Annotated in this window: 56 protein-coding genes (2 of these 56 cut by a window edge); 41 read left to right on the top strand and 15 right to left on the bottom strand. The window is 52.5% G+C overall.

What is annotated here, in order from left to right; translation table 11 throughout:
- The 3 genes in view from JYB63_RS16605 to JYB63_RS16615 are tightly spaced (at most 26 nt apart) and all read left to right on the top strand, a layout consistent with a single transcriptional unit that may run on beyond the window.
- Positions 1–1,196: the 3' portion of a M24 family metallopeptidase gene (locus JYB63_RS16605; protein ID WP_205659028.1), read on the top strand. 103 nt of this gene lie to the left of the window's left edge; the window shows 1,196 of its 1,299 coding nt (coding positions 104–1,299); its start codon lies beyond the left edge, outside the window; the stop codon is at positions 1,194–1,196.
- 19 nt (positions 1,197–1,215) lie between these two features.
- The gene (locus JYB63_RS16610; RefSeq protein ID WP_205659029.1) at positions 1,216–2,040 is read left to right on the top strand and encodes a 3-methyl-2-oxobutanoate hydroxymethyltransferase; all 825 of its coding nucleotides are present in this window, start codon (positions 1,216–1,218) and stop codon (positions 2,038–2,040) included.
- A 26-nt stretch (positions 2,041–2,066) separates the two neighbouring features.
- Positions 2,067–2,777 (top strand): GntR family transcriptional regulator, encoded by a 711-nt coding sequence (locus tag JYB63_RS16615; protein WP_205659030.1) that lies wholly within the window; start codon positions 2,067–2,069, stop codon positions 2,775–2,777.
- A gap of 221 nt (positions 2,778–2,998) precedes the next feature.
- Here JYB63_RS16615 and JYB63_RS16620 read toward each other — a convergent pair whose 3' ends face one another.
- The 3 genes from JYB63_RS16620 to JYB63_RS16630 form a co-directional block, all read right to left on the bottom strand.
- Complete coding sequence (locus JYB63_RS16620; RefSeq protein WP_205659031.1) at positions 2,999–3,556, bottom strand: carboxymuconolactone decarboxylase family protein; 558 nt, start codon at positions 3,554–3,556, stop codon at positions 2,999–3,001.
- 77 nt (positions 3,557–3,633) lie between these two features.
- Positions 3,634–4,008 (bottom strand): cupin domain-containing protein, encoded by a 375-nt coding sequence (locus JYB63_RS16625; protein WP_205659032.1) that lies wholly within the window; start codon positions 4,006–4,008, stop codon positions 3,634–3,636.
- 15 nt (positions 4,009–4,023) lie between these two features.
- Entirely contained in the window at positions 4,024–4,608 is a 585-nt protein-coding gene (locus JYB63_RS16630) for an NAD(P)H-dependent oxidoreductase (RefSeq protein ID WP_205659033.1), read from the bottom strand.
- A 115-nt stretch (positions 4,609–4,723) separates the two neighbouring features.
- Between JYB63_RS16630 and JYB63_RS16635 the strand changes: the two genes are divergently transcribed.
- Positions 4,724–5,083 (top strand): winged helix-turn-helix transcriptional regulator, encoded by a 360-nt coding sequence (locus JYB63_RS16635; protein ID WP_205659034.1) that lies wholly within the window; start codon positions 4,724–4,726, stop codon positions 5,081–5,083.
- Between the two features lie 83 nt (positions 5,084–5,166).
- Here JYB63_RS16635 and JYB63_RS16640 read toward each other — a convergent pair whose 3' ends face one another.
- Positions 5,167–6,057, bottom strand: a complete 891-nt coding sequence (locus JYB63_RS16640) for a LysR family transcriptional regulator (RefSeq protein WP_205659035.1) — start codon at positions 6,055–6,057, stop codon at positions 5,167–5,169.
- A gap of 140 nt (positions 6,058–6,197) precedes the next feature.
- Between JYB63_RS16640 and JYB63_RS16645 the strand changes: the two genes are divergently transcribed.
- From JYB63_RS16645 to JYB63_RS16670, 6 genes are all read left to right on the top strand, one after another.
- On the top strand, positions 6,198–7,688 hold the full coding sequence (locus tag JYB63_RS16645; RefSeq protein WP_205659036.1) for an aldehyde dehydrogenase family protein: 1,491 nt from the start codon (positions 6,198–6,200) through the stop codon (positions 7,686–7,688).
- Positions 7,689–7,720: 32 nt separating this feature from the next.
- Positions 7,721–8,848: an alkene reductase gene (locus tag JYB63_RS16650; protein ID WP_243432034.1), complete on the top strand. Its 1,128-nt coding sequence runs from the start codon at positions 7,721–7,723 to the stop codon at positions 8,846–8,848.
- 55 nt (positions 8,849–8,903) lie between these two features.
- Positions 8,904–10,247: an aldehyde dehydrogenase family protein gene (locus JYB63_RS16655; RefSeq protein WP_243432035.1), complete on the top strand. Its 1,344-nt coding sequence runs from the start codon at positions 8,904–8,906 to the stop codon at positions 10,245–10,247.
- Between the two features lie 15 nt (positions 10,248–10,262).
- Positions 10,263–11,030 (top strand): 2OG-Fe(II) oxygenase, encoded by a 768-nt coding sequence (locus JYB63_RS16660; protein WP_205659037.1) that lies wholly within the window; start codon positions 10,263–10,265, stop codon positions 11,028–11,030.
- 76 nt (positions 11,031–11,106) lie between these two features.
- A complete protein-coding gene (locus JYB63_RS16665; protein WP_205659038.1) occupies positions 11,107–11,583 on the top strand; it encodes a cupin domain-containing protein in 477 nt (158 codons plus the stop codon).
- Between the two features lie 100 nt (positions 11,584–11,683).
- Complete coding sequence (locus JYB63_RS16670) at positions 11,684–12,244, top strand: lipid-binding SYLF domain-containing protein (RefSeq protein WP_205659039.1); 561 nt, start codon at positions 11,684–11,686, stop codon at positions 12,242–12,244.
- A 30-nt stretch (positions 12,245–12,274) separates the two neighbouring features.
- On the opposite strand, the gene JYB63_RS16675 is transcribed toward JYB63_RS16670, so the two are convergent.
- Positions 12,275–13,189 carry a LysR family transcriptional regulator gene (locus tag JYB63_RS16675; RefSeq protein WP_205659040.1) on the bottom strand — a complete coding sequence of 305 codons (915 nt, stop codon included), beginning with the start codon at positions 13,187–13,189 and terminating at the stop codon, positions 12,275–12,277.
- 101 nt (positions 13,190–13,290) lie between these two features.
- Between JYB63_RS16675 and JYB63_RS16680 the strand changes: the two genes are divergently transcribed.
- The 9 genes from JYB63_RS16680 (at position 13,291) to JYB63_RS16720 (ending at position 22,205) form a co-directional block, all read left to right on the top strand.
- A complete protein-coding gene (locus JYB63_RS16680) occupies positions 13,291–14,127 on the top strand; it encodes a phytanoyl-CoA dioxygenase family protein (protein WP_205659041.1) in 837 nt (278 codons plus the stop codon).
- Between the two features lie 27 nt (positions 14,128–14,154).
- Complete coding sequence (locus JYB63_RS16685; protein WP_205659042.1) at positions 14,155–14,982, top strand: aspartate racemase/maleate isomerase family protein; 828 nt, start codon at positions 14,155–14,157, stop codon at positions 14,980–14,982.
- Positions 14,983–14,984: 2 nt separating this feature from the next.
- Positions 14,985–15,728, top strand: a complete 744-nt coding sequence (locus JYB63_RS16690; protein WP_205659043.1) for a sulfotransferase-like domain-containing protein — start codon at positions 14,985–14,987, stop codon at positions 15,726–15,728.
- Positions 15,729–15,741: 13 nt separating this feature from the next.
- A complete protein-coding gene (gene cysD, locus JYB63_RS16695; protein WP_205659044.1) occupies positions 15,742–16,710 on the top strand; it encodes a sulfate adenylyltransferase subunit CysD in 969 nt (322 codons plus the stop codon).
- 54 nt (positions 16,711–16,764) lie between these two features.
- Entirely contained in the window at positions 16,765–18,663 is a 1,899-nt protein-coding gene (gene cysN, locus JYB63_RS16700) for a sulfate adenylyltransferase subunit CysN (protein ID WP_205659045.1), read from the top strand.
- A gap of 82 nt (positions 18,664–18,745) precedes the next feature.
- The gene (gene cysQ, locus JYB63_RS16705; RefSeq protein ID WP_205659046.1) at positions 18,746–19,528 is read left to right on the top strand and encodes a 3'(2'),5'-bisphosphate nucleotidase CysQ; all 783 of its coding nucleotides are present in this window, start codon (positions 18,746–18,748) and stop codon (positions 19,526–19,528) included.
- 48 nt (positions 19,529–19,576) lie between these two features.
- Positions 19,577–20,347 carry an SDR family oxidoreductase gene (locus JYB63_RS16710; protein ID WP_205659047.1) on the top strand — a complete coding sequence of 257 codons (771 nt, stop codon included), beginning with the start codon at positions 19,577–19,579 and terminating at the stop codon, positions 20,345–20,347.
- Positions 20,348–20,448: 101 nt separating this feature from the next.
- A complete protein-coding gene (locus tag JYB63_RS16715; RefSeq protein WP_205659048.1) occupies positions 20,449–21,798 on the top strand; it encodes an aconitase X in 1,350 nt (449 codons plus the stop codon).
- The gene (locus tag JYB63_RS16720) at positions 21,795–22,205 is read left to right on the top strand and encodes an aconitase X swivel domain-containing protein (protein WP_205659049.1); all 411 of its coding nucleotides are present in this window, start codon (positions 21,795–21,797) and stop codon (positions 22,203–22,205) included. Before JYB63_RS16715 ends, JYB63_RS16720 begins: the two co-directional genes overlap by 4 nt.
- A 700-nt stretch (positions 22,206–22,905) precedes the next feature.
- Here JYB63_RS16720 and JYB63_RS16725 read toward each other — a convergent pair.
- Together JYB63_RS16725 and JYB63_RS16730 are read right to left on the bottom strand one after the other, a co-directional pair.
- A complete protein-coding gene (locus JYB63_RS16725; protein WP_205659050.1) occupies positions 22,906–23,448 on the bottom strand; it encodes a hypothetical protein in 543 nt (180 codons plus the stop codon).
- Between the two features lie 634 nt (positions 23,449–24,082).
- Positions 24,083–24,691 carry a helix-turn-helix domain-containing protein gene (locus tag JYB63_RS16730; RefSeq protein ID WP_205659051.1) on the bottom strand — a complete coding sequence of 203 codons (609 nt, stop codon included), beginning with the start codon at positions 24,689–24,691 and terminating at the stop codon, positions 24,083–24,085.
- A 154-nt stretch (positions 24,692–24,845) separates the two neighbouring features.
- Here JYB63_RS16730 and tdh point away from each other — a divergent pair, with 154 nt between their 5' ends.
- Together tdh and kbl are read left to right on the top strand one after the other, a co-directional pair.
- The gene (tdh, locus tag JYB63_RS16735) at positions 24,846–25,874 is read left to right on the top strand and encodes an L-threonine 3-dehydrogenase (protein WP_205659052.1); all 1,029 of its coding nucleotides are present in this window, start codon (positions 24,846–24,848) and stop codon (positions 25,872–25,874) included.
- Between the two features lie 3 nt (positions 25,875–25,877).
- Positions 25,878–27,068: a glycine C-acetyltransferase gene (gene kbl / locus JYB63_RS16740; protein WP_205659053.1), complete on the top strand. Its 1,191-nt coding sequence runs from the start codon at positions 25,878–25,880 to the stop codon at positions 27,066–27,068.
- Positions 27,069–27,287: 219 nt separating this feature from the next.
- On the opposite strand, the gene JYB63_RS16745 is transcribed toward kbl, so the two are convergent.
- Positions 27,288–28,244 carry a GlxA family transcriptional regulator gene (locus JYB63_RS16745; RefSeq protein WP_205659054.1) on the bottom strand — a complete coding sequence of 319 codons (957 nt, stop codon included), beginning with the start codon at positions 28,242–28,244 and terminating at the stop codon, positions 27,288–27,290.
- A 140-nt stretch (positions 28,245–28,384) separates the two neighbouring features.
- Between JYB63_RS16745 and JYB63_RS16750 the strand changes: the two genes are divergently transcribed.
- The gene (locus tag JYB63_RS16750; protein ID WP_205659055.1) at positions 28,385–28,936 is read left to right on the top strand and encodes a cysteine hydrolase family protein; all 552 of its coding nucleotides are present in this window, start codon (positions 28,385–28,387) and stop codon (positions 28,934–28,936) included.
- Positions 28,937–29,068: 132 nt separating this feature from the next.
- Positions 29,069–29,440 carry a YybH family protein gene (locus JYB63_RS16755; protein ID WP_205659056.1) on the top strand — a complete coding sequence of 124 codons (372 nt, stop codon included), beginning with the start codon at positions 29,069–29,071 and terminating at the stop codon, positions 29,438–29,440.
- A 55-nt stretch (positions 29,441–29,495) separates the two neighbouring features.
- Here JYB63_RS16755 and JYB63_RS16760 read toward each other — a convergent pair whose 3' ends face one another.
- The 3 genes from JYB63_RS16760 to JYB63_RS16770 form a co-directional block, all read right to left on the bottom strand.
- A complete protein-coding gene (locus JYB63_RS16760; RefSeq protein WP_205659057.1) occupies positions 29,496–31,004 on the bottom strand; it encodes a hypothetical protein in 1,509 nt (502 codons plus the stop codon).
- 129 nt (positions 31,005–31,133) lie between these two features.
- Positions 31,134–31,640 (bottom strand): nuclear transport factor 2 family protein, encoded by a 507-nt coding sequence (locus JYB63_RS16765; protein ID WP_205659058.1) that lies wholly within the window; start codon positions 31,638–31,640, stop codon positions 31,134–31,136.
- Between the two features lie 273 nt (positions 31,641–31,913).
- A complete protein-coding gene (locus tag JYB63_RS16770) occupies positions 31,914–34,346 on the bottom strand; it encodes a HEAT repeat domain-containing protein (protein ID WP_205659059.1) in 2,433 nt (810 codons plus the stop codon).
- Between the two features lie 417 nt (positions 34,347–34,763).
- Between JYB63_RS16770 and JYB63_RS16775 the strand changes: the two genes are divergently transcribed.
- The 4 genes from JYB63_RS16775 to JYB63_RS16790 are packed head-to-tail and all read left to right on the top strand — an operon-like array spanning position 34,764 to position 40,459.
- Positions 34,764–35,876, top strand: a complete 1,113-nt coding sequence (locus JYB63_RS16775; RefSeq protein ID WP_205659060.1) for a cytochrome-c peroxidase — start codon at positions 34,764–34,766, stop codon at positions 35,874–35,876.
- A 15-nt stretch (positions 35,877–35,891) separates the two neighbouring features.
- Positions 35,892–37,166 (top strand): cytochrome c peroxidase, encoded by a 1,275-nt coding sequence (locus tag JYB63_RS16780; protein ID WP_205659061.1) that lies wholly within the window; start codon positions 35,892–35,894, stop codon positions 37,164–37,166.
- Positions 37,163–37,741 (top strand): arsenate reductase (azurin) small subunit, encoded by a 579-nt coding sequence (locus JYB63_RS16785; protein ID WP_205659062.1) that lies wholly within the window; start codon positions 37,163–37,165, stop codon positions 37,739–37,741. Before JYB63_RS16780 ends, JYB63_RS16785 begins: the two co-directional genes overlap by 4 nt.
- Positions 37,742–37,753: 12 nt before the next feature.
- On the top strand, positions 37,754–40,459 hold the full coding sequence (locus JYB63_RS16790; protein WP_205659063.1) for an arsenate reductase (azurin) large subunit: 2,706 nt from the start codon (positions 37,754–37,756) through the stop codon (positions 40,457–40,459).
- 125 nt (positions 40,460–40,584) lie between these two features.
- Here the strand turns inward: JYB63_RS16790 and JYB63_RS16795 are convergent, their stop codons facing one another.
- On the bottom strand, positions 40,585–41,127 hold the full coding sequence (locus JYB63_RS16795; protein WP_205659064.1) for a YqiA/YcfP family alpha/beta fold hydrolase: 543 nt from the start codon (positions 41,125–41,127) through the stop codon (positions 40,585–40,587).
- Between the two features lie 371 nt (positions 41,128–41,498).
- On the opposite strand from JYB63_RS16795, the gene JYB63_RS16800 reads away from it, so the two are divergent.
- The 13 genes from JYB63_RS16800 (at position 41,499) to JYB63_RS16860 (ending at position 53,394) form a co-directional block, all read left to right on the top strand.
- Positions 41,499–43,682, top strand: coding sequence for an EAL domain-containing protein (locus JYB63_RS16800; protein WP_205659065.1), 2,184 nt, complete (start codon positions 41,499–41,501; stop codon positions 43,680–43,682).
- Positions 43,683–43,815: 133 nt separating this feature from the next.
- Positions 43,816–44,721 (top strand): bestrophin family protein, encoded by a 906-nt coding sequence (locus tag JYB63_RS16805; protein WP_205659066.1) that lies wholly within the window; start codon positions 43,816–43,818, stop codon positions 44,719–44,721.
- A gap of 155 nt (positions 44,722–44,876) precedes the next feature.
- Positions 44,877–46,187, top strand: a complete 1,311-nt coding sequence (locus JYB63_RS16810; RefSeq protein ID WP_205659067.1) for a DUF945 family protein — start codon at positions 44,877–44,879, stop codon at positions 46,185–46,187.
- A 180-nt stretch (positions 46,188–46,367) separates the two neighbouring features.
- A complete protein-coding gene (locus JYB63_RS16815) occupies positions 46,368–46,976 on the top strand; it encodes an anthranilate synthase component II (RefSeq protein WP_205659218.1) in 609 nt (202 codons plus the stop codon).
- A 20-nt stretch (positions 46,977–46,996) separates the two neighbouring features.
- Positions 46,997–48,022 carry an anthranilate phosphoribosyltransferase gene (gene trpD, locus JYB63_RS16820; protein ID WP_205659068.1) on the top strand — a complete coding sequence of 342 codons (1,026 nt, stop codon included), beginning with the start codon at positions 46,997–46,999 and terminating at the stop codon, positions 48,020–48,022.
- Positions 48,022–48,837, top strand: a complete 816-nt coding sequence (gene trpC / locus JYB63_RS16825) for an indole-3-glycerol phosphate synthase TrpC (protein ID WP_205659069.1) — start codon at positions 48,022–48,024, stop codon at positions 48,835–48,837. The genes trpD and trpC overlap by 1 nt, the downstream gene beginning before the upstream one ends.
- Before the next feature lie 52 nt (positions 48,838–48,889).
- Positions 48,890–49,297, top strand: a complete 408-nt coding sequence (locus tag JYB63_RS16830) for an OsmC family protein (protein ID WP_205659070.1) — start codon at positions 48,890–48,892, stop codon at positions 49,295–49,297.
- A gap of 94 nt (positions 49,298–49,391) precedes the next feature.
- Entirely contained in the window at positions 49,392–49,880 is a 489-nt protein-coding gene (locus JYB63_RS16835; protein ID WP_205659071.1) for a hypothetical protein, read from the top strand.
- A 230-nt stretch (positions 49,881–50,110) separates the two neighbouring features.
- Entirely contained in the window at positions 50,111–50,533 is a 423-nt protein-coding gene (gene rpsF / locus JYB63_RS16840) for a 30S ribosomal protein S6 (RefSeq protein WP_205659072.1), read from the top strand.
- Between the two features lie 36 nt (positions 50,534–50,569).
- The gene (gene rpsR / locus JYB63_RS16845; protein WP_205659073.1) at positions 50,570–50,797 is read left to right on the top strand and encodes a 30S ribosomal protein S18; all 228 of its coding nucleotides are present in this window, start codon (positions 50,570–50,572) and stop codon (positions 50,795–50,797) included.
- A 103-nt stretch (positions 50,798–50,900) separates the two neighbouring features.
- Complete coding sequence (gene rplI / locus JYB63_RS16850; protein WP_205659074.1) at positions 50,901–51,347, top strand: 50S ribosomal protein L9; 447 nt, start codon at positions 50,901–50,903, stop codon at positions 51,345–51,347.
- 210 nt (positions 51,348–51,557) lie between these two features.
- A complete protein-coding gene (gene dnaB / locus JYB63_RS16855; RefSeq protein WP_205659075.1) occupies positions 51,558–52,943 on the top strand; it encodes a replicative DNA helicase in 1,386 nt (461 codons plus the stop codon).
- Between the two features lie 160 nt (positions 52,944–53,103).
- Positions 53,104–53,394 carry a putative quinol monooxygenase gene (locus tag JYB63_RS16860; RefSeq protein WP_205659076.1) on the top strand — a complete coding sequence of 97 codons (291 nt, stop codon included), beginning with the start codon at positions 53,104–53,106 and terminating at the stop codon, positions 53,392–53,394.
- Positions 53,395–53,398: 4 nt separating this feature from the next.
- Here the strand turns inward: JYB63_RS16860 and JYB63_RS16865 are convergent, their stop codons facing one another.
- From JYB63_RS16865 to JYB63_RS16875, 3 genes are all read right to left on the bottom strand, one after another.
- Positions 53,399–54,352, bottom strand: a complete 954-nt coding sequence (locus JYB63_RS16865; protein ID WP_205659077.1) for an AEC family transporter — start codon at positions 54,350–54,352, stop codon at positions 53,399–53,401.
- Positions 54,353–54,491: 139 nt separating this feature from the next.
- On the bottom strand, positions 54,492–54,986 hold the full coding sequence (locus tag JYB63_RS16870) for a SixA phosphatase family protein (protein WP_205659078.1): 495 nt from the start codon (positions 54,984–54,986) through the stop codon (positions 54,492–54,494).
- Positions 54,987–55,082: 96 nt separating this feature from the next.
- Positions 55,083–55,982: an AraC family transcriptional regulator gene (locus JYB63_RS16875; RefSeq protein WP_205659079.1), complete on the bottom strand. Its 900-nt coding sequence runs from the start codon at positions 55,980–55,982 to the stop codon at positions 55,083–55,085.
- 153 nt (positions 55,983–56,135) lie between these two features.
- Here JYB63_RS16875 and JYB63_RS16880 point away from each other — a divergent pair, with 153 nt between their 5' ends.
- Positions 56,136–56,517 carry the 5' portion of a hypothetical protein gene (locus JYB63_RS16880; protein WP_205659080.1) on the top strand. 5 nt of this gene lie beyond the right edge of the window, so only the first 382 of its 387 coding nucleotides appear in the window; the start codon lies at positions 56,136–56,138; its stop codon lies beyond the right edge, outside the window.

The raw sequence follows: 56,517 nt of genomic DNA on the forward strand, positions 1-56,517 counted from the left end.
CCGAAGCGATGCTGGATATGCCACGGCTGCGCCGTTACCGCCAGGAACGTCTGCGTGAACAAATCAAACTGCACAATCTGGGCGGTGTACTGTTGACTGATCCGCTGTCGATCCGTTATGCCACCGGGGTGCGTAATTGTGCCCTGTTTCAGACCCATATCCATGCCGGCTATCTGTTTGTACCGGCGGAAGGGCCGGTGGTGTATTTCGATTCATCCCCGGGCCGCTATACCGGCAGTCAGCTGGAAACCATTGATGTGATCCGTGATGACCTGTTACCGGTCAGCTATATGTTTGCCGGCAGCCGACATGAAGAATGGTGCCGTAAATGGGCCCTGCAGATTAAAGAGCTGATGGACCAGTACGGTGGCGGTAACCCGCGTATTGGTCTGGAAAAGGCTGGCACGGAAGGCACCATTGCCTTTCAGAGTGTCGGGCTGGAGGTGCTGGATGCCGGTGCGCCGCTGGCCATGGCGCGGAAGATCAAAAGCGCCGAAGAGATCCTCTGCATGAACCAGACCATCGCCGTGGCGGAAGACGGCATGACCCGCATGCGTAATGCGCTGGTCAATGGCATCACTGAAGTGCAGTTGTGGTCGCATATGTGGCAGGCGAACATTGAAGGGGGCGGTGAATGGATTGAATACCGCCTGCTGGCCTCCGGTGAACGTACCAACCCCTGGCAGCAGGAAGCCGGTTCGCGGATGATCCGCGCCGGTGATCTGGTGTGTTTCGACTGCGGCATGATCGGCCCGTTTGGCTACGGTGCTGATATATCCCGGGCGTTCCACTGCGGGCCGGGCAAGCCCACTGATCATCAGCGCATGCTCTATACCCAGGCATGGGAAGAGATTCAGCACAACACTGAACTGATGCAGCCGGGGGCGGACTTCAACGACATTATCGCCAACCGCTATATTCAGCCGGAAGCCATTGGTCAGCAGACCTATCCGGCCCTGTGCCATGGTCTGGGCATGGGGGATGAGTGGCCGGTGGTCTACTACCCGGCGGATGAGCAATTTCATTTCGACGGCCAGCTTGAAGCCGGCATGGTGATCTGCGTGGAAAGCTACGTCGGTGAAATCGGCGGCAACGAAGGCATCAAACTGGAAAATCAGGTGCTGGTGACCGAATCCGGCCCGATCACCCTGTCCCGCTATCCGTTTGAAGACGGCCTGCTGAACCGCGAATTCTGAACCCGCTGAGGATGTTGTAATGAAAAAGATTTATACCTACGGCGGCGAATTCGGTCTGCGTAACTGGACCGCCGCCGATCTGACTGCTCACAAGGGAGGCGCGAAGCTGACACAGGTGACCGCTGTGAATGCTGAAGAAGCGGCCGCCGCTGAAGCCGCCGGCATCGATATGATCAGCATTATTGCTGATGACCTGGCAGTGACCCGTGCCGCTGCACCGCACACCTTTATTACCGCGGCGCTGCAACTGACGGATTACTATCAGGAAGAAGCAGTGATTAACGGTGCTTTTAAGGCAATGGAAGGGGGGGCGGATGCGGTTTATACCATCCGTAATCTGGAGATGGTCAGTAAACTTGCCAGCTTCGATATGCCGGTAATGGGTCATGCGGGGCTGATTCCCCGTAAATCCACTTGGATCGGTGGCCTGCGCGCCTTTGGCCGCACTGCGGAAGAAGCCATGGAGTTGTATCGGCAGTTTAAACGGCTGGAAGACGCCGGAGCCTGGGCAGTCGAGGTAGAAGTAGTACCGACAGAAGTACTGGCGGCCATCAACATGAAAACCAAGCTGGTGACCACCTCTATCGGGGCCGGCTCCGGCGGGGATGTGATGTTCCTGTTTACCGATGACATCGTCGGTGAAACGGAAAATCCGCCACGGCATGTACGTAGTTACCGTAACTTCTTTGAGATCCGCGAACAGATGCGCCGTGAACGGATTGCCGCCCTGAAGGAATTCCGGGCGGATGTGGAAGAAGGGGCATTCCCGGGGATTGCCGAATCCGTGGAGATGAATGCCGTTGAACTGGATAAGTTCCTTGAGGAACTGGATAAACAGCCCTAACCGGCTGTTTTTCCACAGGCATTAAAATGGCCACCGACTGGGATGAAACCGCTGGGTATTATGTCGATTTCCGATATAATCCCAGCATGCAAACATCTCTGGAAAAAAAGACCAAGGCGGAACTTGCCGCTGAACTGCTGGAAGCAGCCATTATCAGCTGTGATCTGGAACCGGGTTCTGTGATGACAGAAACTGAGGTCAGCGAATACCTGGACCTGGGGCGAACCCCGGTCCGCGAAGCACTGACCCGGCTGGCCAATGAAAATCTGGTACGCCTCTCCCGTGCCGGCGTCGTTATTCCTGAACTTAACCCCATGACCATGCTGAAGCTGCTGGAACCCCGCAGCATGATGGAACGGCTGTGCATCGAAAAAGCCATCGAGCGTATGGTGGATGAAGACCGCGCCCGAATTACACCGGTGATTGATGCCCTGCAGGCGCTGGATAACGGTGACCGCAAAGGCTTTATGGCCCAGTTGCGGGAAATCCATAATATTCTGGCGGACTCTTCCAAGAACGAATTTATCCTCGACTCAATCAAGTCGACCCAGGGCTTGTCCCGGCGTTTTTGGTATTACTATGCCACCGATGAGGATCAGGCCTACTGTACTGATCTCTATGTACGTCAGTTGCAGGCTCTGCTCAGTGGCGACGAAACCACTTCAATGGCCTGCTCGGCCGAGCTGATGCAGTATTTGCAGAACTTCGCCCGCCAGCAGCTGGAACAGTTTCGCTGAGAGTCGGTTTACAAGTTCTTCAATTCACAAGAACGTCAGGTGGAAATGATCTGAAACGGCCTGCGGGTACTGGGTATCCCGTCACTGTTTGACCGGCTGTTTTGCACGGCTCATGAACCTGATCAGAGAACGATTTCGATGCCCTGCTCCTACAACACGGAGCAGAGCATCTCAGCCATTAAACACATATTGCTCAGTGATAACGGTCAGGCAATGCCGGACTATCGGTTGGCTGGGTGTGTCCAGCTGTATTGTTTAAAAGCGTCATCCGGTTCTGTACCTGCCAGAGCATTGGTGAAGTTCGAGATTAATTTTGCTGCTAAGCCTGTCAACACTTCTAACGCTTGCTGCTTTGAATAACCGGCACTGAGAAAGCTTTCAAGCTTTTCGTTGCCGATATGTCCGCGGTCATTTAACAGATTTTTAGTGAACTCATGCAGTACCTGTAATTTAGGATCAGGAAGGGGATTACCTTCTCTCAGTGCCTCGATCACTTCTTCGGGCATATTGGCGTGATGCATCATCCAGGTATGTCCGGGGATGCAATAGTGGCAGTTGTTTTCATAGTTTGCCGTCATGAATACCACTTGCTGTTCCAGCGGTGAAAATGAACTTTCTTTCATAAACAGGCCGAAGGCTGAGTTGTAAATCTCATAAGTGATCGGGGCTTCAGCCAGTATTCTGTGAAGGTTAGGCACTAACCCCATCGATTTTTGTGATTGTGCAATTAACTGCTGTGATTTTTCCGGCGCAGTTTCGGTGGTGTGATACGTAAACATTATGCATCTCCGGGCAGGGTGTGTATTTTTTAATCTATATAAATCAATAAAAAGCGTTGTACGGGGCTACTTTCAGCTTACCGGCGTGCTTCAACGATGATGGCGATAACTTCACTGTTGCCGGTATTGGTGACCTGATGTGTCCATGCTTCGTGCCACATCGTATGGCCGTCAGGTACGCTGATATTGAGCGTCTGATCACCTTCGGTAATCGTTAAGTGGCCACCTTTCAGGAAATATACGGTTTCATCCTGATGATGGTGTTGAGCATCGGCTTCACCGGGTTGCAAAACCATCTTTAAAACCAGAACCGAGTCATTTTCCAGTAACAGCGTGTACTGTTCCGGTGAAGCAATGTGCGCGGGCTTATCTTCGGCGAACGTCAGTGCAGCCACCGTCAGAAGTGCACCTGTAAATAAACCTTTCGTTAAAGGTAAGAGGCTATTCAACATAGTGTTTTCCTGTGGTCAAAACTGGTCAGCGATATGTCTTGAGAACAGTGAGAAATACTTTTCAGACTCAAAGTTTTTCATGACGTCAAAGCATGCGAACGTAGGTAATGCCGTCATTCCAAAAAAGCGGAAATTCATGTGGACAGGAAAGAACAGATCATCCACGCTTTTGCCCTGAAACAGATATTCATCCGGATCATTGAACGACTCTTCAGGGGCGTTAAAAGTAAGAGAAAGCATGTATTTCTTGTCTTTGAGCATGCCGCCTGCGCCATAGTTTTCTTTTGGCCGGTCACTGTGACGCCCGTCACCTTCACATAACGTACCGCTCATGCCCGCGGTGTAGATTTCGTCCATGTATTTTTTGAATGTCCATGGAACGCTCATCCAGTTAACAGGGGATTGCACAATAATTGTGTCGGCCCATAAATGATTTTCCAGTTCCTGATCAACATCCCAGCCGGCGCTGATATCAACAACGCGGGTATGATGGCCTTTGCTGTGCAGGATCTCTTCAGCTAGCCGGACTAAAGCACTGTTTAAAGAGCCTTCGGCAAAGGGGTAAGGGTGATGGGCGTTGATTATCAGAATATTACTCATGTGTGCATCCGTTATTGTCAGTGGTAAGTACAAGAATGAGGTATATTTTGGTAACCTGGTTTATCTTTTCAATTAGTTTACTTTTGGTAACCACTGGTTAAAGTGATGGGTTTATATGGAAAGCTACGTAAAAACAGACAGTTATGGTAAGAAAAAAGTTTTTAATGCTTGCCTTGAACCCTGCGCTATTGAAAAAGGGATGCGGCTTATCGGCGGGAAATGGACAGGATCAATCATTTATCATCTTAAAGACGGGCCTGTGCGCTTTAATGATCTGACCCGAATGCTGGGGGGCGCCAGTAAGAAAATCATCGACCAGCGACTGAAAGAGCTGGAATCAAGGGGAATGGTCATCCGGACGGTTATCAATGACCGGCCGGTCGCGGTGACTTATGAACTTACAGAGTTTGGTAACAGCGCTCTGAAGATATTAGATGATCTTCGAATCTGGTCGGAAAGGCATGATATCGGGTAAGGGCTAACCTGACGTCAGAATACCCGGCATGCAGGTCCGGGCATTTTTGTTCAGGGGAATTCAATCTGCTGGCAAAGATTCTGTTATCTGAAAAGCAGTTTAAGCTGCTCCACAACCCACATGTGTAACTGGCTGTGATTAGACCGGCTGTGCCATGCAGCAACCACTTCAAATTTAGGGGTCTTGTTGTCCAGGTGCAACGGGATAACCTTTTCATTCGGCAAGAGTCTGGATGGATAAAATGCAATGACATCCGTGGCCGCCATAATATCCGGTGCAGCAGAAAAGCTGGGAACAGACATGACAATGTTTCTTTTCAGCCCCTGCATGGCGAACCATTCATCGTGTGATCCCCTCAGGTTTGCACGTGAAGGGGAGATGATCAGTTGGGGGAGTCCGGCAACATCAGCCAGAGTTAATTGCCGGTCTTTCAGGGGAGAGTTTTTCCCGGCAATACACACATGCTGCTCTTCAAACAATAATTTATACGGCAGGTTATCAGGAATAAAGCTCGGGAAGGTGAGTGCTAAATCAATTTCACCGGAGGCCATTAAGCTGTTGAGATTATCCGACTCAAAATCCCTCACGATAACTTTCAGTTCCGGTGCTGAACGGCGGATTACTTCTAATAACTGGGGCAGAATCGCCTGAATTGCATAATCGGTCGCGCTGATACTGAATACACCCGTATAAGTAGCGGGGTTAAAGGTTTCAGGGGTCAGTAATGATTCAATGTCCTGCAAAATACCGTTGACCTTACCGCCCAGTTGCTCAGCGATCGGGGTCGGCACCATCTGATTTCCCTGACGCACAAAAAGCCGGTCATTAAACGTATCTCTCAACTTACGTAACTGTTCACTGATAGCCTGTTGCGTAAGCCCCATCTTTTCAGCGACGCGGGATAAATTCCGTTCCTGCAGGAGTAATTCCAGTATCCGCAGTTGCTTAAGGTCCAGCCGACTTACACCATTCATAATTGTAGCCTTAACAATGACAAGTTGTTTCTAATTGTATCCATGTCTCTCTACTATTCCCACCATCTCGAAACCCAGTTAAATCCGGTTTTGTCCGAATACGGCCCCGGAGTTTTTCAACTAACGACCTGGAGACAGATATGAATCAAGCGGTTACTCACTTTTCCCCACAGGATACTTACCAGCTGTTTATTGCCGGCGAATGGGTTGATAGCAGTACTGGCCGTACGATGGACAGTTTCAATCCTGCGACTGGTGAATTACTTACTCGCATACCTTTAGCGGATGCCAGTGACGTGGACGCAGCTGTTCAGGCAGCCAGGCAAGCTTTCCCGGTCTGGAAACGAACTTCTTCCGTTGAGCGTCAGAACGCACTGCTCAAAATAGCCGATATGCTTGAAGCAAAGAAAGATTACTTTGCTCACTTGGAAGCACTGGAAACAGGCAAACCTATCCGGGAAACAAGCGGTATTGATATTCCGTTAGCGATTGATCATTTCCGGTATTTTGCCGGTGTGATCCGCTCCCACAGCGACGAAGCGGTCATGATAGATGAGCAAACCATGAGCCTTGTTTTCAGTGAGCCGCTGGGGGTTGTTGGCCAGGTTATTCCCTGGAACTACCCATTGTTGATGGCAGCCTGGAAAATCGCGCCGGCCATCGCTACCGGAAATACGGTGGTAATTAAACCGTCTGAAATGACTTCGACCAGCCTGTTGGAACTGGCGAAAATCTTTCGGGCGGTGCTGCCTGCCGGAGTGGTGAACGTTATCACTGGCGTTGGCGCTGAGGCTGGCCAGGCTTTGCTGGATCACCCTGATATTGAAAAGCTCGCGTTCACCGGCTCAACCGGCATTGGCTACAACGTTGCCAAAGCGGCGGCGGATAAACTGATACCGGCAACTCTCGAGCTGGGGGGCAAGTCAGCGAACATCGTATTTCCCGATGCGAACCGGGAAAAATCACTGGAAGGTGCTGCTTTATCCATTCTGCTAAATCAGGGGCAGGTATGTGAGTCCGGCGCCCGGCTGTTCGTTCACAAAAGTATTTTTGATCGCTTTGTTACGGAGCTGAAAGAGAAATTTGAGGCGGTAAGAGTGGGCGACCCGCTGAATCCGGATACTCAGATGGGCAGCCAGATCAGTGAAGCACAAATGAACCGCATTCTTGGCTATATCGAAATCGCTAAAAACGAAGGCGCAAAGATTCTGACGGGTGGCCGGCGGCTTGAAAAGCCCGGGCTGGAAAATGGTTTTTACATTGAACCGACCATTATCACCGATGCGAATAATTCGATGAAAGTTGCTCAGGAAGAAATTTTTGGACCAGTGGTTGTTGTTATTCCGTTTTCTTCTGAGGAAGAAGTGATCGCGATGGCAAACCAGTCAGATTATGGCCTGGCGGGCGGGGTCTGGACTCAGGATATCAACCGGGCATTACGTGTCGCGCAAGGCGTGGAAACCGGTCGGATCTGGGTGAATACCTATCACGAATTACCCGCGCATGCGCCGTTTGGCGGTTACAAAAAATCCGGCATTGGGCGTGAGACCCATAAGTCGATGATTGAAGCTTATACACAAAAGAAAAATGTCTTTATCAGCCTTAGTGAAAAGCCGCTGGGACTTTTTTAAACGTATAGCAGATTAAGTGATTACAGGAATACATGATGAAAAATGAAGCGTTATTCAGCGAAATTAATCTGGGGCCATACACCCTGAAAAACCGTGTTGTACTGCCACCCCTGACCCGGTCGCGTAGTACTCAGCCAGGCAATATTGCCAATGACCTGATGGCTGATTACTACGGACAGCGGGCTGGTGCCGGTTTTATGGTAACTGAAGGTACTCAGATTGAACCCCGGGGGCAGGGGTATGCCTGGACGCCAGGTATCCACTCACAGGATCAGATTGAAGGCTGGAAGAAAGTTACCCGGGAAGTACATGACAAGGGGGGCATTATTTTTGCGCAGCTTTGGCATGTAGGGCGCGTTTCGCATACCTCACTGCAACCGGATAATGCCGCCCCGGTTGCACCATCAGCGATCCGTGCAGATGCGGTTAAAGTTTTCATTGAGACCGGGCCCGGTGAAGGTGCACTGGCTGACCCGAGTGAACCCCGTGCACTGACAACGGAAGAAGTAAAAGAGCTGGTGCAGCTTTATGCACAGGCAGCACGTAATGCGATGGAAGCAGGTTTTGACGGTGTTGAACTGCACTGTGCCAATGGCTATCTGGTGAATCAGTTTATCTCTGAACACACCAATCAGCGGGACGATGAATACGGTGGCAGCCTTGAAAACCGTCTGCGCTTTCTTAAAGAAATTGTGACGGCTGTCTCTGACGTTGTTGGCAGTAACCGGTTGGGGGTGCGGTTCGCGCCACTGTTTGAAAGCACCGATGAAGACAGGGTGTATCTGGGGCTGGTTGAAAGCGATCCGCACACCACTTACATCGAGGCAATCAGGCTGTTGGATCAGGCGGGTATTGCTTATCTCTCGCTGGCTGAAGCTGACTGGGATAACGCCCCGGATCTTCCTGAAAACTTCTATCAGGAAGTTCGTGAAACCTTCAGTGGCCGCATTATGTATGCCGGAAAATATTCTGCCGATAAAGCCCTTCGGGTGCTGCAGGCAGGTAACGGCGATATTTTTGGCTTCGGTCGTCCGTTCATCGCGAATCCGGATTTACCGGAACGTATCCGCAATGAATGGCCCCTCAATGATGTGGATCCGGTAACCATGTATGGCGGTACCGACAAGGGGTATACGGATTATCCGGTATACCGGTCGTAAACCGGCAGGCCAGGGACGGCCTGGTTATCTTTTAAGACATCTGGCAGTAAACATTATGATGAATAGAAAACTGCAATCCTTTGATCCCAGTAATGGCAAGCTGCTGGGCGAAGTATCCGTAACCGGACCTGAAGCGCTGGAGCAGGTTATCGCCAATGCGAAAACTGCTGGGCAGTACTGGCGTCGCCTGCGGCCGCAGGCACGGCTGGACCTGGTAAAAGCCGCATTTACGCATCTCGAGCCACATATTCAGGAACTTGGTTTACTCCTGAGCCAGGAGATGGGTAAAGACCTCCGGCGTTCAGTTTCCGAAGTTGGCGGTTCTGTTTATTCCGCCGGTTTCGTCGCTGAACAGGCTTTTGAATCCCTGCAAAGCAAAAAGGTAAGCAGCAATACTGAACTGCAGTATCAGCCACTGGGAGTTGCTGCTGTTATTTCCCCCTGGAACTACCCGGTGGCAATGGCTTGCAACCTGATTGTGCCGGCCCTGATCGCGGGCAACAGTGTGGTGTTTAAACCATCGGAAGAAACGCCGTTGATAGCACATGCATTCTGCGAGCTGTTAAACGAAATCCTGCCTGATGACGTATTGCAGATTGTCCATGGTGACGGGGAGACCGGTAAAGCGCTCGTTGAAAGTGCTGTCGATCTGGTTGCGTTTACCGGTTCGATGGCAGCCGGAAAGGACATCATGTCACGGGCGTCGGGCGGTTTAAAAAGATTGATCATGGAGCTTGGCGGCAATGATCCGATGATCGTTATGAAAGACGCCAATATCGAAGCGGCGGCATATTTTGCTGTCGGAAGCAGTCTGGAAAACACCGGTCAGATGTGTACTTCGACCGAGCGGATTTATGTGGATGAAGCGATCGCTGAAGAGTTTGAGAACCGGGTTGTTCAGATTGCGTCTGAATTCCGGGCCGGCGCCTGGAATGAGAGTAATGTTCAGATCGGACCGGTGATTAATAAAAAACAGCACCGCAAAATTATGACGCATATCCGGGATGCTGTGGATCAGGGAGCACAGCTGCGTTTAGGTGAGCTGCATCAGTCACCGCCGTTTATCCGGCCAACGGTGCTGACAGATATCAGGCCGCAGATGCTGGTTGAGAAAGAAGAAACATTCGGACCTGTGATTGCTATCAGCCGTTTCAGTAAACCTGAAGAAGCGATTAACCGGGCGAATAACTCTGTCTACGGGTTAGGCGCTGTGGTGTTTGGCGAGGCGGGTGCGCAGGCGGTTGCTGACCAGTTGGAAGCCGGCATGGTGGCTATTAATCAGGGTGTCGGTGGCAGTGGTGAAAGCCCGTGGGTCGGTGCGAAACAAAGCGGTTACGGTTATCACGGATCACCTGCCGGCCATCAGCAATTCGCCCAGATCAGAGTTTTGAGTCATTAACAAACAGGTGAAAGCATGGTTACAGATAACTTTTACGTCGTCGCTAAGGAACCCGGGGCTGAGCACCCGGCGTTACCTACCTGGGCAAACCGGGACGTCAATCCTGTGCAGTTGGCAGAAAAGGCTGACTGGGAGATTACCCGTACAGATGTTCCTGCTGTACCGGGAGCGTTTCAACTGCATAACGTCTTGAGCAAAGAAGAATGTGAACGCTTTATACAGCTAACTGAATCTCTAGGGTATCTGGAGGACGCCGCTGTTTCACTGCCCCGTCAGGTCCGGCATAACCACAATGTAACCTGGGTCGTGGATGAACTGACGGACGGCATATTGTGGCAGCGGGTTCACACCTTAATGGGAGATCCCGGTAATGTATTTTCAGGTAAAAAGCCGGTGGGTATAAATGCCCGCTTCCGCTTTTATCGCTATGAAAAAGGTGACTATTTCAAGCGGCATACCGATGGCGACTGGCCCGGCAGCCGGGTGGTGAATAACCAGCTTCTGCATGACGCTTACCCGGACCGGTGGAGCCGGATGACGTTCCTTATTTTACTGAGTGAAGATTTTGAGGGCGGCGCTACCCAGTTCTGGGTCAGAAATCATGACTATTTAAACCCTGAAACCCACAGTAAGAAAACTGAACGGATTGATATCCGCACACCCGCGGGCAGTGTGCTTTGTTTCCCCCACGGAAGTCATCCACTGCACTGTTTGCACGGTTCCGAGGAAATTTTACAGGGATCAAAATACATTATCCGTACAGATGTTTTGTTTGAAATATGACTCTCAGATTTTTGATTGCTGGTACGAAGAGACGTATCGCTACCGATAAAAATAGATTGAAAATAAGGAAACTGATATGAAGCTGAAAGCAATTATTTTAACTGTCGGGCTGGCTCTTTATTCGGGGGTGTTTGCTCAGGAAAAAATATCTTCGCAGACCCTGATCGGTTTTGCAGATATCTTAACTGATCATAAGGACTTAAACGCTGAAACGATGCTTCCGGTTCCTGAGTGGCCTGAAGAAATGAAAGTTGCAGGTGATTTGAGACACTGGGAGCAGGTCGTTTTTCAGGGTAATGAACTTGTTGGGGTTGTGTGGCTGTCAATGCCGGGAACTCTGAAACTGGAAGACTATCCATTTGATCAGATGGTTTTAGTCTTGGAAGGTTCAGTAACCTTAGAGCCGATGGAAGGAGATGTAAGAACCTTCAAAAAAGGCGATGTGTTCTTTATGCCGAAGGGATTTGACGGAATCTGGGATATGAAGGAACAATATAAAGAACTGATTCTGGTAGAAAAGCAGGCATGGGCTGCAATGACCTCAGCCGAATGACTGTAAAGTATCGGTAGTCTGGTCGGTGCAATAGTGTTGGCTTTCTCTGTAGCGAACTATGCTGTAAGTATTCAGTTAGCAAAGCTCGCAGGTGAGGACCATGCTGCAACAACGTATTTTCCAGATTTTGCTGGCCTGCGCCTTACTGGTGCTGGCCGGCTGTACCGCAACGGGCACAACCTCGGCAGATAAACGTGCCACCATCGAACAGATGCACGATCAGGTGCTGAGGGATATTTATGCCGTTAGCCCGCAAGCCCGCTCTCATGTGTCTTCTTCACCGGGATATGCCGTATTTAGTAATACTCAGCTGAAAATATTTCTGGTGGCTGCCGGTGGTGGCTTTGGGGTGGCAAAATCCGGCGGGCGGCCCACCTATATGAAAATGGGGGAAGCCGGTGTTGGTGTCGGGTTGGGGGTGAAGGATTTCCGGGCCCTGTTTGTTTTCCATACCGCTAAAGCCTACCGGGATTTTGTTGAAAAGGGCTTTGTGTTCAGTGCCGAGGCGGATGCCGCAGCAAAAGCTTCTTACACCGGTGGGCAGGCTGGTGGAGGTATTCCTTTGGGGGACATGACCCTCTATCAGGTGACGGATACCGGGCTGGCATTACAGGCCACCCTGAAGGGCACTAAGTTCTGGCGGGATCCTGAGCTTAACTGAGCCAGATACCCATTGTGCACACCGGTTCAGTCAGGGTAATGCCTGTTCCTGCAGAAACTGCAGGCAATGGCGGGCGCATATCCGGTCTCTGCCGTGGCTGGTGAGTTTGGCATACAGGCCGCTCTCCAGCGTCAGATAGTCAGCGGATAACGCCACCAGTGCGCCGCTTTCCAGATAGCGCTCGACCAGTCCCCGCCAGCCCATCGCGATACCTTTACCGGCGGTGGCAGCTTCCAGTAAGTAAACGTAGTTATCGAATCCGGTGAAGTTAGGTTCGCAGGATTGTTGCTGATGCTCAAACCAGTTTTCCCAGGTAGACCAGCCCATATTGCGTTTGGTGAGTTTTAAAAACGGCAGTACCTGCCAGTGGCTGAGATCTTCCTGCAATGTGTCTTCGTGTTCTCTGGCAAAGGCCGGGGAGCACACCGGCATCAGGGCTTCATGAAAGACCCGGGTAGCATTTTCCTGATCAGCCGCGCTGACCTGATAACTGAAATAGACATCAATCTGCGGGTCGAATGACGCTGCCAGCGCGTCGTATTCGTAAGTCATGATGCGGATCTGGGTCTGTTCACCGACGGCCTGTTGCAGGCTGGCAAAACGGGGCATCAGAAACAGGTGGGAAATTTCATGGGTGCAGGCAATTGTCAGCTGTTCATGCTCTGCTGTTTTGGCAATGTCAGTGGCGGCCTGTTGGATCTGATTGAGGCTGTCCACCACTACCCGGTAAAAGTATTCCCCCTGTTCAGTCAGGCTGAGTTTTTGTTTCTGACGTTCAAATAAGCGTACTTCCAGACGGGACTCAAGCCCCGCCACATGGCGGCTGATGGCGGACTGTGAGGTGTATAGCTCCTGCGCTGCATGGCTGAAATTACAGTGTCTGGCGGCCGATTCAAAGGCCACTAAGGCACTGGTGGAGGGAATTCTGTAGCGCTGTCTGGTCATATCAAATCCGGTATCAAAGGTCTCACAAATCGGCAATTTTCGCCGGGGAAGTCTTCGGTTACATTTTCAATATGTTCAGAAAATAGCCTATCGGGGGGGATATGGAAATACACAACTCTCTTGAAAATATAAGCGCTTCTGAAATTCAGAACCGCTTTGTAAACGATGGAATTGTTTTCCCCCTGCGCCTGATGAGTACCGAACAGGCTGCTGGCTATGCCAGTCAGTATTACCACTTCCAGCAACAGGCAATACAACGGTTTGGCAGTGAAATTTATATCAAACCCCATCTGGTCGCCCCGTGGATTTATGAAATAGCCCGCCAGCGAGCATTGCTTGACCGGGTGGCAGCGCTGCTCGGCGATGAAATTCTGCTCTGGTCGTCGGATATTTTTAACAAACCCGCCGGCAGCGATAAACGGGTGGGGTTTCATCAGGATTCGCCGTACTGGGGACTGAGCCCGGAGGACGGGCTGGTCAGTGTCTGGATTGCGCTGACCAGCAGCCAGCCGGAGAGCGGCTGCATGCAGGTGATTCGCCAGACCCACAATATAGGGCTGTTACCCCATAGAAAAACCTATGCGCCAGACAATATGCTCAGCGTCGGCCAGGAAGTGGAATATGACTGTGATTCTGCCCTGGTGACCGATGTTGCACTGCAGCCCGGAGAATATTCGATCCATCATTTCAATCTGATTCACGGCGGCCAGCCGAACAGCAGCACACAGGACCGTATCGGTTTGGTATTCAGGTTTATCCGTCCGGGAATGGTACAGAGTCAGGGGCCGGATTCGGCCACCCTGATGAGAGGCAATAACAGTGGTGGCTATCAGTTGGAAACGCCGCCGGCAACGGAACTGGGTGAACCGGAAATGGCACAACTGCGGCGGGTGTTTGCTGAAAGCCCCAGTGGCTTTGGCGGCCAGATGCTGGCCTGACAGAGAATAAAAATAAGGAGTCTGAATATGAAACCGGAAAAGTGGTCTGACCCGAGCAATAAGCTGTTTCCCCATCAGGTGGGATTTACGGCGCCGCCAATGGACTTTGACGCGGCCCCAACGGACTTTTTGCGCATCAGCCCGGAGACTGTCGGTGTCCATGGCCGGTTACTCCATGCGCCGGGCTATGGCCACCAGCTGAGCCAGCGACAGGATAACTTCAGCCTGCTGGAAGAGTTCGTGCACTGTATGTCTAACAGCGGTGCGGACGTGGTGGGACAGGTGGGCAGCAACTGGGTGCATTGCACCGGCACCACACCGGCGGATATTCGCGCTTACTGTGACCGTATCAGCGATACCTATGAGACACCGTTCCACATGGCCGGAATGTGTCTGGTGGAAGGGCTTCGTGAGCTGAATGCCGAGAAGATTGCCATCAACGTGGTGTATTACTGGCCGGACTGGCGGGACGGTATCGTCGGTTTTCTCAAACAGGCCGGTTTCGATGTGGTTTATTCCGGCAACTTTGTGGATCAGGGATTTTATGAAACCCAGCAGGAAGTGAATGATCACACCTGGATTTTCCCCGGTGATCTGGCTTCCCGCTCGATGAACTATGTGGCCGAACAGGCACCGGACGCTGATGCCGTTGTGGTCATCGGTATGCCCAACTGGCGACGGGCGGATGGCCTGCCCCAGCGCACCGTCAGCCTTGCCCGGGATCTGGAAGCGGAGATTGGTAAGCCTATTGTGTCCTCCGACTTCGCCCTTTACTGGCGCATCATGAAAACCCTCGGCATTGCCCCGGTTGGCTCGCAGGGACAACTGCTCAGCCGCTTACAGACAGGAGAATAATAATGAATAAGATTCTGGCTCTGTGGGGAATTCCCCGCTCAACTTCTACAGCATTCGAGTGGATGATGCGTCAGCGGGGGGATATGCAGTGTTATCACGAACCGTTTGGCGAGGCCTGGTATCAGGGTGAAGACCCTATGTGGCCAAGGCTGCAGGCGGACAGCAAGCGTACCCCCGGGCTGACACTGGAAGGCACCTGGGAAGAGCTGCAGGCAGCGGCAGCCAAAGGCCCTGTATTCATTAAAGACTTCCCACACCACATTGATCATATGTGGGATGATGCCATGCTGGATAAATTTACCCACAGCTTCCTGATCCGGGACCCGGCTAAAACCGTCACCTCGGTGATTGGCCGCTGGCCGGATGTGCACCTGATCGAGCTGGGGTTTGTGGAACAGCGCCGGCTGTTTGATTACCTGTGTGACCGGGACGGCACCCCACCACCGGTGGTGGACAGCGACGACCTGCTGGAAGACCCGCACAACATGGTTGAACGCTGGAGTAATGCGGTGGGCATTCCCTTTATGCCTGAATCCCTCAGTTGGGAGCCGGGAGCGCGGGATGAAGTCAGCTGGTGGGATGGCGGTTCCTTCCACGCCAATTTGCGGGATTCCGATGGCCTGAAGCCTCAGGTACGCAAGTATGTGGATATCTCAGAAGCCTCTAACCACGCACGGCGAATGTATGACCTTTGCCTGCCTCATTATGAACATCTGTATCAGCACCGGCTGACACTGACAGACTGACAGGAGGTGATGTATGGCGCTGTTAAATCCTGTACAGATAATACAATCGGATGATCAGACACCACCGGCGTTGTCGGTCACCGGCGGGAACCTGAATCATCTGGACCGGCTGGAATCAGAAAGCATCCACATTATCCGCGAGGTGGTGGCGGAGTTCCGTAATCCGGTTCTGCTGTACTCCATCGGTAAGGATTCCGCCGTGCTGTTGCACTTGGCGATGAAAGCTTTTGCTCCGGGCAAACTGCCGTTTCCCCTGCTGCATGTGGATACCCAGTGGAAATTTCGGGAAATGATCGAATACCGGGATGCAATCGCCAAACGCCTGGATCTGGATATGCGTGTGCATACCAACCCGGATGGTGCCGGAAAAATCAGCCCTTTCAGCCATGGCTCTCAGGTCCACACTGACATTATGAAAACCGCGGCCCTGAAGCAGGCGCTGGATAAGTACGGCTTTGATGCCGCCTTTGGAGGCGCCCGGCGGGACGAAGAAAAATCCAGGGCCAAAGAGCGGGTGTTGTCCTTCCGCAGTAAAGCCCACCGCTGGGACCCGAAAAACCAGCGCCCGGAACTGTGGAATCTGTATAACCCCAGAGTGTTGCCGGGGGAGAGTGTCAGGGCATTTCCGTTATCGAACTGGACGGAGCTGGATATCTGGCAGTACATCCACCGGGAAAATATTCCGCTGGTACCGCTGTATTTTGCAGCGATCCGTCCGGTGGTTGAGCGGGACGGCATGCTGATCATGCGGGATGACGAACGTATGGAATTGTTACCCGGCGAGCAGGTGACAGAAAAGCAGGTGCGCTTCCGTACGCTGGGCTGTTACCCGCTGACCGCTGCGGTGGAGTCAGATGCAACGGATGTAGAGGCCATTATTCTCGAATTACTTCAAAGCCGGCAGTCGGAGCGGCAGGGCCGGGTGATCGATCAGGATCAGGTTGGCTCCATGGAAAAGAAAAAGCAGGAAGGTTATTTCTGAGCCGGTGTACAGCGACCACTGAACCCACGTATTAGCAAGAAAAGGGTGAGCAGGATGTTAGCGATTAAAGACGTTGCAGACTATCTGCAACAACAGGGTGAAAAAGATCAGTTGCGGTTTTTAACCTGCGGTTCCGTGGATGATGGTAAGTCCACCTTACTTGGGCGGCTGCTGTACGACTCCAAGTCCATTTTTGAAGATCAGCTGGATGCCACCGCCGAGGAAAGCCGCCGCTTTGGCACCCAGGGAGGCGAAGTGGATCTGGCCCTGCTGGTGGACGGTCTGCAGGCGGAGCGGGAACAGGGCATTACCATTGATGTAGCTTACCGTTTTTTTGAGACCGATAAGCGTAAATTCATTGCTGCCGACACCCCCGGCCATGAACAGTACACCCGGAATATGGCCACCGGTGCCTCGACCTCTGAAGTCGCGGTTATTCTGGTGGATGCCCGTAAAGGCATGATGACCCAGACCCGGCGGCACAGCTTTATCGTGGCGCTGATGGGCATTCGCCACGTGATTCTGGCGGTAAATAAAATGGATCTGGTGGGCTATGACCAGGCCAGTTTTGATCATATCGTCACCGAATATCAGGAGTTCGCCCATGAAGTGGGCATCACCAGTATCGATTACATTCCCCTCTCAGCCCTGGCCGGTGAAAACGTTTTTCAGTCTTCCGGGGCGATGCCCTGGTATACCGGCCCGGCACTGGTTGAAGTGCTGGAAAATATTGAGCTGGGTAAACTCAGCATCTGTAACGATCAGAGCGAAGCGGGCTTCCGTATGCCGGTTCAGTGGGTCAACCGCCCAGACTCAGGTTTCCGTGGCTTCAGCGGTACCGTGGTTGCCGGCAGTGCTCGGCTGGGCAGTAAGGTCAGTTCCAGTCTGTCCGGCCGGACTTCGCAGGTAAAAAGCATTCTTGGCCCGGCGGGGGAACAGACGCTGGCGGTCACCGGGCAGGCAATCACCCTTGAGCTGGAAGATGAAATTGATATCAGCCGGGGAGATGTCATTGCCGCCGCTGCAGCGCTGCCGGAAGTCACCGATCAGGTTGCCGCGCATCTGATCTGGATGGATGAAGAACCCATGTTGCCGGAGCGGAATTACCTGCTGCGCTTTGCAACGGACACCGCCGCCGGACGGGTGACCGACCTCAGTTACCGGGTTGATGTTAACTCTATGGAACAACTGGCAGCCCGCACTCTGGCGATGAACGAAGTGGGTTACTGCAAACTGGCGCTGGAAAAGCCGGTGGCGTTTGACCCTTACAACAAGAATGCCCGTACCGGAGCCTTTGTGTTAATCGACCGGGTCACCAATGCCACGGTTGGGGCCGGGGTCATTGATTATGCCCTGCGCCGGGCCAGCAATATTGAATGGCACCGCATGAATGTGGATCGACAGGCCCGGGCACAACTCAATGAACAGCGCCCCTGTGTGATCTGGTTTACGGGGCTTTCCGGGGCGGGAAAATCCACCATTGCGGATTGTCTGGAACAGAAGCTTTTCGCGTTACATAAACACACTTATCTGCTGGACGGCGATAACGTCCGTCACGGTCTGAATCAGGATCTGGGATTTACCGATGAAGCCCGGGTGGAAAACATTCGCCGGGTCTCAGAAGTCTCTAAACTGATGGTAGATGCCGGGCTGATTGTACTGGTGTCCTTTATTTCACCCTTCCGGGCGGAACGCCAGCTGGCACGGGAAAAGCTGGCCGCAGATGAGTTTATTGAAGTGTTTGTGGACACTTCACTGGAAATCTGTGAATCCCGGGATCCGAAAGGCCTGTATAAAAAGGCCCGGGCGGGGGAACTGAAAAACTTTACCGGTATTGATTCAGCGTATGAACGGCCGGAAAATCCGGAACTGATTCTCCACAGCGGTGAACATGACCCGGAAGCCCTGGCGGATCAGATCATTGATTATCTGAAACAGCAGCAGAGAATCTGATTTTCAGATAGGTGTAATTCAATATTTTCGTTGTACATAAAATGTACGGCGCAGGATATTGGCAACAGACAAGAGATTAAACATGCAGACAGATCATTTACTGGAACCTCTGAATACCGTGGCCCGACAGGCCGGCGCTGCCATTATGGCTGTCTACGCAGAGATGCTGGCGGATAACGGTTTTGAGGCGGATCTCAAGCAGGATGGTTCGCCGGTTACCCGGGCGGACCAGGCCGCAGAAGACCTGATTTTGCCGGTACTGGCGCAGGTCGCCCCGGAAATTACCGTGATCTCGGAAGAAAACGCCAGCAGCCACAGCATCAGCGCGCCACAGTGTTTCTTTCTGGTGGACCCGCTGGACGGCACTAAGGAATTCCTGAAAGGGGATGGCAAAGGCTCATTCACGGTGAATATCGCCCTGATTGAAAACGGCGTACCGGTGTTGGGTGTGGTGTATGCCCCGGCGCTGGACCGGCTGTTTTATGGCAATGAAAACGGTGCCTTTGAAGTCAGTGCCGCAGGCACACGGCGGCTACAGGTACGGGATATTCCGGCTGACGGAGCGGTGGCAGTCGCCAGTGTTTCCCACCGGGATCAGCAAACCAATGAGTGGTTACAGCAACAGCAGATTGAACACACAGTCGCGATTGGGTCGTCACTGAAGTTTTGTTTGCTGGCCGCTGGCGAAGCGGACGTCTATCCCCGTTTCGGGCCAACCATGGAATGGGATACCGGCGCCGGCGATGCGGTGCTGCGGGCTGCCGGAGGTTATGTGGATCTGCCGGAAGGCGGACCGTTCCCTTATGGCAAAGTTGAATACCGTAACGGTGCCTTTATTGCCGGAGGGCGTTTTCAAATGAAATAACTGTCTGCTCCCGGGGCAGAAAATAACAACAAAGCTGAGGGTCATGTGATGCAAATTTCTCTGCAAGACAAGCGGGTATTTATTACTGCCGGCGGTGCCGGTATGGGCCGGGCAACGGCGCTGGCTATGCACAAACTGGGTGCCACCGTCTTTACCTGTGATGTGGACGAAGCCGCGCTGGCGAGCCTCCCGGAAGGTATCACCACCTGGGTGTGTGATGTGTCGAAATCCGCCGAGCTGGACGCCATCTTCGATGAAATTCTGCCCGGTGGACTGGACATTATGGTGAACAATGCCGGGGTAACCGGCCCTACTAAACTGGTGGAAGATGTCACCGATCAGGAGTGGCGCGACTGTATGGCGGTGTGCATCGATGCTCAGTTTTACTGCACCCGCAGAGTGGTACCTGTATTTAAGAAACAGCAGCAGGGCGTCATCATTAATCTGGTCTCAGCCGCCGGCATTCTCGGCTACCCCACCCGGGCACCCTATGTGGCTGCCAAGTGGGCGGTGACCGGCTTCACTAAAACCCTGGCAATGGAGCTGGGGCCGGACAATATCCGGGTGAATGGTATTGTGCCGGGCAATGTTAACGGCGAGCGCATGGAACGGGTGATACACGCCCATGCTGAAGCGGACGATCTGGACCCGCAAGAAGTGCGCCGTATGTACGCCATCGGTACCTCTATGCAGTGTTACGTGGATCCGGAAGAAATCGCCGACACCATCTGCTTCCTTTGCTCTGACTACGGCCGGCATATCTCCGGTCAGATTGTCGGGGTGGATGGCCACACAGAAACCCTTTATCCCCGGTCGTAACGACCACCGTACCAATGTTTATACCCTGAATATGTGACAGCCCGGCGATAACTTTCCGGTTATCGCACGGCTTCACACGCCCTGAATACGGGAGGTGATATATGCAGTTAACGGAATATGATCAGTCGCTGCTGGCCGGTGAGCAGGGCAAGGCCCGGCAGGTAGCCATGAAACTGATGATCCGGGCCGCCGAAGTGAGTGGTGCTGATCATTTGGTGGATGTCAGTATGGCCCATGTGAACAGCTGTTTTTACAGTGGCCAGGTGGGGATCGACTTTGCAAAATTCCTGCTGGCGGAAGGTGGCCAGGTGGCTGTGCCGACACTGACTAATGTAGGGCTGATTGATCTGCTGCACCCTGATCTGCGGCCTAAAGAGGTCCATCCGGAAGAAGTGGCCGGTGCCCGGCAACTGATGGATATATACCGGCAACTGGGCTGTGAAGTGGTCTGGACCTGCGCGCCCTATCAGCTGAAGCAACGGCCGCAGGTGGGGGATCAGATTGTGGGTTCTGAATCCAATGCCGTGGTGTTCTACAACTCCGTACTGGGTGCCCGGACCAATAAATATGGTGATTTTCTGGACATCTGTGCAGCGATGACCGGTCGCGCTCCTGCAGCAGGATTACACCTGACAGAAGCTCGCAAAGGGCAGTTACTGTTTCGTCTGCAGGGTGTGTCTGCAGCCCTGATGGCAGAGGATATTTTTTATCATGTTTTAGGCGTGATACTCGGCCGGGAAGCCGGTACCCGGATTCCGGTGATTGACGGTTTACCTGCTGAAGTCAGTGAAGACCGCTTAAAAGCCATCAGTGCCGCCAGTGCCGCTGCCGGGGCTGTGAGTATGTTTCATGCGGTGGGTATCACCCCGGAAGCGGAGACGCTGGCAGAGGCGTTCCAGGTGGCTGAGTTTGATGACTCGGTCCCGGAAGCCTGCATTAATGTAACCCCGGCTATGCTGGTTCAGGCCCGGGATATGCTCACCAATACGGAATCCGCTGAATTGCGGGCGGTGTGTCTGGGTACTCCACATTTCTCTGTTTCTGAGTTTGCCCAACTGATGCCGCTGATTGAGGCACAGCAGGCAAAGCAGCCGGGTATCACCATCCATGAAGGTATCTGTTTTTACATCTCAACCAGCCGCTTCATTCTGGCTGAAATTGAACAGCAGGGCTGGGTTGAACAGCTGGAAGCCTTCGGCGTCACCATGGTGGTGGATACCTGCACATATTTCACTCCCATTGCTAAAGGCATTACCGGCGGGGTGATGACCAACTCCGGTAAATGGGCCTATTACGCACCGGGGATGCTGAAGGTACCGGTGGTCTTTGGCAGCATGGCTGAATGTGTGGAGTCTGCGGTACAGGGCCGCGTCTGGCGGGATGCTCATCTTTGGAAAGATGATTTGTGGAGCAGCAAATCAGCGGCACCGGGAAACGGGGGGAATCGATGATGCAGTTACAGGGCAGAGTACTGAACGAAGGTGATGTAACAGCAGAACTGCTGATACTGGATGAGCCGCTGAGCTTCTGGGGCGGTTTCGATTCCGCCACAGGCCGGATCATTGATAAGCAACACCCCCAGGAGGGGACGCAATTAACCGGTAAGCTGGTGGTGATGCCGGGTACCCGCGGGTCTTCCGGTACACCGGGGGTATTAGGTGAGTCTTTGCGGTTAGGGACGGGGCCGGCGGGGCTGATTCTGAATAAGGCGGATATTAATGTGGTGGCGGCAACAGTAGTTGTGGCTGCTTTGTATGATTTGCATTGTCCGGTGGTGTTATTGGAGGCTGAGGCGTTTGGTTGTTTAGTGGCCAATCAGGTATGTACTGTTAATTCTGATGGGGTAGTGTCGTTTTAAGTTTTGGTTTTGGGAGAGGGGCTGATGGTTCAGCGTTTTTCTTTATTCGAGTGCTGAATTTTTATTTGAGATGATCTTTTTCGCTTATGCGACTCAAGACCTTTAAACGGCTAAAGCTTGTAAAAGAGAGTTCTTAACAATCTAAAATAGCCCCACTGCTTCCCGGCTTCGCCGGGTTCCCTGCGTGTTTCGCCATTGAATGGCATCGCAGAAACAATAGTTTGCGCTGCTGATTTATTTTTGACTATTTTGCTTAATTTTTATTTCGGATAATCTTTTTCGACTTCGTCGAGTCAAGACCTTTAAACGGCTAAAGGTCTTAACAATCTAAAGGCCGCCCCACTGCTTGTCCGGCTTCGCCGGATGCCCTGCGCTTCTCATTTTAAAATGGATGCTGCGGAACTCGGCCGCTCCGCGTCCTCAGACAGTCCTCGCATTATTCCATTTTAAAACTCCGATGCTCGGCTGCACAGAAGGGGAAGCGGGGTGCCAGCCTCAGGTATGTGCTTTGTGATGGGCAAAAGACAAGATCTGACTTCATTTATCATTACGGTAGCTTAAAATCGTTATCTGTTTTACTCGAATCTGTTCTTAAGTATAACGTTACAACAAGCTGCCTAGTGAGTGCTGTTACATTTGATTGCAGTTTCTCGCCGCCTCAGCAGGATTTATTGGGTTAGGTCAAATTGGGTTGTTAGGCTTAAAGTACATATTGTGGTTTTTCAAGTGCTTTAGTTTGGGCTAGCAATTCTTCATATTCAGGGTATTGATCAGAAATATACATGAGTATCAGCTGGGCACAGTCTTCTATATACGGCATTCGAGACTCTATTTCCCTGTATAAATCGATATCCTCTTTCTCTGAGTTTTCTAGAAATTCATCTACCAAATTATCGAAGTTACGAATCTTGAGTGCTAGCTGATGTAGGTTACGAATATGTTCAGCAGAAAGAAATCCAAACAAGCTTGCGTCTTCGGATACTCTTAACTTTCCATATTTAGCACGCTTTAGTCGACGTATTACTTCCCCCATATTCTTCATATCTTCATCGAAATAGCGTATGGGGGCTAAAGTGTAGCTAAAATGAAAAGTAACACTAAGCAGCTCTCCTGCTAGAAGCCGGAGGTTCTCTTCTCGTCTATTTCTCTCTGCTAATTTTGAGATTCTTGAAGTCCAGTAGATGTTTATAACCGTTGCTAAAATCGCACCGATAGCAATCCCAAACGTAACATCAATAGTCAATAGATTCTCCTGAAACTCTAATTATGGATAAGTGAAGAGTAGAATAAGTGACGTGAGTTTTAAAAAAAAATTGTTCTATAGAAGAAAAACGGAAGAGGGGAAATCTGTTTGAACTACCCAAAAACAAATATTTTCAAGCCGCACTTACAGTACTTAACTCTTAATTACTCACGGGTACTTCATCCATCCCTATAGCTTGGAATATACAGCAGCAAAGTGTTTGATTGCCATAGGCTTTTAAGATGACTTTGACTTGTCGCAAGCAGTAGCGCCGTGCCGGTTGGCACGGTTTCATGCTTCCCCTTCTGCGTAGCCGAGTATTGCAGCGAGTAACAGATCAGCCGGATGAATTGTTTGAGAGCGCGAAGCGGTCGAGTTTTCAGGAGGCCTGTTGCTCGCGAAACACGCAGGGAATCTGGCGAAGCCAGACAAGCGGTGGGGCGGCCTTTAGATTCTTAAGACCTTTAGCCGTTTAAAGGTCTTGAGTCGACGAAGTCGAAAAAGATCATCTGAAGAAAAGAATTATTACGTAAGTAATGAAGAACACATAACTCACAAAGCGTTTACCCAACAGTGAAAAGCAGACATAAAAAAGCAGCCACTAAGGACTGCTTTCTACTATCAAAGAAAAATATCAAACATTATCCGGATGATCCGTCAGATCCCACTCATAGCCAATGGCATTCGGCTCTTCCAGACAAATCACCATATATAACAACGCCTCTTCGTCACTGCGGTTGATAATGCAGTGGTTCTGATCCGCCTGATAATACGCGGTATCGCCCTCTTCCATATCCCGGTTGTCGCTGCCGGAAATTACCGTCACCTTGCCCTTGTGGGCAGTAAGAATCTCCCGGGTGCCACGGAAATGGGGCTTGGAGTTCAGGGTAGCGGCAGGTGCCAGACGCAGGCGGTAGAACTCAGTGGTGGAATTCGGTGGCGTCAGCATTTGCACGAAACCGTTTTCATCGTCGCGCATGACGTTGTCGTCGGCGTCGTGGGGCACCACTTCAATACTTGGCTGGGTCCAGGGTTCTTCCACCAGTTCGGCAATGGATATATTCAGCGCCTGGGCGACCCGGCAGGTCACTGCCAGTGTCGGGTTGGCTTTACCCCGCTCGATCTGGCTCAGCATTGAACGGCTGACACCTGACTGCTCAGCCAGCTGTTCCAGCGTCCACTGATTATCTTTGCGGTATTGTTTGAGCCTGTCTGCCAGGCTTTTCAGGTTTATTTCCGACATCTTTCTTTTGCGCTGATTTACGAAGGAGCCCAATGCTACGCGTATTTGCGGATTTTTTCCATATGTCGTTTTTAGGATATTAGAAAAAAATCTTGCATATTGTACTTTCTTGAGTAAGTATGCAGGAAAATTTTCCAATATATGAGAAGTGGCGATGAAAGCACTGGTTAAATCGAAGGCAGAAGTAGGCCTTTGGATGGAACAGGTACCGATGCCTAAAATCGGTATTAACGATGTTCTGGTCAAAGTACAGCGTACGGCGATTTGCGGTACCGATGTGCATATCTATAACTGGGACGAATGGGCACAGAAAACCATTCCGGTTCCGATGACAATCGGCCATGAATTTGTGGGCGAAATTGTCGATGTAGGTTCCAACGTAGTGGATTTTTATCCTGGCCAGATCGTTTCCGGTGAAGGGCACGTGGTATGCGGCCGGTGCCGTAACTGTATGTCCGGTAAGCGTCACTTCTGTAATCACACGTCCGGTATCGGGGTAAACCGCACCGGTGCGTTCGCTGAGTATATTGCTGTGCCAATGGCGAACGTCTGGGTTCACCGCCCGGATATTGATAAAGACATCGCCGCTATATTCGATCCGTTTGGTAACGCAACCCACACTGCGCTGCAGTGGCCGTTACTGGGTGAGGACGTGCTGATCACCGGTGCCGGGCCTATCGGCTGTATGGCGGCAGCGGTCTGTAAACATGCCGGTGCCCGTAACATTGTAGTGACCGATCACAACCCGTTCCGTCTGGATCTGGCCCGCAAGCTGGGGGCTACTCGTCTGGTGAATATCATGGACGAGAAGCTGGATGATATTCAGAAAGAGCTGGGCATGGTGGAAGGTTTCGATGTGGGTCTGGAAATGTCCGGCAGCCCGGCGGCACTGAACGACATGATCGCCAACATGAACCACGGCGGTAAGATTTCCGTTCTGGGTATTCCGAATCAGGATACCAACATCGACTGGAACCGGGTGATCTTCAGCATGCTGACGATTAAAGGTATTTACGGCCGTGAGATGTACGACACCTGGTACAAGATGTCCATGATGGTGGAAACCGGTCTGGATCTCAGCCAGGTCATTACGCACCGGATGCACTACACAGAATTTCAACAGGGCTTTGACGCAATGCTCAGCGGACAGGCAGGTAAAGTAATCCTGAACTGGGAGGATTAAACAATGCAGGCGAATACAAGACAACATTACGCCGATCAGTTAGCGGCGATTCGCGATGCGGGTTTATACAAGAATGAGCGTGTCATTGCCGGTGCACAGAATGCCAATGTGCCGCTGCAGGACGGTTCACAGGTACTGAACCTGTGTGCCAATAACTACCTGGGGCTGGCCCAGCATCCGGAAGTAAACCGGGCAGCCCGTGAAGGTCTGGAAGAGTTTGGTTACGGCATGGCGTCGGTTCGCTTTATCTGCGGCACCCAGACTATCCATAAGCAGCTGGAAGACAAACTGACTGATTTCCTGGGCACAGAAGATACTATTCTGTATCCGTCCTGTTTTGATGCTAACGGTGGTCTGTTTGAAACCATTTTGACCGCTGACGATGCGGTGATCTCAGATGCCCTGAACCACGCCAGTATCATCGACGGTGTGCGGCTGTGTAAGGCGAAGCGTTACCGCTACGCCAATAACAATATGCAGCAGCTGGAAGAAGCCCTGCAGCAGGCGGATGCTGACGGGGCACGGATCAAGCTGATCACCACCGACGGTGTGTTCTCAATGGACGGCTATGTGGCTCAGCTGGATAAAATCTGTGATCTGGCGGACAAGTACGGTGCGATGGTCCATGTGGATGATTGCCACGCCACCGGTTTTGTCGGCGAGAACGGTCGCGGCAGCCATGAGCACTGCGGTGTGATTGGCCGGATTGATATCCTCACCGGTACCTTGGGTAAAGCCCTGGGCGGTGCCAGTGGCGGTTATACCAGTGGCCGTAAGGAAATTGTCGAGTTGCTGCGTCAGCGCTCCCGTCCGTATCTGTTTTCCAATACGGTCGCGCCTCCGGTGGTTGCCGGTGCCATTAAAGCGCTGGATCTGGTCAGTGAGTCGGCGGATATCCGCGGTCAGCTGAAAGAGAATACCCAGTACTACCGTAAAAAACTTAAAGAGGCCGGGTTTGAAATTCTGCCGGGCGACCATCCAATCGTACCGATCATGCTGTACGACGCGAAGGTAGCCGCTGAGTTTGCCGAACGGGCCCTGAAACATGGTATTTACGTGATTGCCTTCTCTTACCCGGTGGTACCGCAGGGTAAGGCCCGTATCCGGACGCAGGTATCTGCCGGCCACAGCCGCGAAGATATCGACCGGGTGCTGGATGCATTCCGTAAAGTAATGCAGGAAATGAACCTGTAATACGTAACGACTTTGGTCCCCTTTAGATCAGACTTTTTGTCCGATTTCCAAAGCAGCGCTGCTCTGCCCTAAAAAGCCTTACCCCGGGCAGCGCGCACAGGTTATCCGGATTACCTGCCGGGTAACGAGCCTTGTGCCCTCGCGTTCTCCACCGTGAAGTAGCCTGAGCGGTGGAGGGCGCAATTTTTTCATCGTATTCCTGAAAACTTTCTTCTCTTTCTAACTGAACCGTCCCCTGAATTCCTTAGGGGTTAATCCGGTGGTCTTTATAAAAATCTTGCGGAAGGCGCTGGTGTCTTCGTAACCGACCTGTTCGGCGATGGCTTCTATGGTATCGGCACTGGCTTCCAGCAGGTCACAGGCTTTCTGAATTCTCAGCCGTTGCAGGTACTGCATGGGTTTCAGGCCCGTAGCTTTGACAAAGCGGCGTAAGAAGGTCCGTTCACTCAGGTGGACCATCTCCGGTAAATCACTGATGCTGATATGTTCATGGAAGCAGGCTTGCAGATGGTGCTGGGTTTTCAGCACCAGCCGGTCACCGTGGTCCAGTTTGGGGTTAAAACTCTGGTAATAGCGCTGTTCCCGCGCGCCGGTATCAATGATCAGATACTTGCCCAACTGACGCATGATTTTTGGCTGGGTGAACTGGGCCACCAGTTCCAGCCCCAGATCCATCCAGGCCATCAGGCCGCCGGCGGTGATGATGTCGCCGTCGTTAATCAGAATCTTGTTGATATCCAGCTTTACCTGCGGGTAGTCAGTGGCAAAACGTTCTGCCAGATCCCAGTGGGTGGTGGCCGGTCGGCCATCGAGAATGCCACTGGCTGCCAGCAGAAAAGCCCCCGCACAGACTGAACATACCACCGCGCCCTGACTGTGATGTTGTTGCATCCAACGGTTCAGATGGGCATCCGGTTGCAGGTGATATTTGCCTTCCAGACAGGGGGTCATGATCAGCACCTGCAAGTGGTGATCTTCATAACCGCCTCCGGCGATATCTTCCGGGGTGAGCAGAATCACTTCGAATTCCCGCTCAAAGCCGTTCTGCGCGCAGATCCGGTTGGCCAGCAGGAAGATTTCCCTGAGCCCCTGGACGGCAGACAGCATGGCCCCGGGGTAGTTAATGATGCCGATTTTGATCAGGGATTTATCCGCTAACTGTGAAGAATTAGCCATTTGTCAGTTTTAGCCTGTTTTGTGCCAGTTTTGACTTTAGTCTAGCGCCTTGTACCGGGCAATAATAGTCCCATATTCAGGGCGCCTTAAATCATTCCCGGGACTTAACGCAGAACATCTTCTTTCAGAGGTACTGGCCAATGGCTAAAACAGCATTATTACTGATCGATTTTCAGAACGATTATTTCCGGGGCGGCAAATGGCAACTGGTTGGCACAGAAGCCGCCGCGGCACAGGGGGCTAAATTACTGGCTGCCTTCCGTGACAAAGGCTTGCAGGTGGTGCACGTACGGCATGAGTTTCCAACCGATGATGCGCCGTTTTTTCTGCCCGGTTCAGAAGGCGCACAGATTCACCCAAGTGTGGCCCCGCTGGCTGGTGAGCCGGTGGTCCTGAAGCAGCAGATCAACAGCTTCCGGGACACCGAACTGAAGCAGTTACTGGATGAGCAGGGCATTGAGCATCTGGTGATTGTCGGGGCGATGAGTCACATGTGTATTGATGCCGGTGCCCGGGCTGCTGCTGATTTTGGCTACGAAGTGTCGGTTGCCCATGATGCCTGCGCCACGCTGGATCTTAGCTTCGACGGCAAAACCGTCGCCGCGGCTGATGTGCACCATGCGTATATGTCGGCACTCAGTTTTGGTTATGGCCGGGTGGCCAGCACCGATGAGCTGCTTGCTGATCTGTAAGTCTGAGATTTTTGACGACGCTGCCTGCGAATGTGGGCGGCGTTTTCTGCGTTTTTTTTTGCCGTCACCGGCCGGAAACGGTCCGGTGAAAGCCTGTTTGATGTTTACTGTTATTTAACGAAGGAAGAAGTTATGAAAACTAATCATGTTCTGTTAGCGGCGGTACAGGCCGCCAGTGAAAACTGGAAAAATGCGTTTAACAGCGGCGATGCTGCCGGTTGTGCGGCCCAGTATGAAGCGAATGCGGTGATGCATGCCCGGCCGTTCGGCACCTTTACCGGCACAGAAGAAATCCAGGCGTTCTGGACCAAGCTGATTGCCGATGGTTTCAGTGATGTGGAGTACATCGAGCCGAAACTGGAAATGGTGGATGAAACCAGCATGCTGCTGACTTCCGGCTGGAAAATGAATAATGCCCACGGCGTGATTCACCGTGAACTGTGGGTGCTTCAGGATGACGGTACTGCGAAACTGCGTGAAGATGATTTCGAAGCGCAGGGCTGATAGCTGAATAAAAAAGCCGGGAAATCCCGGCTTTTTAATTGCAGCGTTTCGGATATCAGGCTTTGCCGTAGGCACAGCCTTCCGGGAATTGCCACTGATCATTGACGCAGAAGGTGCACTTGCCACTGACCCGTTTCAGGTGACCTGACTGACTGTCGTAGTGCAGATTACCCGCTTCCACTTCTGAATAGAGAGCATCGGCAACCAGTTCTTTGGGTTCATAATGGTGGCCCATCAGTACCTGCCAGGCGGCCGGGTTAATACTGTCTTTCAGGGTGTCGTCTTCGCCCTGCAGATCAATGGGGATGTAGCCCTTGTAGGTTTCCCGTTCAATCTTGTTAGCTTTTTTCAGGGTCAGATAGTCACCGGGATATTCTGCTTTAAATGCCTCCCAGGCCTGTACTGAAAACCGTGACTGGTTATCGAAGTTACTGCCGTAAGAGAAATGTGGTGTGACGATGATCCGGGTTTTAACGGTTTTACCGTTCACCGGATAGCTGACATAGCGCTTACGCAGGCAGGTTTCTTTCATCAGGTCGAACACATCCCGCTGTTCGTCGGAGTCAGGCCGTTTGGTGGTCAGGTCGATACTGGCACTGAAGCTGTCCAGCCCGTCACAGAACATTTTCAGCGAACTGTTACTGACGATGATCAGTACTTCCGGCTGGCTCTGAATGAGCTGATCAAACATAAAGCGTTTTTCCGAGACACAGGTACTGGCAATCCGCTGCTGAGGGATATCGTATTTATCGCTCCAGCCAGGTGAAGCACAGCCGATCATGTCATGCATGCTGACATCTTCCCCCACTTCCAGCGTGTCTTTGGGGATATCCATTCGCTGTTCAAGAATGTTCAGAATCGGCAGGATGCGCTGGTAATAACCCACCGCCTGGGCATAGAGCTGCATGTCGGTGTCTTTCGCCGGGTCTGTCTTAGCGGCGATGATGTCGCCTTTCTTAAAACTGTTAGATGCGAATACCACCGCCCGTTCTTCCGGTATCCAGCCTAGTTCGTAGACGGTTTCTTCGTCGTGGTCGTCATACTGTACCGGGATCTCCATCCAGCGGTGGTCCATGCCCCGGGCCGGGCGCTTTATCTTCCCGTCGGCACGGGCAATGATTTCGCTGCCGGGAATAATGCCCTTGCGCATGTATTCCAGATCGGTCCGTTCCTGAAACACACTGGCGTGGCGGTAGTAATAGGCATAGCTGCCATTGCGGTCAAACCAGGGGTAGGTAAAGTCTGCGCCGTTGTCGTAGGGTTTGAAGGCGCTCAGGTTGGGGTTAATACCAACCGTCATGATAGGGGCTTTGCGGCAGCCCCGCAGGACTGCCGGCTGGATATATTCTGCACCCACGGCCTGTGCTAAATGGGTTTTTTCATGAAACCGGCTGTTGTCCGTCTGAGGTGGCTGATCGCGGATAGCTTCAGGAAATTCTTCGTCCCAGTTAAAAGAGGGGAAAGGCCCGTAGGGTCTGATACCCTGCCAGAACCAGGCACAGCTGGTGCAGGATTTAACGGCGTCGACCAGTTCAACATCGGTCAGGGGAATTCTGTTGCTCATAAGTGACATCCTTTGTTCTTATTTTCGTACAGCTCTTGGCCCTTCTTTTGTAGCAGAAAATGAACAAAAAATATGTGCTGCATGGCCAGTTTGAGCAGAAAACCCCTGAACCCTGAGATGGTTTTAGCTTTATGGCTGCATGGCGTCGTTAACCGGCTGGCTGTCGACGAACTGTTCAAAACCGATGATTTTCTGATCCTTCAGTGTCCACAGGTGGCTGACCCGGGCGCGGAAAGCTTTGCCAGTTTTGTTAAAGGTTCCGGAATAGGTGCCATAGGCCATGACCTTGTCACCGGAGGCAACATAGCCTTCTACGGTGAAACGGTAGTCGGTCCACTCGCTTTCCAGTTGCTGAAAAACCTTGGCAATGTTGCTGAATCCTACATAGGTGCCCGCATAGGGAAAGCCAGCTGCTTCTGTCCAGACAACATCGTCTGCCAGATAGCGTTGCAGGTTAATGGCGTTTTCCGATGAATCTTTACCTTCGTAGGTGAGGGCGATGATTTCCTGATTGCTGAGTTGTTGCACGGTGTTCTCCTGAGCGGTTGTCCGGGTATCCTGAGCCACTGCGACCGGTGAAATGCCGGGGAGTGTCAGGGCTGTGAGTAAAGCGGATATGAGGGCAATACGGGGCATACTGAATATTCCTGTGGTGGATGATGAACAGTGTCAGCCGGTGACACTGCATAAGACAGGAAAAGCCTAATACCGCACCCGGTGAGGATAAACCGGACAGGCAGGGCAGGAGTGTTGCGTAATCCGGTGGAATGATCCGGTCAGGAGCTGAGTTTAATCCGGTTCCTGAATGCCGTAGTTGCTGATCATTCGCCGGAGTTGTCTGGATACTGAGGGAGAGACGGCCCGGCAGCAAGTGAAGCCGTTAGTGCACAGATTGCTGCCGGGAGACGGCTAATTACGGGTCAGATAGCTGAGCATCTGCAGTGCCTTAGGCCGTTGCTGGGCAAAGTCCTCATTAAGAATGGGCGTCAGCAGTAACCTTGCTGCCTGATCCGGCGCCAGACTGGCGAGGGTTTCTGCTATTTTGCCGGTCAGTGCTGAGTTGTTCAGCCCCAGCTCCGTCAGTTGGGCAATCAGTGCGGTATCGGTGCTGAGCGGCTTAACGGCCTGTTCGGCAATCAGGTAGTCACAGGTGGCCAGTACTACACCGTCCACCGGGTCCTGCAGGCATTCCAGAACCACCCGGATAACCGAGTCCGGAGAGCCGTTGGGGAGTATTTTTTGCAGCGCCCGTAAACTTTCCATGCGCACATTGCTGTCTTCATCCAGCAGGGCCTGTTTCAGAACCGGGAGAGGTTTACGGCTAGCCAGCGCACCCAGTGCCCGGGCTGACATCTGCCGGATCTGATCAGTACCTGCCAGTAACAGTGTGGACAGCGGACCCACTGCATTTTCCAGCGAGCTGAGGCGGTTATCCTGTTCGGCAATCTGTGCCAGGCTGCTGACCACTTCCAGTACATAGTGCGGATCTTCGCAGAGCAGGCCTTTGAGCAACTGATCGATACTGTCATTGCTGACTAGTTTACCCAGTGCCCGGACAGCCAGTAACTGGTTGTTGTAGTCCGGCAGTTTGGCAATTTTCTTGCGGTTCAGGTTAAGTTTGCTGCCGGTATCCAGGTGACCGACGACAATGTCACCGAAGGTGTGCATATCATCCGGCAGTTCTTCGACCATTTCCCGGATATGCTCGCCCCGGCCGGTATCTTCTGTCTGGTTTTCACTGTGCAGAGACGCTTCAATATTGGCCAGATTAATAGCATCCAGTGTGGAACGGGGTTTCGGTTTATAGGCTTTGGGGTCATTGTCTGCTGTGGCGTCAGGAAGGGGATACGCTTCTCCGAAACTGGCCAGAATCTGCACCATCCGCTCTTCATCGCTGAGAGGTTGTGGCGGGCTGTCCGGTTCACCGGCGGCGTTAACCATCACGCTCGGAATCATCTGGTCGTCACTGTTATCAGCGGTCGCATCCGCGTCTGCCAGCTGTTGCTGCAGTTTGTCTGAACAGATGTCTTCACCGGCCAGATACAAAGTCAGTAAATCAGCACAGCTGAAGCGGTTCTTCACGGTGGGTTTCTGCGCCAGCTGTACCAGCGTTTCCATGACTACCTGACGCATGGCAGCGGTTTCACTCCGCAACAGGTTATTCAGGGGGATCAGGCAGTTCTGCGGATTGTTGGACAGATGCGCCAGCGCCGACACCAGATTGCGCCGGGTGGTCAGGGGCAGGCCGGTTTCTTCTATACGTTCCAGAATCCGTTGCTGGGCATCGCTGATGCGGACTTTATGCAACAGCTGTACGGCGGCTTCAATTTCTTCGCCATCAGCTGAGTTGAGGCTTTCCCGGACGGCGCTTTCCAGCGAGGATTGATCCTGTGTGTCTTCATGTAAACGCGTCTGGCTGATTAACTGATCGAGGGCATTCAGAATCAGTCCCCGTCCCCGGGCATCAAGCTGTTGGTGGAGTTCGGTGAATTTTTCCGGCGTCAGGTGTTTACTGTGATAGGGCTGAAGCTGCGGCAGCATTGTTTGTGCTGCGTTCAGTGCCTGCTGGCGTACATCGGCGTCCTGATCTTTCAGCAGATACAGCAGGTCGATGAAGTACTTCATAGCCTGCCGCTGGCCAATCGCCTGAGCCGCGTGGCTGCGGACGTCCGGCTGGTCGTGACGCAGGCCTTTGAATATGGCAATCAGGCTGGCGTCACAGTCGCACTGGCCCAGCGCATTCATGCTGCGGCGGACAATCCGGGGCTGGTTGCTCCGGCTCAGTTCGATGACCGCACTGATACCCGGTTCACCGCAGCAGCTGAGGGCCCGCAGAATATCCGCTTCAATATCCAGAGGCTCTTCTTCCAGCACGTTTAACAGCACGGGTACCGCATCACTGTGACCAAGCCGGCCGAGGGCGTTAATGGCGTTCAGCTGGATGTCCCACCAGTCATCCCATTCTTCCACAAAATCATTGGCGGTGGGGTTACCTTTCGCCCAGCTGAGCAAGGCTGCCAGTGCGGCGGGCTGGTCCAGTCTGGCCAGGGCATTTGCCGCCGCTGCTTTGGCATCCCCTTCAGGGTGCTGTTCAACAACGGCTATTAGCCGGCTGATCAGATCCTCGGTATCCGTGGTGGGTTTCAGGTTGCCCAGTGCCTCGGCGGCATCAACACAGACATCGATATCTTCGTGGTAGAGGTTGTCCAGCAGTGCCTGAAGGCTGTTGTGGGCACCGCTCTGGCCTGCTGCTTTCGCCGCGTAGCAGCGGTCAGCTTCATCGCCCTGAGTCAGCAGGTGGTTGAGTACCTGATTGAATTGGTCGCGCACTGCAATAGACATAACGAATCCTCTTCTGAGCTGAGGGGCTGAAAAACAGCGAATACCGGCGGTGAATTTTCAGTTTATGCCATTGTTTGCCCCGATCTGTTGATGTGCATCAAGGGCATGAGCGTTGTTGCTACCGGGAAGAATCAGTTCATTTATAGTCGACAGTGCAGGATTGAACGAAACGTTAAATCAGACGGGCAGGCTGCCCGGAATATTGTATAAAACGTTACATTGTTACTGCGCTGTACAATGACGTTACTTATTATAGTTTGTTGTTTTTATTTGATTTTATCTCGTTTCTTGTGAGCTGTTACTGATCCTGCGAAGACATATCCGCAATGTGTTTGCCACGCAACGGACGCTTCACCTAAGCGCCATACGTCGCCATATGACATCACAGGGTAAGCAATCACGAGGTGAGAAATCGCAATGAGAATTCGGCAAAGTAAACAACGCCCCTGGCTGGTCGCCGGTATAGTGGCCGCGGCGTTTACGGCAGCGGGTCTGCAAGCTGCTGAAGATGATTCACGGCAGCTGACACCGCTGAAAACTGATCCGGCGAAAGCGGCGTTGGGTAAGCGGTTGTTTTTTGATAAGCGCCTTTCCGGTGACACTGCACTGAGCTGTGCCAGCTGTCACCAGCCTGAGAATGGCTACTCCTATCCTGAAGCCCTGTCGCCGGGGTATCCGGGCAGCGGACATTTCCGTAACAGCCCGACACTGATCAATACCGTCTATAAGGATCAGTGGTTTCACGATGGCCGTTTGGGTACCAACCTGAACGATGTGACCCGTGAAATGATCACCGAAGATTACCTGATGAACATGGATATGCGTCTGATGCAGGAGCGTATCAAGCAGGATCCGGTGTATGTACAGATGTTCAAAGACGCCGGCTACGGCGAACCTTCCAACGGCTCCGTCCGTAAGGCCATACCGGAATATCTGAAGACCCTGACCTCCCGGAATGTTCCTTTTGATAACGGTACCCTGAGTGATGCCGCCAAGCGGGGGCAGGCACTGTTTGAAGGTAAAGCCGGCTGTAACCAGTGTCATACAGGTCCGCTGTTTTCCGACGGCGAAGCCCATAACACCGGAGTGGCCGAAAACTTTGATATCTTCCTTGATCCCCAGCGGCATCAGGCATTCCTTGCCTTCAATATGTTTATGGGCAATGAGAACTATATGAACCTGAAGCGTGATGTGGGTGCCCATGTTCAGGGCCATAAGGCAGACGGTTCAGATATCGGTAAGTTCATGACGCCGACCTTGCGCGAACTGAAATACAGCGCCCCTTATATGCACAATGGCACCCTGCAGACTTTGCAGGAAGTGGTGTCCTTCTATAACGACGGTGGTGGTGTGGACAGCAACAAGAGCCCGCTGATAAAGCCACTGGGTTTGTCTGTTAAGGAACAGGGAGATCTGGTGAGCTTCCTTGAGGCGCTGTCCGGTGATCCGCTGAATACCCCGGAGCATGTCTGGCAGGCTGATGATTACAGCTATCAGGTCATAGAGAACTGGCAGAGCGTCAGGAACTGAGGGGGGATGCGAATCATGAAACTTAACCGAAAAGCCCGACTGTTTGCCATGACAGTTGCCGTCAGTACCGCTGCCTGTTCTTCCGTTAATGCCGACAGCAAAGGTGTTGCCGAAAATGCTATGTCTGAGGTGTCTGTTGCCATCGCCGATGCGATGCGTGCCGGTCAGAATCAGCCTGCCAAAACCATTCAGTTCGGTGATCAGACATATCCTGCACTGGCTGCGTTAGGGCCCGTGCCGGTACCGCCGGATAATCCGATGACTGATGAAAAAGTCGAGTTGGGCAAGATCCTGTTCTTCGACGGCCGTTTAGGCGGTGACGGCTCTACGTCCTGTGCCAGCTGTCACGTGCCTTCTATGGGCTGGGACTGGCCGGATGATATATCTCTGGGATACCCGGGCACTGTTCACTGGCGCAATTCCCAGACCATCATTAACTCCGCCTATTACGACAAGTTGTTCTGGGCAGGTTCATCCAAATCACTGGAAGCCCAGGCCCGCTCCGCGGCAAAAGGTGGCGTTGCCGGTAACGGTGAGAACGACATCATGGAAGCCCGGCTGGCGCTGATTCCTGAATACCGTCAGCGGTTTAAGGATGTTTTTGGCGATAACTGGCCGAAAATCGGCAACGCCTGGATGGCCATTGCTGCCTACGAGCGGACCCTGGTGCAGCGGGATACACCGCTGGATAACTACCTCAACGGTGATGAAAGCGCCCTGACCGACGAGCAGCTGGCAGGTAAAGAACTGTTCGAAGGTAAGGCCGGTTGTGTGCAGTGTCATAACGGCGCGCTGGCCTCTGACCAGAAGTACTACAACATCGGAGTGGCACCGCTGGACCGCTGGGAAGATGATGCACTGGCGCAGATTACTTTCCGCTATGAGCTGTATGCCAAAGGTTCAACAGAAGAGATGTACCGTAAAACCAAGGCGGACCCGGGCGTTTACTTCCGGGGCAAACTGCCTGCCATGAAGGGTAAGTTCCGTACGCCGTCGCTGCGTTATATCAAATATACCGCGCCGTATATGCATAACGGTTCCGTTGAAACCCTGGAAGACGTGATCGACTTCTACAACAAGGGCGGGATTACCCGGGCCGGCACAACCACTGCTTTTCCGCAGACCAAGTCTGAGCTGATCCGGCCACTGGGGCTGACCAGAGAAGAAAAGCAGCAGTTACTGGCCTTCCTGGATGCATTCAGCGGCGAGAAGCTGAAGACCAAACGTCCGACACTGCCACCTTATGAGCCGCTGTTCTCTGAGCAAGAACTGCAGGAGGCGAAAAAATGAGCATTGATAAGTCTAAGCAAACCGCCGAAGAGCACGGTAAATGCATGCTGACCCGGCGGAAATTCCTGATGTATTCCGGTACTGCTGCGGCAGCCAGCAGTGTTATTACCCTGAATATGTTCCCCGGCACAGCCATGGCCCGTGACATGCAGGCCGAAGTGACCACTTATCCGCGGATGCTGGTGGCGAAGCTCAGCGAACTGAAAGATAACCAGCCGGTGGATTTTAATTACCCGGATGACGGCCCGAATTCCCAGGCCATGCTGGTGAAAATGGGGGTTCAGGGGGGCGGCGGCGTCGGTGATGATCAGGACGTGGTTGCCTTCAGTTATATGTGCACTCATCAGGGTGGCCCGTTGCAGAACGAATACAAAGTGGTGGATGAGCACCGGGTGCTGGGGCAGTGCCCGTTCCATCTGTCGACCTTCGATCTGCGCCGTCACGGCATTATTGTTTCCGGCCAGGCGTATGAAAGCCTGCCGCAGGTACTGCTGGAGGTGGACGGCGACAACGTTTATGCCGTTGGCATTATGGGCCTGCTGTTTGGCCGCGTTGACAATAAGCTGGCTGGTTAGAGGGAGCGCATCATGACAACTAATTTTTATATCCCGGAAGATCATGCACCGTTACCGCCAAAAGATGCTGAGGTACTGACAACCGCCTGTGATTACTGCATCGTAGCCTGTGGTTATAAGGTTTACCGCTGGCCGCTGGAGAAAGCTAATGGCGGGATGAAGGCCAGTGAAAACGCCTTTGGAATTGATTTCCCGTCAGCGCCATTGCAGGCCTGGGTGGCACCGTCGCAGCATAATGTGGTGATGCATAAAGGTAAGCCGCATAACATCGTGATTGTGCCGGACAAAGACACCAAGCATGTCAACCGCAATGGCGATTCTTCCATGCGCGGCGGGATGATCGCCCAGAAGGTTTACAACCCGGCGAATGCGACCCGTGACCGTCTGACCCAGCCGCTGATCCGTATAGGCGGTACCCTGCAGCCGGTGACCTGGGAGATGGCACTGGAAATTGCGGCCGAAATTGGCAAGTACGTGTTGGATAAGCACGGTGAATCTGCCTATGGTGTGAAGACTTACTCGTACCAGTACATCGAGAATACCTACGCGATTTCCAAGTATGCCCTGCGGCATGTAAATACCCCGAACTTTACCTTCCACGATACCCCGTCGGATGTGACATCCACACCAGGCTTTCGGGATGCGGGCTTTGATAACTTCGGGCCAAGCTATGAAGATTGGGGCAGTGCTGACACTCTGATGATCTGCGGGACTGACCCGTACGAAACCAAAACCATTCTGTTTACCCAGTTCATCATGCCGGCGATTTATTCCGGTATGCAGACGGTGATTCTGAACCCGCGGGAAACCGCCGGTATTGCCTTCATGAAGAAACATGGGGGTCTGCATCTGGATATTAATCCCGGTTCAGACAATCTGGTGCTGGGGGCTATCTCCCGGATCATCATGGAGAACGGCTGGGAAGATTCCGAGTGGATCAGTAAGTGGGTTAACAGTAAGTGGGAGTCTAACTCCGGCTTCGGCCAGGGTACCCGTAACACTCCGTGGCAGTGGCGTACCACCTGGGGCAAGTTCCAGACCAACGGCTTTGAAGACTACAAAAAGTGGGTGTTTGCTCAGCAGGAATATGATCCGAAATACGCGGCTAAGGTTGCCGGTATTGATGTGGATAAGATCTACAAAGCGGCTGAAATGCTGGCTAAGCCGAAGGATGACGGCAGCCGCCGTAAGACCTCCATTGGCATTGAGAAGGGTTTCTACTGGTCTAACAACACCGGTAATACCAATGCCATCAGTTCGCTGGCAACCATTGTTGGTGCTGGTGGCCGTGAAGGACGGGTGGTTGGCCGCTTTGGCGGTCACCAGCGCGGCGGGGTTAAAGGCGGCAAGTTTCCGCGGAATAAGTCGCCGGAGAAAGTGCCGGGCCGGCGTCGCCGGGCACTGGATACTGACCGCTGGCTGTATTCCGGTCATACCCGTTTTGCCCATGTCATCGGTACCACATGGATTCAGTCCATGAGTGGTTCACAGGGCCTGCAGAAGAAGTTCTGGGAGCTGACCACTGCGAATCCGAATCAGGTATACAGCTATGACACACAGGACATTATCGACACCCTGAAAAAACGGGTGGATTCCGGCGGCATGGTGGTGGTGAACCAGGATATTTATCTGCGTGATCCGATTGGCGCCAAGTTTGCTGATATCGTGTTCCCGGCCGCGACCTGGGGCGAAGAAAACTTTATGCGGGCCAACGGCGAACGCCGCTTGCGTTTGTATCAGAAGTTTAATGATGCCCCGGGCCAGGCAAAGCCTGACTGGTGGATCATTGCCCAGCTGGCCAAACGGATGGGGTACGACGGCTTTGACTGGCGCAACGCCAACGAAGTAGCGGAAGAAGCTTCCCGCTTCAGCCGTGGCAGCCGTAAAGACTTCCACATGATTAAGGTTGCCGCCCATAAGGAAGGTAAAACCCTGCACGAAAAATTGCGTGAGTTTGGCACCGACGGTATTCAGGGGCCGGTGATGTATAACTACGACACCGGCGAGCTGGTGGGTACCAAGCGTCTGCATGACACTGAGCTGACGAATAAGCCGGAAGAGCTGGCGGCTATGGGGCTGAAAGATGGCCCCCAGGGGGCCAACGTGCTGGGTAAGAAGTTAACCCACTTCAATTCCCAGACCGGTAAGGTCAACCTGCAGAAACATCCGTGGGGGCTGTTCAGTGATTTCTACGAATGGCTGACGCCGAAGGAGGATGAGCTGTGGTTCAGTAATGGCCGTATCAATGAGATCTGGCAGTCCGGTTTTGATGACGTGGAACGCCGTGCTTATGTGATTCAGCGCTGGCCGGAAAACTGGGTGGAAATCCATCCGGAAGATGCGCAGAAACGGGGCATTGAATCGGGCGACCAGGTGATGATGTATTCCGACCGTGTAGTCGGAGTGAAAGATACCATCCTGGGGGTGCATGCCAATGACTTCCAGTTCTCAGAACTGATGAAAAATGGCCATGTGGAACTGAGCAAAGGGGCGGTGACTGCGGTGGCGATTGTTACCCCGGCGGTGAAGAAAGGCGTGCTCTACGCCAACATGCTGGATATGCGGCAGCCGTCTAATTCCCTGAGTGCCCGGATCGTCGACAACATCAGTGGTAACTACAACTATAAGATGGGTGTCGCGCGGATTCGTAAGCTGGGTGAATCCCAGTATAAGAAGGAGTTCCGCAGCTTCTCGTTTGCACCACGCAATATTGTCTGATCAATATTGTCCGATCTAAGTTTGGTGGGCTGCTATTACTGACTGGACCGGTAATGGCAGCAAGCAAATGCCCCCTGACGCTGGCTTACCTGTGCGGCTTAAGGGGGCATTTTTTTATCTGATGTTTACCTCATAACGCGTCTTATCTCGCTGGCCAGCCAGTGGCCGTCTTCCACCCGGTGACCCCAGTCCTGAAACTGATAATGCCATCCCATTTGTTCACAGAATGCCTGTTGATAATCCGCCGGTATGCTTTCGTCCCGTCGGCCAATAATGATGCTTGCCGGCTGAACGGCTGCACTCAGCGGGGGAAAGGCGTGGAGCATTGGCGGTGTGAAATGGATGAGGCCGCCGCTGGCGTAGTCTTCTGCCGGTTGCTGCAGGTATTTACTCAGGCTTAGTGCCGGTTCAAAGCAGGCATTGACTGCCAGACAGGGAATGCCGGTGAGTTCCGCCAGCTTCAGCGCGTAATACCCGCCCATAGAAGTACCGGCCAGCAGTGCCGGTTGCTGTTCTGTAATCAGCTCAGTCAGCAGGGAAATGCTTGCTGTGTAATCCTGCGGTGCATAATCCGGGGCGGTAATATCCAGCCCTGCATCCCGCAGCGCAAGGGCGGTAGAGGCCTGGCCGCTGGAGCCGAGACCGTGGAGATAAATAACCTTGTGCATAGTCAAAACTCAGGCCGGAGAAAAACCGTATTGTAGATCAACACAAGCACATTTTGATGAGGAATCTGTCGCTAAGGTGTTGTTTACTCTGGTTGGTTTGTTATGGTTTAAGGCAATTGGCGGTAATAGCCGGTGTACAGATGTATCTGACGTCACCGGAGGTTACCGGTGAAACATTCACAGAGAAGCAAAAGCGGCGTGATATAAGCGGACGTCTGAAGGGAGAAGCTGTGAGCTTGCCTGAGTAGTTCCGTTTACTGAAGTACACGCTTTTGGTTTTGGCAGAACCGGCACATCAGGCCGGTTTTTGAATGCCCTGTGTAACGGAAGACATATTCAGGGCTTGGTAAAACGTAATAAGGCTTCGATGCATGTCGCGTTCGTTATATTGGAAAATCACGTCGCCGGTGCTGCTGATAGCACTGGTGGGCACACTGACAGTCTCTCTGGCAGCACCGTATCTGCTAGAGTGGTTTGTCACCAAAACCGCTGTTGATAACGCTCAGCAACAGGCGGCTACCTTCCGCAATATCCGCAATTACTATTCTGAACAGGTGGTTTCCAAGGTAACCGGTTCAGGCAATTTCAGTGTAATGGCGGACCATCAGACTTCTGCTTCAGGGGTGCCGGTGCCGGCAACCTTTCTGATTGAAATGGTTGATTATGACCGGCCTCAGGAGCTGGTAATGACGGACCTTATCAGCCCTTATCCTTTTAAAAACCGCATTGAACGCAAGATGGACGAGTATCAGAAACGGGCCTGGAAAGCGGTGCAGGCAAATCCTGATGAGTTTTATGTAGAGTTACTTGAGCAGGACGGCAAGATGATGGTGCGTGCCGCCCAGGCTGACACCCTGAATGCGCCGGCCTGTGTGGCCTGTCATAACAATCATCCGACATCGCTTAAGAAGGACTGGAAGCTGGGCGACGTGCGCGGTTTACTGGAAGTGAGTACCGTGGTGGATGGCTGGCTCGAGCGGGGCGTCTGGATCAGCCGTACCTTATCCGGGGTAACCCTGCTGGCGTTCGCACTGGTGATGCTGGTGAATTTCCGGGTTGCCCGGCAGGTGTCTGAACCCCTTAACCGGATTTCCGGTTCCCTGCGCAGCTTATCCCGGGGAGAAGACCGGGGGCTTGCCCCGGAGGATTATCAGTACCGGGAAGTGGAGTCACTGGCGGATGCCTTTAACGGTTTCAGTGATAAAGAACGGGAACGTAAACAGCTGGCCACTAAGGTTGAAAAACTGGCCTATACCGATTCGCTGACCGGACTGGCCAACCGGACCGGTTTCCAGCAGGAGCTGGATAAAAGGATGGCTGACAGTGATGCGCGCAAAGTACTGGTACGCATCTGGCTGGTGGATGTGGATCACTTCCGTGATATTAACGATACCCTGGGATATGAAGTGGGCGATAAGGTGCTGGGTATGCTTGCTGAAGCCCTGCAGGCGGCTTTGCCACCGGATACCTTGCTGGCCCGTCTGGGGGAAGATGAGTTCGGAGTTCTGCTGGATGAGGCAGTGGAGACCGCTGACTGGGCTGGCCTGGAACAGATGGCGGAGCAGGTTCAGCAGGCAGTGGCAGAGCAGATATCCGTGGCTGGCCGGACATTACAACTCAGTGCCAGTGTGGGGGCGGCCTGTTCATCTCATGATGCAGCGAACGGTCAGGAACTGATTTTACAGGCCAATATTGCCCTGCATCAGGCGAAGGCGTCCGGACGTAACCGGGCGGTGATTCATTCCCCGGAACTCAGTGAAGCGGTTACCCGGCGGGTGGAACTGGTGCACGATATGCACACCGGTCTGGATCTGGGAGAATTCGTCCCGTTTTATCAGCCGCAGTTTGATTTACAGACCGGTGACCTGATTGGCGCTGAAGCCCTGATGCGCTGGCGGCGTAAAGACGGTTCCCTGATGCCGCCGGGGATGTTTATTCCGGTGGCGGAGCAGTCCAGCCTGATCGTGCCGATGGGTGCGCAGATTATGGAAAATGCCTGCCGTGATTGTCAGGCATGGCAGGCTCAGGGGCTGGCGGGGATCCGGGTGGCAGTCAACGTGTCCAGTGTACAGTTTGCCGATGATGATCTGGCGGTGCTGACGGAGGAGGTGCTGACCCGTACCGGTCTGGAACCTGCATTACTTGAGCTGGAAGTGACGGAAAGCGGCTTGCTGGCGGAAGTGGATGAAGTGATTGCCTCCCTGCAGAAACTTCACGAGCTGGGGATTGAGCTGGCACTGGATGATTTTGGTACCGGCTATTCGTCACTGAGTTATCTGAAAACCCTGCCGGTGGACCGTCTGAAAATTGACCGGGAGTTTGTCCGGGATCTGCTTAACAACTCGGATGATCAGGCAATCCTGAAGATGATTGTTGAGCTGGGGCAGCAGCTGAATCTGAAAATTCTCGCGGAAGGTGTTGAGGAGGCTGAGCAACTGGCACTGTTGAAAGCCAGTGGTTGTCAGGAAGTTCAGGGGTTCTACTATGCCAAACCTCTGCCGTTGGATGAATTTATAGAATTCGCCAGACACTACCGGGTTGAAGTAACCGCGTAAGCATGAATAAAAAACCGCCCTCCGGCGGTTTTTTGGTCTTTGCATCTGAAAATAATCATCCGTCTCTGGTGGTGTATATCTGATATTTACCTGACAATGGAATCCGGTGTCTTAATAACACAGGGGTTTCACCGTGATTATTCGTCCGCAGCCTAAGTCCTGGGAATTATTGTTTATTCATCAGGGATCAATCATCGGCAATGTAATTGGCAAGATTGTATTTTTCACAGGGTTTGCCATCTGTTTGCAGCTTATCCACCATTTTGTACAGCCATTGCCGGATGTTTCTATTACGGCTATGGGAGTGTTCGGCATTGCCCTGTCGCTGTTTCTCGGTTTCCGTAATAACGCCGCTTATGACCGCTGGTGGGAAGCCCGTCAGTTGTGGGGACAGATCATTGCCGACAGCCGGGCTGCCGGGATTGAAGTGAACACTTATATGTCGCAGGCGCAGGTAAGGCGTAACTGGCTGGGTTATCTGCAAATGTTCCTGTATTGCCACCGTCAGCAACTGCGCGGTGAAGCGCTGGACTCGCCACCCCGGGACTGGTGTGATGCGCAGGCTTGTGAGCGAATGCTAAGTGCAGCAAATCCGGCCGCGGCGGCGTTGCAACAGGCCGGTGAATACCTTAACCGCTTACATACGGATGGTGATCTGGATGATTTCGGACGGCTGACGCTGGCGCGGCGGCTGGGTAAGTTTGCCTATGCGCAGGCCGGTAATGAACGCATCGCGTCAACACCGTTACCCTTTGTTTATTCGTTGTTGGTGCGCCGAACAACCTATCTGTACTGTTTGTTGCTGCCATTCGCCCTGACCGGCGAAGTGGGCTGGTTTTCGCCCCTGATTGCGGCGGTGGTGGCCTATGTGTTTTTTGGTTTGCAGGCGGTTACCAATGAGCTGGAGCATCCCTTTGCGGATGTTAAAAACGCCTTGCCCCTCTGTGCGATCACCCGTACCGCTGAGAATGCCATTCTGGAAGCGCTGGGTGAACCGGCCAGACCAGCAATTGAAGCCCGGGATTTTGTGCTGAATTAGTGAATACGTGCTGCAGATGTAGTGCTGGTGGCATAACCGCTTTACAATGGGCCAGCCTGTGGAGGAAAACAGGCAGTTACAGGACAGTAATTTTAAATTATATGGCTGCAGCCTGAAGGCGGGCAGCCCATATCAATGATGATCAGGGATATTAAATGAACAAGGTACTTGTTGCAGGTTTAGTGGTTGCGGTTGGCGCTGCGGGATATGTGGGTGGCGTAGCAGTCACGGCCGGAAAAGTGGATGAGGCCTTCGCTGCGCAGATGGACCAGTTGAGCGTTGCCTATACAGGTCAGGCGGAAGTTAATTATAAAGGCACCTCGGGTATGTTTTCGTCTGACTATCAGGTCAGTGTGAAAATTCTGGATCTGCCGGAAGATCTGGTGGCTGAAATAGGCACCTCAGAATTACTGCTGGATGTGAACTTTAAGCACGGTTTTCTCAACAGCACCAGTACTTCTAAACTGGCGGATACCCAGCTGCGTACCGACCTGAAAGAGATTCAGGCGAATAACGCAGAAGAGTTCTTAACGGCTGAAACCCGCTACAGCTACGACATGGGTAGCGAACAGGTTCTGGTTGACGGTGATTTCCGCCTGGCTGCGCTGGGCTATGCAGAAGCCGGTGAAAGCTTCAGCCTGGCGGCATCTTCCGGTACCTACAGTCTGAAGGGTGATACCTTTGATATCAGTATGGATGTCGGTGAACTGAAGCTGGATGCCAACGAAGGTAACATGGCCCTTAGCGGTGTCAGCCTGACGGAGTCCGGTACCCTGTATGCTGATGATCCGATGATGACGACTGCGTTTGATTTGCTGATCTCTGCGGATACTTTCAGCTTTAAGGATGCTGAGCGGAGCATGGACGTTAAAGGTTTTAACGTCACCGCGGATCAGAAAACTGAAGGTGACCGTACCCTGATCGGTGTGGGTTACGGTGCCAGCGAAATTCAGATTCAGGGCCCGGATATTGAAGAGCAGGTAAGCTTCACGCCGAACATGCACATGGTGTTTGATGTGGACTTCGATGCCTTCTATGGTCTGGCGAAGCAGGTTGGTGAATTACAGCGTACTAATCCGGCACAGCTGGAAGATCCGTTTGTGATGATGGGCATGCTGGGCGGCCTGACCGGAAAAGGTCTGGGGCTGGAGATCGATGATCTGTCCATTGGTCTGAAGGGCAGCAAGGTAAGCGCAACTGCTGATCTGGATATGCAGCCTTTCACCATGGAAGAAGCCATGATGCAGCAACAGGCGTTACTTCAGAAAGTCGATCTGGATGCACAGCTGGTGATTCCGACTGAATTACTGGACGCGATTTCAGCGATTGATCCTGAGTTCGATGCTTCCATGCTGGAAATTGCTGTTCTGCAGGGCATGCTGGTGCAGGATGAGCAGGGCTACCGTGGTGAACTGACTGTTAAAGATGGTCAGGTAGTGCTGAACGGCACGCCGCTGCCACTGTAAGTTTTCCCTTTGCAGGTGCGAAGTGTCGCACCTGCAGTTATACACCCTTCCTCTCTTGCGGTATTATGTCTGCCGCTTTTCCGATAGTTACCGGTGATCCGCCGGATATCGTTCTGAAGCCTTTACCAGAGGCCCCTGTAAGGCCTTTGTTTTTATTTGAATAAGTGGCTTACCAAACCTATGTTACTGCTGATCGATAACTACGATTCCTTTACGCATAATGTTGCACAGTATTTCGGTGAACTGGGGGCAGATGTCCAGGTGCACCGTAATGATGAAATCAGCATTGCAGAAATTGAAGCACTGCAGCCTGAGCAACTGGTTATCTCTCCGGGTCCCTGTACGCCGAATGAGGCCGGTGTATCTGTTGAGGCAATGGATTATTTTGCCGGTAAGTTGCCGGTATTCGGGATTTGCCTGGGCATGCAGAGCATGGGACAGGCGTTTGGCGGTAAAGTGGTACGTGCCCGTCAGGTGATGCACGGTAAAGTGTCAAAGGTTTATCATAACAATACCGGTGTATTTGAAGGGCTGGCGAATCCTGTCAGTGTGACCCGGTATCACTCTCTGGTGGTGGAGAAAGACTCCCTGCCGGACTGTCTGGAAATGACTGCCTGGACCCAGCTTGAGGACGGCAGTGTGGACGAGATTATGGGGCTGCGGCACCGGACACTGGATATCGAAGGGGTGCAGTTTCACCCGGAGTCTGTTCTCACCGAACAGGGTCATGATTTAATGGCAAACTTTCTTAAGCGTCGTGGCCCGGCCACGGCAGCTGCAGAACACTAATTTTGACGAAGGAAGCCGACATGGATATTAAACAAGCACTGGCGGTGGTTGCTGAACAGCAGGACCTGTCGACTGAACAGATGCAGGCGGTGATGAATCAGATCATGACCGGTAATGCCAGCGATGCCCAGATCGGCGCACTGCTGATGGGCCTGCGCATGAAAGGTGAATGTGTGGCTGAGATTACCGGTGCGGCGGATGCCATGCGTAAGCTGGCGACCCCGGTACATATTCAGGCAGAAAAAGCGGTGGATATCGTCGGTACCGGCGGTGACGGTTCTAACCTGTTTAACGTTTCCAGCGCTTCCTCGGTTGTTGTGGCAGCGGCAGGCGGCAATGTGGCCAAGCACGGTAACCGTTCGGTTTCTTCCAGCTCCGGTGCTGCTGACCTGCTGGAAACCGCCGGCCTGAATCTGGAAATTAATCCTGAACAGGTTGCCCGCTGTATTGATGAAGTGGGAGTGGGCTTTATGTTTGCTCCGCAACACCACAGCGCAATGAAATATGCGATTGGTCCACGTAAAGAAATGGGCCTGCGCACCTTATTTAATATTCTGGGGCCTCTGACCAACCCTGCTTCTGCCCAGCATTATCTGCTGGGGGTGTTTGATAAGTCACTGTGCCTGCCAATGGCACAGGCGCTGCAGGCGCTGGGTGCGAACCATGCGCTGGTGGTACATGCGGCGGACGGGCTGGATGAAATCAGCCTGGCAGAGAAGACCTTCGTTGCTGAACTGAAGGACGGTGAAATCAGCGAATATACCATCAGCGCGGCAGATGCCGGTCTGGAAGTTCAGTCTCTGGATGGCCTGCAGGTAAACGGTTCTGATGAGAGTCTGGCACTGATTAATGCAGCATTTGCCGGTGAAAACATGAAAGCCGTGGATATGATTGCACTGAATGCCGGTGCGGCACTGTATGCGGCGGATCAGGCTGACAGTCTGGCGGCCGGTGTGGCGCTGGCTAAAGCCACCATTCTTGAGGGTAAGGCTGCGGCGAAACTGCAGCAGCTGGCCGAATTTACGCAACGTTTTAAGGGCGAATAATGAGTCATCCTGATACCCCGACTATTTTAAAGAAGATCATCGCGCGTAAGCACGAAGAAGTGGCTGAGCGTCAGGCTAAGGTGTCTGTTGATCAGCTTAAAGCACAGATTGCTGCGCAGAAGGGCAGTGCAACTGATCCCCGTGGCTTTGTGGCCAGCATGCAGAAAGCCCTTAGCGAAGGCCGTTCAGCGGTAATTGCTGAAGCCAAGAAGGCCAGTCCGTCCAAGGGCGTAATGCGTGATCCCTTTGTGCCGGCAGATATTGCTGCTTCCTATGAAGCCGGCGGTGCCAGCTGTTTATCCGTCTTAACCGATGCAGATTTCTTTCAGGGCAGCGAAGACTACCTGATGCAGGCCCGTGCAGCGTGCAGCCTGCCTGTGATCCGTAAAGACTTTATCGTGGATACCTATCAGGTGTATGAGGCGCGGGCGATTGGTGCTGACTGTATTCTGTTGATTGCCGCATCCCTTACAGATGAGCAGATGCGTGAACTGAACGATCTGGCCATTGAGCTGGGCATGGATGTACTGATTGAAGTACATAACCGTGAAGAGTTGCACCGTTCACTGCCGCTGAATAATACCCTGGTGGGCATTAACAACCGTAACCTGCATACTTTCGAAGTAACGCTGGAACACACCTACGAGCTGCTGGATGAGATTCCGCAGGATCGTATTGTGGTGACCGAAAGTGGCATTCTGAATCAGCAGGATGTACAGGATATGCGTGCGAAACAGGTTAACAGCTTCCTGGTGGGTGAGGCCTTTATGCGGGCTGAAGATCCGGGCGCTAAACTGAGCGAGCTGTTTGCCTGATTAACAGGCAGCAGTTTGCTGAATATTCATTTTCATAAGAAGTATAAAAATCATGCAAGCAAAAGTTAAATGGGATGGCGACGTCCGTTTTAAGTGTACTACCGGTTCCGGTTTTGATCTGACGCTGGATGGCGAACTGAAAGAAGGCCCGCGGCCGATGGAAATGATGCTGCTCGGTCTGGGCGGTTGCACCTCCTACGATGTTGTGGGTATTCTGAAGAAGACCCGTCAGGACGTGGTTGACTGTGTGGCTGAAATTGAGGCCGAGCGTGCGGATGCTGTACCGGCGGTTTTCACTAAGATCCACGTGAAGTTTGTTGTTTCCGGCCGTGACCTGAATGAGAAGAAAGTGGAACGTGCTGTTAAACTGTCTGCAGAACAGTACTGCTCCGCTTCACTGATGCTGGAAAAGGGCGGGGTGGAAATTACCCACAGCTACGAGATTATCGAAGTCGAGTAACTGATGGTTTAGTTGTTCGGAAACTGTGCGGCGCTGGCTGCACAGTTGACTGATTAGGGTTAGTCGGAGACTGGCTGAAATGCGAAACGGATATGTGCAAACATCTTACTTCTTAAACCTCCTGATGCTGATGGCATTGCTGGCGGCGGCTGTGTCTGTCCGTGCTGAAAGCAGCAAAGTGTATTTGCTTGGCAATATCGATATCCGTGGCACGCCTGTCACAATTTCCGTATTACTCCATGAAAGAAAGATTACCGAGCTGTCTGAATGTCAGGCGTTTCTGAAGAAAAATATCCGCAGCAGCATTGCCGACCAGCAACTCTACCGGCACCACATCCGCCAACAGGAAACCGGTATTACCCTCAAGCCCCGTTATCGCTGTATTGAGTCTGACCGTAAGATCAGCCGCTGGGATCCCCGCGGTTTCTATCAGTACATCTATCTAGTTGATATGCGTGAATCCCTGAGCTTCACCCGTTATGAAGATACCAACAGCTGCTGGGCGGCCATCCGTGATGAAGCAGAAAAACATTCAGATAACCTCTTCTGTGCAAAAATGAATCAGCTGATTGACGGTGTCTGAGGCAGGTTTCGGACGGTATCTTTCCCCTCTTTCTCTGTGTGATTTTTTATAACTGAGCCGTGCACTCTGCTCATGTGTATGAAAACTGCACAGGTGATTGTTTTTATATCTGATTGGCGTATAATTCTGCCTCCCTTCGGCTACGTGCCGGGGTGGAATTAACTTTAACTCCTTGCTTCCGGCCGTTTACGATACGGGTTGGGGGCTGTTTAAACCGTAAGGAGCAATTAATGCGTCATTACGAAATCGTTTTTCTGGTTCACCCTAACCAGAGTGAACAGGTTCCAGCGATGGTTGAGCGTTACACCAAGCTGATCGAAGAATCTGAAGGTCAAATCCACCGTCTGGAAGATTGGGGCCGTCGCCACCTGGCTTACCCAATCAACAAGATCCACAAAGCACACTACGTTCTGATGAACGTTGAATGCGAACAGGAAACTCTGGACGAGCTGACTAACATCTTCCGTTACAACGATGCGGTTATCCGTAACATGGTTGTACGTCGTAAGGAAGCTATCTCTGAAGTATCTCCTATCAAAGCTGCTGAAGGCCGTGAAGAGCGTCGTCCACGTCGCGAAGACAAGCCTGCTGATGCGCCTGCACCTGCTGCTGAAGAAGCACCAGCTGCTGCTGAAGAAGCTGCTGCCGAGTAATCGGTCTAATACCATTTATTATTGAGGAGATATATCATGGCCCGTTTTTTCCGTCGTAGAAAATTCTGCCGTTTTACCGCTGAAGGTGTTACTGAGATCGATTACAAAGATCTGGACGTCCTGAAAGGTTACATCACTGAAACCGGTAAAATCGTTCCTAGCCGTATCACTGGTACTAAGGCTCGCTACCAGCGTCAGCTGGCGACTGCTATCAAGCGCGCTCGCTACGTTGCACTGCTGCCTTACACTGATGCTCACCAGTAAGCAAAACTGCTACTGAGTGATTGGTTTAGAGCGACAGTCCGTAAGGATTGTCGAGCAAGAATTCAGAGCTGTTAGCAGCTCGTAAGATATAGAGGTTTGCGAGATGGAAGTAATCCTACTCGAGAAAGTTGGCAAACTGGGCGGCCTGGGTGACAAGGTAAACGTTAAGGCTGGTTTCGGTCGTAACTACCTGGTTCCTTTCGGTAAAGCTGTTCCTGCAACTGCTGCCAACCTGGAAACATTTGAAACACGTCGTGCTGAACTGGAAAAAGCTGCTGCTGACAAGCTGGCTGCTGCTCAGGCACGCGCTGATGAACTGAACGAAGTTGAACTGTCTGTTGTTGCTAAAGCTGGCGACGAAGGCAAGCTGTTCGGTTCTATCGGTACTAACGATATCGCTGAAGCAATCACTTCTGCTGGTATCGAAGTAGCTAAGAGCGAAGTTCGTCTGCCAGAAGGTGCTATCCGCGCTACTGGTGAGTACAGCGTTGCTATCCAGCTGCACCCAGAAGTAACTGCTACTGTTGGTATCGTCGTAGTCGGCGAATAATACCTGTGGCAGTCACCTGATATTCCGATATCAGGTGAGATAAAAAACACCGCGTAGTATTATATTGCGCGGTGTTTTTTTATGTCTGCAGGAAGCGCTTCACAGTTGGTGGTGCGGTGTTTTTTGCAGCGCTGAAAGCATGGCAGGGTTTTACCGTGTTAGAGTGATCAGCAAGATGAATAACAATCAGTGGTACGAAGAGGGCTGAGAGTGGAAGAGCTGGAATCTGAGTCGAACGAATTAGCCGGGGTTAAAGTCCCGCCGCATTCCCAGGAAGCTGAGCAATCAGTGCTGGGCGGTATGATGCTGGATAATAACGCCTGGGATACGGTATCTGAAATTGTTCTGGAGTCTCAGTTTTACCGGCATAACCACCGGCTGATTTTCCGTACCATGGAAAAGCTGGTTGCAGCCATGCAGCCGATCGACGTGGTGACCCTGTCAGAAGAACTGGACCGCACGGCCAATCTTGAAGAAGCCGGTGGTCTGGATTATCTGATTGAGCTGGCCCGTAATACACCGAGTGCGTCTAACATTCGCGCCTATGCTGAAATCGTCCGTGACCGGGCGATGCTGCGTCAGATGATCGAAGTGGCGAATGAGATCGCCGACAGCGCCTTCTTCCCTGATGGCCGTGCCAGTGATGATGTCCTGAGTGAAGCCGAACAGAAGATCTTCCAGATCGCGGAAGAGCGGCCAAACGAAGGCGGCCCTGTCGGGGTGAATCCATTGCTGAAAAAAGCGGTGGATAAAATCGATGAGCTGTTCAACTCCGAAGGCACAATGACCGGTGTTACCACTGGCTTTGAAGATCTGGACGGTGCCACAGGAGGCCTGCAGCCTTCGGATCTGATCATCGTGGCGGCGCGTCCTTCCATGGGTAAGACGACCTTTTCCATGAACCTGGTGGAAAACGCCCTGATGGCGCAGGATAAGCCGGTACTGGTATTCAGTCTGGAGATGCCTGCGGATCAGCTGGTAACGCGTATGCTGTCTTCTCTGGGGCGGATTAACCAGACCAAGGTACGTTCCGGTAAGCTGGAAGAAGATGACTGGCCACGCCTGACGACCGCCGTGAACCTGCTGCGGGATAAACCGCTGTTCATTGATGACACGGCAGGTATCAGCCCGACGGAAATGCGTAACCGTGCCCGCCGGATTGTCCGGGAACACGGTGATATTGCCCTGATCATGATCGACTATCTGCAGCTGATGCAGCTTAAAGGTGGCAGTTCAGAAGGCCGTACCGCAGAGATTTCTGAAATTTCCCGTTCCCTTAAAGCACTGGCGAAAGAACTGGAATGCCCGGTAGTGGCCCTGTCGCAGCTTAACCGTGCGTTGGAGCAACGGCCGAATAAGCGCCCGGTAAACTCGGATCTGCGTGAATCCGGTGCGATCGAGCAGGATGCCGACGTAATCATGTTTATTTACCGGGATGAGGTTTATAACGAAGATTCACCGGATAAAGGTATTGCTGAAATCATCATTGGTAAGCAGCGTAACGGCCCGATCGGTACGACGCGGCTGGCGTTTATCGGTCAGTTTACCAAGTTTGAGAATCTGGCACCGATGGCCTATCAGGGATATGACGAATAGTCTCTAAGCCTGTGCACTGAACCCCGCGTGATGCGGGGTTTTTTGTGCCTGAAATGTGCCGTGCTAAAGAGGGATTGATTGTCGTTGCTGATCTGTGAATACTGTGGCCAACAGGTGTTTTACTCAACAAGTGCTTAACTCAGCAGGGAGTCGTCACGTAATGGCCATTACAAGGATTAATCAGTTTCAGGCATCTGCCGGTAACGAAGAAAATATGCAGGCGTTTTTACGTTCACTGGTGCCGTATATTTCCGGTTCCCCGGGCTGTATTTCCTGTGAAATATTGCGTAACGATGATAACCCTTCTGAATGTATTGTGTTGGAACGCTGGGAAAGCAAAGATGCTCACCGGGCTTCAGTGGCCAATTTTCCGCAGAAGGATATGCAGGCAGCCGGCATACTGTTCGCGGGTGCTCCAAAGGGCTGGTATTACTCTTCAGTTGCTGAATAAGCGATCAGATAACCTGCCAGAGGCGGAGCAGATAAATGCCGCCACTGAGCGTCAGTACACATCCCAGCGTGGTGGTCAGAATGATATTGGCGGCCAGCTGGGCATCACCCTGCATGGCTTTGGCCATGACAAAGCTTGCCGCAGCCGTTGGGCACGCATACAGCACCATCAGAATACCCACATCCTGGCCTCTGAAACCGTAAAACCACGCCAGCAGGGTGCCGATAACCGGAATGATGACCAGCTTCAGGGCCGTTGCCCAGCCGGCGGTGACCGAGCTGTTACGCAGGCTCTTCAGATCCAGTGAACCACCGATGGCCAGCAGGGCCAGCGGCAGAGTCAGGCTGGCAAAGTAGTTGCCGATGGCGTCGCCAATCACCGGTAAGTGCCAGCCGTTGTAAGAAAACGGCATGGCAAATACCACGGACAGAATCAGCGGATTAGTCAGGATGTCTCTGAGGATTTTGCGGGGGCTGACGCGGGTATCCTGCTGCGGAATGCTCAGTACCAGTACTGATAAGACGTTATACAGCGGGATTACACATGCCAGCACAACAGATGCCTGAGCCAGACCCGGCTCGGCAAACATGTTGAAGCATACCGCCAGCCCGACGATACCAAAGTTGCCGCGAAACGCCCCCTGTACGAACACTCCTCTGGCATTGTCTGCCAGCTGCATCCGGCCGCTGAGCCACCACAGCAGAGCAACGGTCACCAGGGTGAAGCCGGTAAAGAGCAATAACAGTTCAGGGTTAAAAACCGCTTTAAAGTCGGTTTGCGAAATGCTCATGAACACCAGAGCCGGCAGGGTGATGGTAAATACCAGCCGGGAAGATGTGGTGACAAAGCCGTCATCAATCACCCGGTAGCGGCGCAACAGGTAACCGAGAAATACGATAAAGAATATCGGTACGACGATATCGCTGGTGAACAGCAGAGTCTCAAGATAAAGATTCAACGGGCCGCAACCTTCTTGTCAGAGCCAAAGCCGATAACCGGCCGGAGGAGAGTTTCCCGGGGATCATAACAGTTGCAGGGGCATGCTGCGAGAAGGCCTGCAGGGCTAATGACTGCAGGCTGTTCCGGCGATTGTTCAGTTATGCATGCAGTTTCGGGTAATCGAAGATTTCGAGAGTGCCGCAGGATTCTGCCAGTTCCGTCCAGCAGGTAATGCTCAGGGGAATATGAAGCAGGCCGCAGGTGGGAAACTTGCTGAATTTCTCGCCGGTGAGGTAAGTGCCCAGCAATTCCAGCGACGGGTTGTGGCCAACGACGACAATATGGCGGTGGTAGTCGCTCTGGCTTTGCAGCAGGTTCATCAGGGTTTCACTGCGGGCGTGGTACAGCTCAGCAATATTTTCGATTTCTTCAGGAGGGTAGCCAATGCCGCGGGCCAGTTGCACTGCCGTGTTGATTGCCCGGTTAGCACCGCTGCTGATAATCAGATCCGGGCGCAGGCCCATTGCTCCTGCACGGGCTGCCAGGCCGGGTAAATCGCGCAGTCCCCGTTTGTTCAGCGGACGGTCAAAGTCTGCCAGCTGGGGATCCTTCCAGCAGGATTTCGCGTGTCGAACCAGAGTTAATTGCTTCATTTTTTGCTGCTCTCAATCGCTCACGAAGTACTTTCCATACTAGTTAAGTCAGGCTGAAAAGCTATTAACTTGGCCTTTTTTTCGTAATTAATTGATTCAGGTTTGCTTTCTGATTGCCCCAGGCGTTGCCCCGGTGATGCTTTTAAATGCTTTGCGGAACGCCACTTCTGAATGGTAGCCACAGCGTTCAGCAATGTCGGTAATACTCAGTTCGGAAGTGCGCAGCAGCTCGCTTGCCTGCAGCATGCGCCATTCCGCCAGATAGCGCATGGGGGTCTTGGTGGTCAGGTCACGGAACTGTTCGGCGAAACCGGAACGGCTCATGCCAATGGTGTGGGCAAGGTTTTCTACGGACCAGTCTCTGGCGGGTTCCCCATGAATCAGTCCCAGAGCTTTGCCGATTTTCGGATGAAACAGAGCGCTGAGCAGGCCCTTTTCCAGCCCGTTACCTATCTGGCTGCGCAGAATATGTACAAACAGGGTGTGGGTCAGGTAATTAACGGAAACCCGGGTGCCCGGTTCATTGGCTTCCAGCTCGCTGATCAGCAGTTCAAGTAACGTCCGGGTGCTGTGCAGTTTGTCTGGCTGGCTCAGTTCCAGAACGATCACTTCCGGCAGGCTGTCGAGTAAGGGCCAGGCGGCTTTGTTTTCAAATTCAAAAAAGCCACAGGTAAGCCCTGTCAGCGGGCCTTCATCGGGAAAGTTGCCGATTTTTTCCAGGGTTTCATCCACCAGATAGCGGCTCGGACAGTTTTGTTCGCTGGAGAGCATGTGTTTGCAGTCCCGGGGAAAGATCACCAGATCCCCCTGATGCAGTTCCCGTGGGGTAGCATCGGGTAAATGTAACCAGCTGTTGCCGTTATTCACAAAGTGAAAGGGGACGTGTCGGCTGCCGGAGGTATCCACCGCCCAGCACCCCTGAAAGTCAGTGTGCAGATAGACCTCTGCCTTGAGTCTCAGCCAGTGAAGTATGTCGCTTAAGCCATCTTGATTCATGGAGTATTTGCCATAGTTTTGGACGAATTGCTAATTATATTGGATTTTCTGGCATACATCGTCTTACTAAAGCTGGCTAAAGTAAAGCCATTCCTGCACGGGGTGCCGGTGAACAATATAACAACCTTTTAAGAAATTTAAGGAAGACAAACAATGAGTATTTTCAAACGTATTACTTCAGCCATGGTGTTACTGGTAGCGCTGGTCGCTGCACCTTTTGCCGCGGCAGCTACGCCTGAAGTCCGTGAAGACGGTGTAACTGTTATCCACCTGGATCAGTATGGCGGTTATTTCTCAGCCCATGAAACGGTAGCTGGCCTGAAAACCGGTACTTATGAGTTCGTGGTAACCAATAAGGCCGACAAGCTGGTGGGTTTCCAGATTCAGAACAACAAGACCCATGAAGGTCTGGATATGTTCCCGCTGGAGCCGGGTGAGCAGCGTATCTCCCGCGTAACAGTGACTGAAGACGGTATCCGTTTCCGTTGCCCGATCAACCCAACGCCTTGGTATGAGCTGGACAACATTAAGAAAC

It is taken from the genome of Aliamphritea spongicola, from assembly GCF_017051665.1.
GTDB classification, from domain to species: domain Bacteria; phylum Pseudomonadota; class Gammaproteobacteria; order Pseudomonadales; family Balneatricaceae; genus Amphritea; species Amphritea spongicola.

What these genes read in the sequence shown, in the direction of transcription:
- JYB63_RS16610 (WP_205659029.1), top strand. Translation starts at nt 1,216, where the DNA reads ATGAAAAAGATTTATACCTACGGCGGCGAATTCGGTCTGCGTAACTGG.
- JYB63_RS16615 (WP_205659030.1), top strand. Translation starts at nt 2,067, where the DNA reads ATGGCCACCGACTGGGATGAAACCGCTGGGTATTATGTCGATTTCCGA.
- JYB63_RS16620 (WP_205659031.1), bottom strand. Translation starts at nt 3,556, where the DNA reads ATGTTTACGTATCACACCACCGAAACTGCGCCGGAAAAATCACAGCAG.
- JYB63_RS16625 (WP_205659032.1), bottom strand. Translation starts at nt 4,008, where the DNA reads ATGTTGAATAGCCTCTTACCTTTAACGAAAGGTTTATTTACAGGTGCA.
- JYB63_RS16630 (WP_205659033.1), bottom strand. Translation starts at nt 4,608, where the DNA reads ATGAGTAATATTCTGATAATCAACGCCCATCACCCTTACCCCTTTGCC.
- JYB63_RS16635 (WP_205659034.1), top strand. Translation starts at nt 4,724, where the DNA reads ATGGAAAGCTACGTAAAAACAGACAGTTATGGTAAGAAAAAAGTTTTT.
- JYB63_RS16640 (WP_205659035.1), bottom strand. Translation starts at nt 6,057, where the DNA reads ATGAATGGTGTAAGTCGGCTGGACCTTAAGCAACTGCGGATACTGGAA.
- JYB63_RS16645 (WP_205659036.1), top strand. Translation starts at nt 6,198, where the DNA reads ATGAATCAAGCGGTTACTCACTTTTCCCCACAGGATACTTACCAGCTG.
- JYB63_RS16650 (WP_243432034.1), top strand. Translation starts at nt 7,721, where the DNA reads ATGATGAAAAATGAAGCGTTATTCAGCGAAATTAATCTGGGGCCATAC.
- JYB63_RS16655 (WP_243432035.1), top strand. Translation starts at nt 8,904, where the DNA reads ATGATGAATAGAAAACTGCAATCCTTTGATCCCAGTAATGGCAAGCTG.
- JYB63_RS16660 (WP_205659037.1), top strand. Translation starts at nt 10,263, where the DNA reads ATGGTTACAGATAACTTTTACGTCGTCGCTAAGGAACCCGGGGCTGAG.
- JYB63_RS16665 (WP_205659038.1), top strand. Translation starts at nt 11,107, where the DNA reads ATGAAGCTGAAAGCAATTATTTTAACTGTCGGGCTGGCTCTTTATTCG.
- JYB63_RS16670 (WP_205659039.1), top strand. Translation starts at nt 11,684, where the DNA reads ATGCTGCAACAACGTATTTTCCAGATTTTGCTGGCCTGCGCCTTACTG.
- JYB63_RS16675 (WP_205659040.1), bottom strand. Translation starts at nt 13,189, where the DNA reads ATGACCAGACAGCGCTACAGAATTCCCTCCACCAGTGCCTTAGTGGCC.
- JYB63_RS16680 (WP_205659041.1), top strand. Translation starts at nt 13,291, where the DNA reads ATGGAAATACACAACTCTCTTGAAAATATAAGCGCTTCTGAAATTCAG.
- JYB63_RS16685 (WP_205659042.1), top strand. Translation starts at nt 14,155, where the DNA reads ATGAAACCGGAAAAGTGGTCTGACCCGAGCAATAAGCTGTTTCCCCAT.
- JYB63_RS16690 (WP_205659043.1), top strand. Translation starts at nt 14,985, where the DNA reads ATGAATAAGATTCTGGCTCTGTGGGGAATTCCCCGCTCAACTTCTACA.
- cysD (WP_205659044.1), top strand. Translation starts at nt 15,742, where the DNA reads ATGGCGCTGTTAAATCCTGTACAGATAATACAATCGGATGATCAGACA.
- cysN (WP_205659045.1), top strand. Translation starts at nt 16,765, where the DNA reads ATGTTAGCGATTAAAGACGTTGCAGACTATCTGCAACAACAGGGTGAA.
- cysQ (WP_205659046.1), top strand. Translation starts at nt 18,746, where the DNA reads ATGCAGACAGATCATTTACTGGAACCTCTGAATACCGTGGCCCGACAG.
- JYB63_RS16710 (WP_205659047.1), top strand. Translation starts at nt 19,577, where the DNA reads ATGCAAATTTCTCTGCAAGACAAGCGGGTATTTATTACTGCCGGCGGT.
- JYB63_RS16715 (WP_205659048.1), top strand. Translation starts at nt 20,449, where the DNA reads ATGCAGTTAACGGAATATGATCAGTCGCTGCTGGCCGGTGAGCAGGGC.
- JYB63_RS16720 (WP_205659049.1), top strand. Translation starts at nt 21,795, where the DNA reads ATGATGCAGTTACAGGGCAGAGTACTGAACGAAGGTGATGTAACAGCA.
- JYB63_RS16730 (WP_205659051.1), bottom strand. Translation starts at nt 24,691, where the DNA reads ATGTCGGAAATAAACCTGAAAAGCCTGGCAGACAGGCTCAAACAATAC.
- tdh (WP_205659052.1), top strand. Translation starts at nt 24,846, where the DNA reads ATGAAAGCACTGGTTAAATCGAAGGCAGAAGTAGGCCTTTGGATGGAA.
- kbl (WP_205659053.1), top strand. Translation starts at nt 25,878, where the DNA reads ATGCAGGCGAATACAAGACAACATTACGCCGATCAGTTAGCGGCGATT.
- JYB63_RS16745 (WP_205659054.1), bottom strand. Translation starts at nt 28,244, where the DNA reads ATGGCTAATTCTTCACAGTTAGCGGATAAATCCCTGATCAAAATCGGC.
- JYB63_RS16750 (WP_205659055.1), top strand. Translation starts at nt 28,385, where the DNA reads ATGGCTAAAACAGCATTATTACTGATCGATTTTCAGAACGATTATTTC.
- JYB63_RS16755 (WP_205659056.1), top strand. Translation starts at nt 29,069, where the DNA reads ATGAAAACTAATCATGTTCTGTTAGCGGCGGTACAGGCCGCCAGTGAA.
- JYB63_RS16760 (WP_205659057.1), bottom strand. Translation starts at nt 31,004, where the DNA reads ATGAGCAACAGAATTCCCCTGACCGATGTTGAACTGGTCGACGCCGTT.
- JYB63_RS16765 (WP_205659058.1), bottom strand. Translation starts at nt 31,640, where the DNA reads ATGCCCCGTATTGCCCTCATATCCGCTTTACTCACAGCCCTGACACTC.
- JYB63_RS16770 (WP_205659059.1), bottom strand. Translation starts at nt 34,346, where the DNA reads ATGTCTATTGCAGTGCGCGACCAATTCAATCAGGTACTCAACCACCTG.
- JYB63_RS16775 (WP_205659060.1), top strand. Translation starts at nt 34,764, where the DNA reads ATGAGAATTCGGCAAAGTAAACAACGCCCCTGGCTGGTCGCCGGTATA.
- JYB63_RS16780 (WP_205659061.1), top strand. Translation starts at nt 35,892, where the DNA reads ATGAAACTTAACCGAAAAGCCCGACTGTTTGCCATGACAGTTGCCGTC.
- JYB63_RS16785 (WP_205659062.1), top strand. Translation starts at nt 37,163, where the DNA reads ATGAGCATTGATAAGTCTAAGCAAACCGCCGAAGAGCACGGTAAATGC.
- JYB63_RS16790 (WP_205659063.1), top strand. Translation starts at nt 37,754, where the DNA reads ATGACAACTAATTTTTATATCCCGGAAGATCATGCACCGTTACCGCCA.
- JYB63_RS16795 (WP_205659064.1), bottom strand. Translation starts at nt 41,127, where the DNA reads ATGCACAAGGTTATTTATCTCCACGGTCTCGGCTCCAGCGGCCAGGCC.
- JYB63_RS16800 (WP_205659065.1), top strand. Translation starts at nt 41,499, where the DNA reads ATGTCGCGTTCGTTATATTGGAAAATCACGTCGCCGGTGCTGCTGATA.
- JYB63_RS16810 (WP_205659067.1), top strand. Translation starts at nt 44,877, where the DNA reads ATGAACAAGGTACTTGTTGCAGGTTTAGTGGTTGCGGTTGGCGCTGCG.
- JYB63_RS16815 (WP_205659218.1), top strand. Translation starts at nt 46,368, where the DNA reads ATGTTACTGCTGATCGATAACTACGATTCCTTTACGCATAATGTTGCA.
- trpD (WP_205659068.1), top strand. Translation starts at nt 46,997, where the DNA reads ATGGATATTAAACAAGCACTGGCGGTGGTTGCTGAACAGCAGGACCTG.
- trpC (WP_205659069.1), top strand. Translation starts at nt 48,022, where the DNA reads ATGAGTCATCCTGATACCCCGACTATTTTAAAGAAGATCATCGCGCGT.
- JYB63_RS16830 (WP_205659070.1), top strand. Translation starts at nt 48,890, where the DNA reads ATGCAAGCAAAAGTTAAATGGGATGGCGACGTCCGTTTTAAGTGTACT.
- rpsF (WP_205659072.1), top strand. Translation starts at nt 50,111, where the DNA reads ATGCGTCATTACGAAATCGTTTTTCTGGTTCACCCTAACCAGAGTGAA.
- rpsR (WP_205659073.1), top strand. Translation starts at nt 50,570, where the DNA reads ATGGCCCGTTTTTTCCGTCGTAGAAAATTCTGCCGTTTTACCGCTGAA.
- rplI (WP_205659074.1), top strand. Translation starts at nt 50,901, where the DNA reads ATGGAAGTAATCCTACTCGAGAAAGTTGGCAAACTGGGCGGCCTGGGT.
- JYB63_RS16860 (WP_205659076.1), top strand. Translation starts at nt 53,104, where the DNA reads ATGGCCATTACAAGGATTAATCAGTTTCAGGCATCTGCCGGTAACGAA.
- JYB63_RS16870 (WP_205659078.1), bottom strand. Translation starts at nt 54,986, where the DNA reads ATGAAGCAATTAACTCTGGTTCGACACGCGAAATCCTGCTGGAAGGAT.
- JYB63_RS16875 (WP_205659079.1), bottom strand. Translation starts at nt 55,982, where the DNA reads ATGAATCAAGATGGCTTAAGCGACATACTTCACTGGCTGAGACTCAAG.